Raw genomic sequence first — 52,245 nt, forward strand, 5'->3', positions numbered from 1 at the left:
GCTAATAGACCGATAACAATTCAAGAAAAGGCCAACACCACAGGCAGACAGACGAACAAGCGCCGCACGGGCAAAACAAAAAGCAAACCCCAACGCCACAGGCAACAAAAAACCCCCCACCGAACAGGCCCCAACCCTAACACCCCTATAATGTCGGCATTCCGACACAAGAGGTGCTTCATGATCATCAAACCGCGCGTGCGTGGCTTCATCTGTGTATCGACCCATCCGACTGGCTGCGAAGCCAACGTCAAGGAACAGATCGAATACGTCAAGGCACGCGGCCCCATCGCCAACGGCCCGAAGAAGGTCCTCGTGATCGGCGCATCCACGGGCTACGGCCTCGCCGCGCGCATCAGCGCGGCCTTCGGCGCCGACGCCGCCACCCTCGGCGTGTTCTTCGAACGCTCCGGCAGCGAAACCAAAGCAGGCACCGCAGGCTGGTACAACACCGCCGCCTTCGAAAAATTCGCCACGGAAAAAGGCCTCTACGCGACCAGCATCAACGGCGACGCCTTCTCCGATGAAGTCAAGCAACGCACCATCGAGGTCATCAAGCGCGATCTCGGTCAGGTCGATCTCGTCGTCTACAGTCTCGCCGCACCCAAGCGCACGCATCCGAAAACCGGCGAAGTCTTCAGCTCGACGCTGAAGCCGGTCGGTAAGGCCGTCAACCTGCGCGGCATCGACACCGACAAGGAAGTCATCAAGGAAACCGTCCTCGAACCCGCCACGCAAGCCGAAATCGACAACACCGTCGCGGTGATGGGCGGTGAAGACTGGCAAATGTGGATCGACGCCCTGCTCGAAGCCGGCGTGCTCGCCGGCGGCGCGAAGACGACCGCGTTCACCTATCTCGGCGAAGAAATCACGCGCGACATCTACTGGAACGGTTCGATCGGCGCGGCCAAGAAAGATCTCGACCAGAAGGTAATCGGGATCCGCGAGAAACTCGCGGCCAAGGGCGGCGATGCGCGCGTCTCGGTACTCAAGGCGGTCGTCACGCAAGCGAGCTCCGCGATCCCGATGATGCCGCTGTACCTGTCGCTGCTCTTCAAGGTCATGAAGGAAAAAGGCACGCACGAAGGCTGTATCGAACAGGTCTACGGGCTCTACAAAGACAGCCTGTACGGCGCCACGCCGCACCTCGACGAAGAAGGCCGTCTGCGCGCCGACTACAAGGAACTCGATCCCGAAGTTCAAGGCCGCGTCCAGGAACTCTGGACTCAGGTGACCAACGACAATATCTACGAACTCACCGACTTCAGCGGCTACAAGACCGACTTTCTGCGCCTCTTCGGATTCGAGATCGCCGGCGTGGACTATGAAGCCGACGTCAATCCGGACGTGCAGATTCCTAAGCTCGTGCAACTTTGAGGTTTGCACGCGGGGCCCTTGCGACCCCGCACGCCGGTCTGATTCCGGCCATGTTGTGTTAGCGGGCCACGCGGGCCCGCCTCGCTCAGTCATGGTTGCGTTAGCGGGCCCGCAGGCTCGCGACCGCTACAAGGAGCCGCCGCTCTATTTCTCCCGCCTCGACTGCGCCACGTAGCCATCCACGGCGCGCATCACCCGCACTTCCAGCGCCGCGGCGTCGCGTTCCTCGCGCTCGCCCGCATCGTCGACCATGCCGTGCACGATCGCCAGCAAATCGTGTGCGACCAGATTCGCATCTTCCAGATCGGGCGCTTCGGGCTTGTCGGTCAACGCCGCCAGAAGCGCCGCATGAATCGTCTCGGCAACCCGCCGATCACGCTCGCCGAGCGGCAATCTACGTTCCTCGGAATCGATGATGCGCGCCAGCGCCGGCCTGCGCATCTGATGCGCTACCGCCGCGCGCACCATCGCGAGCACGCTGCCACGCGAATGCTCCACCAAGGTTGCCGATTCGATGTCCGCCATCAGTTGCGCGGTTTCGCGTTCGATCAATGCGACCGTCAACGCGTCGCGATTCGGAAAGTATTGATAGAACGAACCGATACTGACGCCGGCACGCTCCGCGACCGCATTGGTCGTGTAGGCGGCAAGGCCATGCGTCTCCAGAATGCGAGCCGCCGCTTCGAGCACGGCCTCGACGGTTTGTGCCGAACGCCGCTGAATCGGCGCTTTACGGGGTTTCAGGCGTTGCGTTGCAGTCGATCTGGACATGGCCGAAATGCGAGTTTTAAATGTGAGTGATCGCTCGTATTCTAAACCTGTTTTCGCGCAACCTCAGCGACCGCTCAGCCATCAACTGGAATCGAACGACATGACTTCATCTGTGAAAAAAACCGTATTGACCGTATTCATGCTTGTCAAAACAACGCCCGAATGGCTCGGCTTTTCCGCCGGTGAACGTTTTCGCCTGCTGCGCGAACATGTCGAGCCGATCATCGAGATGCATGCCGATGAAGTCAGCCTGCGTTTCTACGACGTCGAGTTCTATTCGGCGCGCGTGACGGACATCTGGGTGTGGGACGCGACGAGCCATCACGCGTACGAATTGCTGGTTGAAGCATTGCGTGAAACGCCGTTCTGGGACCGCTTCTTCGAAATCGTCGAGATTCTGCCTGGCGTGGAAAACGCTTTTGCGAGGAACGACAAGCGGGACGCGCTTGCGGCGTCGTGACCGGCACGGTGTCGTGAATGGACGAGCCGGCGCGGTTCAGTTGAATCGGCGCCGGCCTGTGCGTTAGGCCACACTTCGATCCATGCAACCGGTGTAGCGTCGGCCCACGGACGGTGGGCCGATTTACATTCGAAATGCCGTCCGAAATACCGTCCAAAACGGCGTCAGAAAACCAGTCGTTGCCAACAACGCGGAGACACTCGATGAAACCCCTGCTTGTTCTTGCCGTCATGATGCTGCCGGCTCTCGCTGCGATTGCGCAGACCACCGGCTCAACGGCATTCCCCGACGATGCCGCGGCGGCATCGGCCTCCGACATTCAGCAACGGCTCGCCGGCAAGACCTTCAACATCAAGCTGGCCGACGGAAGCCTCTGGCACGTCCAATACAGCACCGACGGCGCATACGACTTCAGCACCAACAAAGGCTTCACGGACAAGGGCGAATGGAAAGCCGAAGACGGCAAGGTGTGCAGTAAAGGCCGCAAGATCGGCAGCTCCTGCAATGAAATTCGCACCAAGGGCGACGCGATCTTTCTGAAGCGCGATAACGGCGAGGTGGTCGAGTTCGTCGAGCAGCATTGAACCGCATCGAAGCACCGGGCTGCCGACGGCGGTCACGAGACAGCGTCGGCGAGAAGTCGCCCCGGTGCTTCAGGATCAGCAGGGAAACGCCTCCTGAAGCGTGCGCAGAATAGCGAGGCCGACTGGAAAGTCGTCCGAGATGCCCGGATGGTTGGTGAAAAACTGATCGAGCAGCGGATAGACATTCTGATTGCCGATCGCGAGGTTTTCCGGCGGGCAGAACAGCGGCGGACGCTTCTTCGACACCAGATCTCCGTTCGCCCACCCTAGCGCGTTGATCGTGCCAGTAATGTAGGCCGCATAGACCGAGTTGGTGTCGCCATGAGCCCAGATCTTGTATTGCGAGGCCGTCATTTCGGCGCTCGCATCAAGCGTGAAACAGGCCGTAAGCAAGGCCAGTACAAATTTCGATACCCGCATCTTTGAACCTTCAATCCGCGTCGCAAAAGCGGCCATTGTAGGTGAGTCGGATCATCGTGCGCAAACGCTCAGCGCTCGGATTTTTATCAATTATTTTGTAAGCGTAAAGAATCACTTTTGAAAGCACTGACGAGCGAAGGAAGCCCGCCACGCCAGAGACACAGCCATGAATTTATAGCATGACAAATGCAGCACGAACGCGCTGTTCACGGCGTGCCGTTGCGGCAGTACGCCAGATAGCCCGGGCGCGCGGCAAGACGCTCCATGTAGGCCGTCACCGCTGGAAAATCGGCGTGTTGCAAAGGCGTCTCGAGCCAACGGTTGATCGACAGCGCGATCGGAATGTCCGCGAGCGAAAACGCGGGTCCAGCGATGAAGGCGCCGGTTGTTTCCAGTTGCCTGTCGACAATCGCAATATGCCTTGCCCAGTTCGCACACGACAGGTCGATCTGCTGACGGTCCTGATGCGCCGGCGAGCGCCGCACCAACGCAAGAAACGCGTAACTCCATGCCCGGTTCATCTCGCTCGCCTGCCAGTCGATCCATTGATCGCACTTCGCGCGCTCGCAAGGATCGCCCGGATAGAGAAACTCGCCGTCGTAGCGGCCCGCCAGATAACGGATGATCGAATTGGATTCCCACAGCACGAACCCACCGTCCCGGATCACCGGAACCATCGCATTGGGATTCAACGCGACGAACTCGGGAGCGTCGGTCGCCTTGAATCCGGAACCCCAATCTTCCCGTTCAAATGGCAGGTTCAGTTCGGCACAGGCCCACAGTACTTTGCGGACGTTGATGGATGAGGCTTTGCCTAGTATCTGGAGCATGGGGTCGTGGCCGCTCGTTCAGTCGCTGTGGAAAATTTCACCGGGTATCCGGCTGCGAATCGTAGGGTATCGACGGTTCGCTCAAGCGGACAGATACAGTTTTAGTCGTTCGAATCGGGCCAGCTCGCCGGACTGGAGATAGCGCTCAGCGATGGCGCCTCACACCGATTCAAACCCCGTCAGCACATTCACCGCGTTGACACCGATCGCCGCGACCGCATAGCCGCCCTCCATCACGAACAACGTCGGTTTTCCCAAGCGACCGATCGCCTCGCCGATGCGCGGATAGTCGTCGCTGCGCAGCTTGAACTGCGAAATCGGGTCTTCTTCGAAAGTATCGACACCGAGCGACACCACCAGCGCATCCGGCGCGTAGTCGGCGACGCGCGCGCAAGCCGCTTCGAGCGCCACCGTATAGTCCGCCCATGCCGTGCCCGGTTTCAGCGGGAAGTTCGCGTTGTAACCGAGGCCGGCACCGGTGCCGGTTTCGTCGGCGTGGCCGAGAAAGAACGGATATTCGGTGCGCGGGTCGCCATGCAGCGACGCGAACAGGACGTCCGGACGATGATAGAAAATGCTCTGCGTGCCGTTGCCGTGGTGATAGTCGACATCGAGAATCGCCACGCGTTTCGCGCCCGCATCGAGCAATGACTGCGCCGCCACCGCCGCGTTGTTGATGTAGCAGTAGCCGCCCATATAGTCGGCCGCCGCGTGGTGCCCAGGCGGCCGGCACAACGCGAATGCGCCGCGCGCGCCGTCGCTCACATGGCGTGCGCCGGTCAGCGCGACATTCACCGCATCGCGCACGGCCGTCCAGGTGCCCGACGTGATCGGCACACCCGCATCCATCGCGTAGTAGCCCAGCTTGCCGTCGATATCTTCCGGCACGCGGTCCTGGCGCATGCCGCGTACCGGCCACACGAGCGGCAGCGCGTCGTGCTTGCGGCCGAGCGCGCTCCATTCGTCCCAGGCGCTGCCAAGAAACGCGATGAAGCCCTTGTCGTGAATCCGGTGCACCGGGTCGAGCCCGAATGAGGCGGGCGCAATCACTTCGCCGAGCCGCGTTTCGCGCACCCGTTCCAGGATGAAATCGGCGCGGCTCGGCATCTCGAAGCAAGGCTTCATTTCGCCGTCGATCAATTCAGCATGGCCGTGGTGCAGCCGGTGCCGATCGCTATACACAGTCAACATGGATTGTCTCCTCGGAATGCTTGCTGCTCGAAGCCGCTGCGATGCTCAGGTTCGCCCGTGGGTGCGGAGCACGCCATCGCTTGTCGCGAGGATGCCATAGCCCGGCATACATTGGATCAAATTTCCCAAAAAGCCGATTCCAGTTCACGCCGACACCACCGCGCAACGGCACCGAAGCCAGGCGACTCCGAGCCACCGTCAAACTTTCAGCGTCGCCTGTTCGAGAATCATGTCGTAGAGCGCCTGCGCCGCCGGCGACAACTGCGCGGTCTTTCTGGTCACGAGCACGAGCGTGCGCGAGACCACCGGATGCGTGAGGTCGACGGTACGGACCGTCGGATACGCCCCTTTCTGAATAGCGAGCGCCGGCACCACGGCCGCGCCCACCCCCTGCGCAACGAGGCCGACAGCCGTCGAACTGCGTTGCACTTCATAAAACGAGCGCAGCGCCAGCGCGTTCTTTTCCAGAGCGATGTCGAGCAGCGCCCGATTGCCGCTGACTTCTCCGGCAAAGATCAACGGATACGATTGCAACTGCTGCCAGGCAATGCGCCGCCGCTTCGCCAGCGGATGATCTTCATGGCAGATCAACACGTAACGGTCTTCCGTCAACGGCACGCTGGCAAGATCCGGATGATGCTCTCCGGCGATATTGATGCCGAACTCCACCTCACGGTGCAGCACCGCCTCCTCCACCGCGGACGACGCGTGATCGAGAATCCTGATGCGGTTATGCGGATAACGGGCGGCGTAGGCCTGCAGAATGCGCGGCAAATATTGCACGCCCACGGTCGGCACACAGGCAATCGACACATCGCCGCGACGCGCCACGCCCGTCTCGCGAATCTCCACCAGCGCATCGGCAAGCTCGCCCAACAGACGGCGTGCCTGCGGCAAAAAACTGCGTCCTATTGCGGTCAACGCCATGGAACGGGTGGTCCGTTCGATCAACGTGACACCGAGAAACGTTTCGAGCTTACGCAGACGCTGCGTAATGGCCGTTTGCGTGACGTGCAATGAATCGGCGGCGCCTTGAAAGCTGCCGCGATCCGCAATCGCGACGAACGCCTGTACCCCTAGCGTGTCGATTTTCATTAGAAAAATGAAGGAATCGGAATGATAAATTCATTTTACTCTACCCTGCGGACCGCACAGAATGAGCGGATTGGTTCGGTTCGACACCGCCCACGATATGCGGGTGTCAGCGCAACGGCAACGGCCCCAAGGTAAAAACAAAGGAGCGTGACATGACTTCATCGACGAATTGGAATGCAAAACAGTACGTACTGTTCGAAAGCGAGCGCACGCGCCCCGTCAGGGATCTGCTGGCGGCGGTACCGGCAACCGACGTGCGTACGGCGGTGGACATCGGCTGCGGTCCCGGCAATTCCACCGAAGCGCTGGCGGCTCGCCTGCCCGGGGCAACAGTCAGCGGTCTGGACAGTTCCGCCGACATGATCGAGGCCGCCCGCAAGCGCCTGCCGCAATTCCAGTTCGAAGTGAGCGACATTACGAATTGGGACGCCACCGGGTCCTACGACCTGATCCTCGCCAATGCCGTGTTGCAGTGGGTACCGGATCATGAGCAACTGTTTCCGGCGCTCGTGAGCAAACTTGCGCCGGGCGGAAACCTCGCCGTGCAAATGCCGGACAATCTCGACGAACCCGCCCACCGTCTGCTGCGCGAAATCGCGGCGGACGGCCCGTGGGCGAACCAGCTGAAGGGCGTGGAACGCACCATGCGCCACGGCGCCGACTGGTACTACGCGCGGCTGGTGCCGCTGTGCGCGCGGGTCGACGTGTGGCGCACCACCTACTATCACCCGCTCGCGGGCGGCGCGGACGCGGTGGTCGAATGGTTCAAGGGCAGCGCGCTGAGACCGTTCCTGGACGCGCTCGACGACAGTCAGAAGGCGCCCTTCCTGCAACGCTACCGGGATGCGGTCGCGCGAGCTTATCCGGCTCTCGACGACGGCACCGTGCTGCTGCCGTTCCCGCGGCTGTTTATCGTCGCGACGCGCTAGCGGAACCGCGCTGCCGCAGGTTACGGCGTGGTGTAGCGTGGCGTTTGTGGTACGGAGCGCATAGGGTGTGTCAGCAATTGCCGCTCGCGAATTCTGCGTGATATTGTGTAACGGAAGCGGGGGACGGCCTGCCGTCCTCATCGGAACGCAAATTACAGCAGCGAGCGTCGCCATGAGTGATGTACGCCATCATCTGAGTCCACGGGACCGTTTGGAGCTGTTGTGCTGGCTCACATGCGGCTGCCTTGGCGCTTATTACCTGAACGAGGACTGGCCTGACGCGGCGTTTCACGTGCAGGCCGCCCATAAATGGCTCGACCGCCGCTCGCGGGAGGCAGACTGGTTGAGTATCGCCAGGTTGTCGGCAACCGCGCTGGAGATCGCGCGGCGGCACGCGAAGTTTGTCGATGCCGATTGGGCGCGCGACGCCGTCGAGGAGATTCTCGATACGGACGAGCTCGATCCTCAGGCGCGGCTGGTCAAGCAGGTGCTGGCGGATTGCCAGAGCGCACTGGCCGACAAGCGGCTCGCGGATTAGCCCCTTTTCCGCCTCGCCCGCTGGGAGGGCTCGCCGGGCGGCGCTGGCGGCGGAGATCTCTGCATCGATCTGTGCGTCAATCTGATTGCCAACGCCGCGCAGGCGGATCAAAAATTGTGCCGCACGCCGACGATCACAGCGAGTTGCTTATCCGTATCCGAATTGACGATATTGGGAATCTGCGCCAGATTTTCAGTTTGCCCCGTCGACGGATTGATCCCCAGCCCCGCGCCTGAAGATTTCTGCCCGATCGCCACCGCATAGACCGCCGTCCGCTTCGACAAGCTGTACACCGCCCCAAGGTTGACCTGATGCACGCGTGTCGACGCGCTGCCAGCCGGTTTGGCGTCGTTGAAGATATACGCCAGACCGAGCTGTAAATCGGGCGCGAGCATATAGGTCGTATTCAACTCGGCAATGTCGAACGAGATATCCGACCCGCCAGGCGTCGCCGCGCTCGCGAAATACTGACTCTGCGATAAACGCGTATGCGTATAGGTGAGCGCCACGCTCGCCTTGCCGAACGCATAGGAGCCCCCTGCGCCGAAAATCCTCACCTTGCTTGCCTGCTGCAGCAGACAATACGATGCACCGGCGTTCGCGCAGCTGAAATCGCCGATATATCCGGTCGTCCCGCCTAAGGCCGCCTGCAACGGTTGATTCAACTCCAGATACCCCGCGCTCAACGACAACGGCCCCTGTGCGTAATTCGCCGCCAGCGCCCAGCCCTTGTTCTGCGAGAAATTCCCCGCCACACCGCCCAGGCTGAACAACCCGCCAACCGTCAAGCCACCGAAGCTCGGGCTGATGTACTTGATCGAGTTGTTGAAGTTGAACGCTTCGTTGAGATTGTCGACGTCGCCGAAATGCGAGCCGTATAGCGTCGCCCAGTTATTGCTCGACGCATACGCACCCATGTAGTCGGAGAACGGATCGTATTGACGGCCGAATGTCAGCGCGCCGTACGTGCCGTTGTTCAAACCGACCCATGCATTGCGGTTGAACAGCGTATTCGACTGCAACATCGCGCCGTTGCCGATCAGAAAGCTGTTCTCCAACGTGAAGTTGACCGTGGTGCCGCCGCCGATGTCCTCCGTGCCCATCAAGCCCCAACGCGACGGCACCAGATTGCCGCCCGCCAACTGGTAATTCGCATGACCGTTGGTGCTACCGTCGGCCAGCGTCGTCTGCTGGTTGGTCGTGTAGACGACGCCGGCGTCGACCGTGCCGTAGAGCGTCACCGAAGATTGCGCATGCGCGCCCATCGCGAGGCCGCACGCGGCCAGCGCAAGCGCCGAGCGCTTGACGAATTTGTCTGCCATATTTTTGTCGAGAGTTGAGTGGTAAAAACAGCGAGAACAAACGGGAAAAGCAGGACGAGCGACGCCACCCCGCTGCCGCTCGGATATGAACGGCAGCAGTCGATCGTTAGAACGTGACGGGAGGCGCGCGCTGGATGCGTTGCGCGTCGTTCGATTACTGCCCGAAGCGCGCGTAGATATCCGGCCGCTTTTTGCGCAGGATGAGACCGATCGCGACGCCGCACAGCGCAACCGCGAATACGATCCAGGGGAAAGACTTGACGATTGGGCTATCGGAGCCGCTGAGCGCGTCGAGATTGCGCACCAGAATCACGCCGATATAGAGCAGGCCGAGGCCACCCACCAGCGGCGCGATAAACGAATGCCATACGCGCGTGTCCTTGCGCGTCTTGCGGAAAAACGCGATCACCGAAAAACTCGTCACCGCTTGCAGCATCACGATCCCGATTGTGCCGAGCGCCGAACTCCAGCTGAATACGATATTGAACACGTCGCTGCCGGCCGCGATGAAGCAACCGAGCAGCACGCACACTGAGAGTGTTTGCAGATAGCTCGCCACATACGGCGAACGGTATTTCGCGTGCACCCGGTTGAGCGCTTGCGGCAGGATGCCCTCGAGGCTCAACGCATGGATATAGCGCACCAGCGTGTTATGGAACGACAGCAGACTCGCGAAGATACTGCTGAGCAACAGGAAGCTCATCACGGTCGTCACCGCACCGCCCAGGTACTTGCCGGACTGAATGAACCAGAAGTCGCCCGGCTGCTTTGTCGCGACTGCGACCACATCGTTCAGTCCATACGCGCACACAATCGTCCACGTAACGAAAGCGAAGAACACGAGAATCAGCATCACCGACACATACGTCGCGCGTGGCACCGTCACCTTCGGGTCCCGGCATTCCTTGCCGTAAATCGCCGTCGCCTCGAAACCGATAAACGACGCGAAGGCGAACATCACCGCAATGCCGAGGTGGCCGCTAAACACATGCTGCGGCGTGAACGGCGCGAGCGTGAGGCCATTCGGGCCGCCGCCATGGACGACGATCGCAACCGCAAGCAACAACAGAATGCCCAGTTCAAGACACATCAGCACGCCGAGCAGGCGGCTATTCAGATCGATGCCGCGGATGCCGGTGAATTGCACCACCGCCACGCAGATCAGTGAATAGCCGTACCAGGGCATCGCGGTATGCAGTAGTGGAGAAAGAATCACCGTGCAGAAAAACCCGAACAACCCGTAAAGCGCGATCTGGATGAAGGTGTACGACATCAGCGCGACGAGTGCGCCGGCCATGCCCAACGGCCGTCCAAGTCCGGCGGCGATGTAGGCGTAAAACGCGCCGGCGCGCACCACGTGCCGGCTCATCGACGCAAAGCCCACGCTGAAGATCAGCAGCACGACGCCGGCAATCACGAACGCGCCCGGAATGCCCGCGCCGTTACCCAGGCTGATCGCGGGCGGCACCGCACCGAGCATGCCGGTCAGCGGCGCGGCCGCGGAAATCACGAGAAACACGATCTGCCACAAGCCCAGCGTATTGCCCTTCAATTCCACCGGGGACTCCGCGTCGACCAGACGGGTCGGAGAGTAGGGTTCATTCATCGCTGCCTCTAGTTTTGTTGGCTAGTCTGGAACTCGCCTGAACCCTGGCAATGCGGGGCGAGGCGCTCGGTTGACCGACGTTCGATGCTTCGGTGTGAGCGCATGGTAGGTAGCTAAAAAATAAAGCGACTTCGCGAACCGCGCCAAATTTTCGATAATTCGCGCCAATGCTCGTAAGAGCGCCAACACGGCGGTTCGCTCCGGATAATTAGGAAAGGGAAGTTTTTTGTATGACGATTTAGTTGCATCAATACTTTCAGAATGAAAGCGTTGGCGCACGCTTTTATTGTTTTTTCCAGTTGCGCGTGGCGCGCCACAACACGGTCGCATCGGCATAACCCACGGCGCGAGCGATCGCCGCATTGGTGAGCCCGTTACGTTCAAGCAGCCCTTCCACACTACGCTGCCGCTCTTCACGCACGATCTGCCGGACGGAAGTCCCTGCCTCGGCCAGGTGCCGTTGCAACGAACGATGCGAGAGACCGAGATCTTTTGCGATATCGGCGACGATCAGCTTTTCGTGCGCGAGCCGCCGCGTCACCAGATCGCGCACCTGTTCGACGATGCTGTGAGGCACGGCGTCGCGTGCAATCAGGTCGGTGGCATGGCGCTCCATCATGCGCGCCATTTGTGTGTCGGCGCTCTTGAGCGGTGCGTCGAGATCCAGCGGACGCAGAATCACGCCATTGAAAGGCTGCTGAAAGCGCACCGGAACGCGGAAAATGCGGGCGTACGGTTTGAGATCGGGCGGCGCTGCGTGTTCGAAATGCACTTCAACCGGATTCCATGCCGCGCCGCGCACGAGCCGGATCATATGGCACATCGTCGCCAGGCTGTATTCCGCGTCCTGCCGGCGTGGCCAGATTTGCGGGCTGGCGATCTGATAGGTCCAGATGGGCCATTCGCCATCGCGCAGTAACTCGCAAGTCGTGGTGTTCTGCCACGACGCGAGCGCGAGCGAGAACTTGCGCACGGCCGCGTTCAAGGTCGGCGACGATAGAAACACGAGACCCGCTGGTCCGAGTTCCGTCAACTGCAATTCGCTACCCAGACGCAAGCCTAGCGACGGTTCCTCGAGGACTTCGGCCGCGCGCTCGAATGCCGCCACATAGCGGGTAAGCGGCAGGATTTCATAGGGATTCGACAGGAGCTTGCGGCTCATGCCGAACGCTTCGAGCAGCGCGTCGCAATGGGCGCCGGATGCATCGAGTGCGCGCACAACCGGTCCCATCACCGCGCCGCGGATCATCGGGAATCTGCCGTTGAGCGTGACTTTTTTCATGCTGAGCGTCTCCTCTCAAGTCTTCGCTGAAGTACTGCAATGCCATACCTCGTGGCGCACTTTATCGTTCATTTGGCGCGATAAGCAAGCGCGAAAATATTATTGGGTTCCTACGATTTGCCATCGACTCAGCGTACGCCGCGCTTCATTCAGCCTCGCGGGCACGCAGTCCGGTCCAGCACACTCCTTACGGGAACCTTATGAACACGAATGCCACGAAAGCCGCTCACGCCCCCGTTCATCCACTCGATCCGCTGAGTCCGGACGAAATGCAGCTTGCCTGCGATCTCGTGAAGGCCGCCGAAAAACTCGACGCGCAGGTGCGCTTTCCGATGGTCGAATTGCGCGAGCCGCCGAAAGCCGAGGTGATTGCATTCAAGACCGGCGACTATTTTTCGCGTGTGGCATTCGTTCTCGCGATTGACCGCACGCGTGGCGCGACCATTGAATTCAACGTGGACCTGAGAGAGAAAAGAGTCGCGTCCCGCAAGGTACTACCGTTCGATCAGGCGCCGTACGGCCAGCCGCCGATCATGATCGAAGACTTCATGAACGCCGAGCAGATCGTCAAGAACGACCGCGCATGGCGCGTGGCGGTGATGAAGCGCGGCCTGACCGAAGCAGATCTGGAGCGCGTCCAGGTCGATCCGTTTTCCGCCGGCTGCTTCGACCGCGAGAACGAGAACGGCCGGCGCCTTGTGCGATGCGTGAGTTACTACCGCGAGAGCGTGACGGATAACGGCTACGCGCATCCGATCGAGGGTGTGGTGGCGGTGGTCGATCTGCTTGAACAGAAAGTGATCGAACTGGTGGACGACGGCCGCATCATTCCGATTCCGCGTGCGAAGCACAACTACGACACGCCGAGCCTTGGCGGGCCGCGCAGCACGCTCAAGCCGCTCTCGATCAGCCAACCCGAGGGGCCGAGCTTCGAGATTGACGGCTGGCATGTGAGCTGGCAGAACTGGACCTTCCGCGTCGGCTTCACGCCGCGCGAGGGTCTGGTGCTGCATCAACTGTCATGGGACGACGGCAAGAACGCTCGACCCATCATCTACCGTGCGAGCGTGACGGAGATGTGTGTGCCCTACTCCGATCCCAGCACGAATCACTACTGGAAGAGTGCCTTCGATGCCGGCGAATACGGCCTTGGCAAACTGGCGAATCAACTCGAACTCGGTTGCGACTGCCTCGGCACGATCCGTTATTTCGACATTCCGTCCGCCGACGATTTCGGCAACGCGTTCGTGATGAAGAACGCCGTATGCATGCACGAGGAGGATTACGGCACGCTGTGGAAGCACTATGAGTTTCGCACCGGCGTCTTCGAAATGCGCCGTTCACGACGCCTCGTCATCTCGTTCTTCGCGACCGTCGGCAACTATGACTACGGCTTCTACTGGTACCTGTACCAGGACGGCACGATCCAGCTCGAATGCAAGCTGACCGGCATCGTGCAAACCTCGGCGGTGGCCGATGGCGACACGTATCCGTGGGGCGGCATGATCACCGGCAATCTTGGCGGCCCGACGCACCAGCATTTCTTCAATGCGCGCATGCACATGATGGTGGACGGCGAACGCAACACTGTGAGCGAACATGAATTCGTGCCGCGCCCGATGGGCGAAACGAATCCGTACGGGAATGTCTTCGACACCACGAAGCGCGTGTTCAGGACCGAGGGCGAAGCAGCACGCGTGGCGAACGGCGGCACGGGACGTTACTGGAAGGTGACCAACCCGAACGTGCGGAACGCGGTCGGTGCGAATCCTGGCTACAAGCTGATCGTGAACGATTCGCCGCTGATGCTGGCCGACGAGCGCTCCAAGGTCCGCCAACGCGGCGGCTTTGCCACGCGTCACGTGTGGGTCACCCCGTTCGATCCGGCCGAGCGTTACGCGAGTGGCGACTATCCGAACCAGCACGCGGGCGGTGACGGCTTGCCGCGCTACATCGAGGCGAACCGCAACATCGAGAACGAGGATCTTGTCTTGTGGCACAGCTTTGGCCACACGCACGTGTGCAAGCCCGAGGACTTCCCTGTGATGCCTGTGGAATACGCCGGCTTCATGCTCAAGCCGAACAACTTCTTCTCTGCCAACCCGACGATGGACTTACCGTCCGAGCGAGATCAGAACAGTGTCGAAGACGGCAAGTCCACGAATCATGGCTGCTGCAAGCACTGATCCGACGCCGCGCGACGCGCGAGCCGCGGCTATAAGTTCGGCCGACACGGCATACGGGAGTTTTGCGAATGCGCGCCGCGCGGCATCGGTCCTCTTTGTCAGCGTGAGCGGGACCGTTCGCGGGCTAATTGCGCGCGTGGACAGCACGGCACGTGGGCTAATTGCGAGCGCGTGCGGCACGGCAAGCGGGCAGGTTGCGAGCGTTGGGCACACGACCCGTGGGTTGGTTGCTAGCGTTGGGCACACGACCCGTGGGTTGGTTGCTAGCGTTGGCGGCAGGACCCGCGTGCCAATTGCGAGCGTGTGCGGCACGGCCTGTGTGCTGCTCGTAAACGGCGCTGTGGCGTTGGTGACGCAAGCTGGCCTTGGGCAACGCGCCAGCACGCTGTGGATGAGTGCGTTGGCGTTGGCAACGATGACGATCGTGCCGCTGTTGATGTCGCGCCTACCCGGGCGACGGAGCACGTTTGCGACGGCGATGACACTGATTGGCACGATGAGTGCGATGAGCGTCGTGCCGGCGTATGTGAGCGGGTTGGAGCATCCCGTCACGATAGCCGCGTTGGCCATAACGATAGGTGGCGGATTGCTGGTATGCGGCGGGTGGCGCCTCATTGGCGCGGAGGTGGGATTGCCAGTTGGGTACTCCGGCCGGCGTACCGTTTCGAAGCTGAACGGAGGCGAATCGACCAGGGCGATCCACGCGACCGGCGCGACTGCGCTGCTCGCATTATTTGCTGGCCTATCGAGTGGCGGTCTTGCGCGTTTCCAGCTATTCGCACTGTGCGGGGTGGGTGGCACACAACCGCTGTGGCAGATTGCGCTTTCGCTGAGTGCCGTTTGCGCACTGGCATTGATTGCTGATCGATCTGGCAATAGCAACCGAATGCTGATTGTGCTGTACGTATCACGAGCGATGTTAATCGGCGCGCTTGCAGCCGCGGAGAGTCAGACACTAGCCCTCCTCGCGGCAAAGATATTCTTGATTCTTGACTGCGTGACGATACCGGCGCTAATGAAACTGCGGAGCGACGCGCGCAGCGCAATGTATGCCGGTTGCCCCGGCGCGGCACACCACATCGGGATGGTGGTGGGGGCAACGTTATCGACGACGCCCTACTTTTTCGGTGACGGATTCATCGTGCTGTATGCGCTAGGCGCAATAGCGAACCTGATCTGCGCCACCGCACTGGCAACCAATTGGCTCAATAAAGTCTTTCACCGAGCTCCCGCCGCCCGGCGGACCTTTCCGACGAGCACGAAGAGCGAGGCGGGAGGAATGACTGCTTTGTCACCGGGGTTGAATGCGCGAGAACACCGATTCCAGATGCACCACTACCGCAACTGTGCGGGGGACCCGCTTATGAGCTGGCGGGGTGAGCGGCTTTCTTTGCTTATCTTTCTTTGCCGCGGCAAAGAAAGTAAGTGCCGCCCCGCACAGGGGCAACGCTAATAGACCGATAAGAATTCAAGTAAAGGCCAACGCAGCAAGACCACACCCAAAACAAACCGACCACCTCCAAACCCACCCCAAAAGGAGACACTCAAAAAATGAACACTGAGCAAAGCGCAGCGCCGTTCCCAACCTACATGTTCATCAACGGCGAAAGAACCTCAAGCGCCGCGGGCAAAAAAACCTTCCCCATCTACAACCCCGCCACAGGAGAACAACTAGCCGAACTTCCAGACGCATCAGAAACCGACATCGACCACGCGGTCAAGACTTCAAAAGCGGCTTTCGAATCAGCCACATGGCGCAGAATGCCGCCGACAAACAGAGAGCGCCTGCTACTAAAACTAGCCGACCTGATAGAACAACACACAGAAGAACTAGCCACCTTAGAAACGCTAAATCAAGGAAAACTACTAGCATTCTCAAAGATGCTGGAAGTATCAGGCAGCGTCCAATGGTTACGTTATATGGCCGGCTGGGCCACCAAAATCGAGGGCACGACTTTCGACCTGTCGATTCCCTTCCCGCCCGGCACCCGTTATAACGCATCAACAAAACGCGTCCCGGCGGGCGTAGTCGCGGCAATCGTCCCGTGGAACTTCCCGCTCCTGATGGCGGTCTGGAAAATCGCCCCGGCACTGGCATGCGGCTGCACTGTCGTACTGAAGCCTGCGGAAGAAACGCCTTTGACGGCAATCCGTCTCGCCGAACTGGCGCATGAAGCAGGCTTCCCGCCAGGCGTATTAAACGTCGTCACAGGCCGCGGCGAAAGCGCCGGCGCCGCGCTGGTCAAGCACCCGCTGGTGAACAAAGTCACCTTCACCGGCTCGACCGAAGTAGGCCGCATCATCGGCCGCCAATGCGCTAGCGATCTGAAGCGCGCATCGCTGGAACTGGGCGGCAAGAGCCCGGTAATCGTGCTCGACGACTGCGACCCGAAAAAAGCGATCGAAGGCGCCGCGGGCGCGATCTTCTTCAACCACGGCCAGGTCTGCACCGCAGGTTCACGCCTGTACGTTGCACGCTCGATTTACGACGAAGTCGTCCAGGGCATCGCCACCATCGCCGATGATATCGCGCTGGGCTCGGGCTTCGACGCCGCGACGCAGATGGGTCCGATGGTGTCCTCGCGGCATCGTGACAAGGTCATGGGCATGATTGCGCAAGGCCAGCAGGAAGGCGGAGAGATTCTGTCCCGTGCGGCGCGCGTGGAAGGCGACGGCTTTTTCGTCCGGCCGACGGTGATTGCCAACCCCGCATGCAAACCGCTTTCAGTCGTCAAGGAAGAAGTCTTCGGGCCGGTGCTGGTCGCGATGCCCTATGACGATATCGACGAGGTGCTGGCGCAGGCCAATGCGTCCGAATATGGGCTAGGTGCAAGCGTCTGGACCAATCAACTCGACAAGGCGCTGCGACTCGTCGACGGGATCGAGGCCGGGACGGTGTGGGTGAACACGCACAACATGGTCGACCCGGCGATGCCGTTCGGTGGCTTCAAGGCGTCCGGAATCGGACGTGAGCATGGCAAAGCCATTATCGATTCCTACACCGAAAGCAAGTCAGTCTGTATCGCTTATTGACGACTCAACTGCCGATGCGCCGCTCGTGCATATGTGCTTTTGAAGCCGGCACAACAGCATGAGCGGCAGGTGAGCAAATCAGTAAAATGTCGGAGAATCGCGCAGCCGCGCGCCACTTCCCCGGTCGAACATCTTGAAACGCAAAATGCCCGCGCTGAACGCGCTGAAAGCCTTCGAAGTCGCTGGCCGCACGGGCAGCTTCACCCGCGCCGCGGAACTGCTGAACGTGACGCAAAGCGCGGTTAGCCGGCAGGTCCGGCAACTCGAGGCGCAACTTGGCGAGACGCTGCTGCAGCGTCACCATCACCACCTTGAGCTCTCGGCAGCGGGCCGCGTCCTGCTGCAGGCCCTGCAACAATCGTTCGACCGCATCGAACTGACCGTGCGCAGCCTGCAGGAAAAAACCCACCGCAATCGCTTGCGCATCAATGCGCCGCCCACCTTCACGAGCCGCTGGCTGATGCCGCGCCTCGGGCGTCTGCGTGACGCTCATCCGCACCTTGAACTGAGCCTGTCCACACGCGTCGACGACAACCTCGCCGAATCCGGCGTGCTCGACTGCGCCATCCGTTTCGGCAATGGCGAGTGGGAAGGTTCTGACAACCGCCTGCTAATGAACGAGCGGCATATCGCTGTCTGCGCGCCCGCGTTGCTCGCGCGCCAGGCCGGCCGCGCGGATATCGATCTGAACCAGTTCACGCTGCTGCACGTGCTCGCGAGCGCCGATCAGCGCTATCTCACCTGGCAGCATTGGTTGAAGGCGGCCGGCATCGAAAATGTCGAGACACGCGGCGGCTACGAATTCGATTTGCTCGATCACGCGATCCGCGCCGCCATCGACGGGCTTGGTGTGACGATCGCCGATCGTCACATGATCGGACGTGAGTTAGCCGAGGGTCAGTTGGTGCAAGTGCTGAATGTGCATGTAGACGGCCATCAGTCGTACTGGCTAGTCACGCGTGCGGAACAGGACGAGCTACCGCACGTCGCGCTGTTTCGCGACTGGCTGCAACAGGAAATCTGGCTGACCGGGCGTGCGGACGATTCGTCAGCGTCCGCGTCGTTGGACTAAGCGGGCTGATTCGAGCCATGCGCGTGCCGCTCCTCAGCGGCGTGACGCACGCTGTTTTGCGCGGAGCAAATAAAAGCCGCGCCGACAGCATTGCATCGGCGCGGCTTTCCAACCCAATGGAAACGAACCACTCACTGTCAGGCCACGGCAGCCAGTTCCGCCGCTTCGGGTTGAAAGTCGGCCTCGGCAACGGCGTCCTCGAGAATCATCTCGGCGCCCTTCTCCGCCACCATCATCGTCGGCGCATTGATATTGCCGGAAGTGATGTTCGGGAAGATCGACGCATCGACCACGCGCAAGCCGGCCATGCCATGCACCCGCAAACGCGCATCCACCACCGAGATGCGCGGGTCGTCGCCCATCGCGCATGAACCACACAGGTGGTAGATCGAACCCGATTGCTCGCGAAAATACTGCAGGAAGCCTTCACGCGTATTCACCTGCGGCCCCGGCGAAATTTCTTCGACCGTAATCTCTTTCAATGCGGGCGATGCCATCACCTTGCGCACCAGTTCGCAACCCTGGATGACTTCCTCGATGTCCTTCCCGGTGGTCAACGCGTTGATGCGGATTTTCGCGGCGTCTTCCGCGCGATTCGATGCGATCTCGATCGATCCGCGGCTAGTAGGCCGGCATGGATTGAATGCGAGCAGAAAGCCCGAATAAGGTTCGGGTTCGAGATTCGCCTTGTTGCTCTTCGGAATCCGGTATGACAGCGGATTGAAGTACAACTGCAGATTCGGCTGCACTTCCCGATCGTTACCTCGGAAGAACCCGCCCGACTGATTCACGCTCATTGCAAGCGGCCCCTTGCGCGTCAGCAGATACTGCAGGCCAAGCTTGAGCTTGCCGAGCAAGGGTCGCATCTCGTCGTTCAGCGTCTTGACGTTCGCGCGATAGTAGAAACTCACGCACAGATGATCCTGCAGATTCTGGCCCACAGCGGGCAGTTCCTTGACCATCGCGATGCGATGCTTCGCCAGCAACGCGCTATCGCCCACGCCTGAGAGTTGCAGCAGCTTCGGCGAATCGACGGCGCCCGCCGACAGGATCACCTCCCGGTTCGCCATGAAGCGCCGCGCCGCGCCGTTCTGCGTCACGCTTACGCCAATTGCGCGCTGGTTGCCGTCGAATAGCACGCGGTTTGCCAGCACGTCGCGCTCCACCGTGAGATTCGTGCGCGGCAGCACTGGGTGCAGGTATTCGAAGCTGCTCGACGAACGTTGTCCGTTGCGCGTATTCACATCGTAGATGCCGGCGCCTTCGAATTGCTCGCCGTTGAAGTCGTCGCTACGCTTGTAACCGGCCTGGTCGCAGCCTTTCAGGAACACGTGGCAGATCGGATGTACCGCGTCCTTCATCGGCGAGATACGGATCGGGCCGTCGGCGCCGTGATATTCGGTGTTGCCGAGCGGATGCGACTCGAGCTTGCGGAAATACGGCAGCACGTCGCGAAACCCCCAGCCCTTGTTGCCCGCTGAAGCCCAGTCGTCGAAATCATGCGGCTGGCCGCGCACGTAGATCATCGCGTTGATCGAACCGGAGCCGCCCTGCACCTTGCCGCGCGGGCAATAAATCGGCCGGTTGCCGAGCTCCTTTTCGGGCTCGCTGTAGTACATCCAGTTGTAGGTTTCGTTGTAGTACGTCTTGGTGAAGCCAACTGGAATCTTGAACCAGAAGGAACTGTCCTTGCCGCCCGCTTCGAGCAGCAGCACGGAATATTGGCCCGACGCCGAAAGGCGATTGGCGAGAATGCAGCCCGCCGAACCCGCGCCGACGATGATGTAATCGTAGTTCATGCTCTATGTCGCCCGACGGCGCCCAATCCATTGAATGCGAAAAACAGCGTGAAACCCGCGGCTTGAAATGAATCCCGCCACTTGAAACCCTCAGGCAAAACCCGGCAGATTCAGGCGCGGTTCAACCCTTGGCCGGCGCGAGGTCTTTCACGTCGGCCGGTTGTGCCGCCATTTGCAGATGCAGTCGCTCGCCGGTGTACGGCGTGTGCTGCCGAACCACGTCCATGTTCAACTCCACGCCCAGGCCCGGCTCCTGCGAAGGAATGATGTAGCCGTCTTCCCATTGAATCGGCTTCTTCAACACCGCCGCATGAAAACCGTCCCACGTGCCGATACTTTCCTGAATCAGGAAGTTCGGCGTGCAAGCCGCGAGCTGAATGCTCGCTGCCGCGCCGATCGGCCCGTTGTACAGGTGCGGCGCGATCTGCGCGTAATACACCTCGGCGATCGCCGCGACTTTCTTCGCTTCGAGCAGACCGCCCACGCGCGCCACGTTCAGTTGCAGGATCGACGCCGCGCCCGCTTCGAGCAGTTTGAAGAATTCATACTTGGTGGTCAGGCGCTCGCCCGCGGCAATCGGAATACTCGTGTGCTGCGCGACTTGCGCCATCGCGCCTTCCTGCCCCGGCGGCACCGGTTCTTCGAACCACAACGGATCGTATTTCTCGAGGCGTTTGGCAAGCCGGATTGCCGACGACGGCACCATCTGCCCATGCGTGCCGAACAGCAGATCGGCCTTGCTGCCAACCGCTTCGCGCACGCGACGGCAGAAAGTCTCACAACGGTCGAGCACCTCCATCGACAGTTGATGGCCCGAATAGGCCGTGTATGGCCCGGCCGGATCGAACTTCACCGCGGTGAAGCCGCGCTTCACGTTTTCAGCGGCGCATTCGGCGGCGAGATCGGGATCGTCGTAGTCGTATTCACCTCGGCTGTTCTTCGGATACAGGTACGTGTACGAGCGCAAACGCGGGTTCACCATGCCGCCGAGCAGCTCGTACACCGGCTTGTTTGCCGCCTTGCCGATGATGTCCCAGCAGGCCATTTCCAGCCCGCTGACCACGCCCATCATCGTCAGATCGGGACGTTGCGTGAAGCCGCTCGAATACGCCTCGCGCCAGAGCCTTTCGATATGATGCGGATCCTTATCGAGCAGGTAGCGGCCGAATACATCGTCGATGATGTGAGTCATCGCCTTCGGATGAAACGTCGCCGAATAGATTTCGCCCACGCCTTCAATACCGCAATCGGTCTTGAGCTTGACGAAGATCCAGTACATGCCGCCTACGTGTGGCGGCGGTACGGCGACGATATGCGTTTCCAGTGAGACGACTTTCATTTACGCGACCCCTTCGCTTTTAAGCATGTTTCGCAGCGCCAACCCGGCAAAGCCGCCGAGCGTCGCCATTCCGGCCACATAGCCGAAGTAAAGCTGGTAACCAAAGACGCCCGGGAAGTTCTGCGTCAGATAGCCGTTGATCAACGGCAGGAACACGTCGGGCGAATAGCCGAGTACCGAGATCAGGCCAATGGCGAGGCCCATCGTTTCGACCGGGATATTGCAGCGATCGAGCAGCGACCAGTACAGACCGCGAATCGCGTAAGTCAGAATGCCGATGAAGAGCACGAGGAACACCAGCAGTACGTGGCTCGAGATCCGCGGCGCCGCCATCAGGCCCAGCAGCGACAGTGCGGCGAGGAAAAGCGCGATCACCAGCACCGAGACTTTCGAATAACGGTCGCCGAGAAAGCCGCCGCCAATGCCGCCGATCGGCCGCATCCACAGCTTGAGCGTGGTGATCGTGCCGGCCATCACCACCGTCAAACCGATCTCGCCTTCGTGCAGATACGCGGAAAAACTGTAAGTGGCCCAGAACACCTGATAGCCGCAGAACACGATGGCCGCGACCAGCCACAACTCGGGAATCGAGGCGAGTGTTTTCAGATCGACCAGCACGTTGCTGCGTTTCTTCGCGGCGCGATTGGCGGCGGCATCTTCAACGCCTTGCGGGTCCTTGACGAGCGCGAGCACCACGCCGAGCGCGATGCAAAGCAACGCGTACAGGTAGACGACCAGCTTGAAACCCGCCGCGACCGGCTCACCCTTAGTCTGCGTGAACCACGCGAACAGTGTGATCGCGATGGTCGCGAGCATCGCTTCGATCAGGCCGCGTCCGCCGTCGAGCAAGCCGAAGAAGCGACCCTGCTCGTGCGTGCCGGCGATCATCGTCACGCGCTTGATGACGGCAGCCCAGAAGGTCAAACCGGTCGACACCCCCCAGCCGCCGAAGATCAGCATCAACACATGGAACGACGGCGCGGTCGAATACCACAGGCCGAGCACGCCGGTTGCGATCAGCGAAAAACAGATCAACAGGCGCGGTGCGATCCTGTCGGCGAGCCAGCCGCTCGGCAGGTAACTCAACAGGAAGATCGTGCCGAGCGACGAATACAGATAGCCGAGCTGGCTATCGGTGATATGGAACACTTCGAGCATCGTCGGCTGATAGACCTGCCGCAGATACAGAATCGGGTAGATCGCACCGGCTGCCAGCACCAGCAGCATAAGCTGGATATAGCGTTGCGCGTGGTTGCTTTGCAACGCGGTTTCCGCGGCGCTCGTGGCGAGCGAAGCGGTGGATTGAACGGGTTGAGATGACACGTGAGCGCTCCTGAGAGACACCGCGCCAAGCCGGGTCTCCAATCTGTTTTGTTATGGATTTGCAGCGTGCTGGCTGCGGGTTTTTGCGAGTTTCAAACGAGACGCGCGCCGTCGCGATCGATCACGTGGCACGGCGCGCGCCGCTTCGGCTTCAGTACTTCATGACCACGAGACGGGTCTGCGTGAATTCGAGCATGCCGTGCTTGCCGTCGTCGCCGCCGAGGCCCGAGCGCTTCCAGCCCGCGTGGAAACCTTGATACGGATCGGCCGGCGTGCGGTTCACATACAACTCGCCTGCCTCGATGCTGTTCGCGATCTTCATCGCGCTGCGGTAGTTCTCTGTGTAGAGCACCGACGACAAACCGAACTGATGGTCATTGGCCATCTCCAGCGCTTCGTCGAGCGTGCGGTATTTGACGACCGGCATGATCGGACCAAAGGTTTCTTCCTGGATGATTTCCATGTCCTGACGGCAGTTCGACAACAAGGTAGCCGGATAGAAGAAGCCCTTGCCTTGCGGCAGCCTGCCGCCGGTTTCAAGCGTGGCGCCCGCGGCAATCGCACGCTCGACCATGCCGTGAATCGACTGGCGCGACGCTTCGTTGACGAGCGGGCCCATTAGCGACGGCTGTCCGCTGCGATCGCCGCTTTCCACCGCGCTCATGTGCTTCTTCAGCAGCGCGACGAAACGGTCATGCACGCTTTCCTGCACGTAGACGCGCTCGATCGCCGTGCAAAGCTGCCCGCAGTGCGTGGTTTTCGATGCGACCAGATCGCGCGCGGCCTTCTCCAGATCGGCATCCGCCTCGATGATGGCGGGCGTTTTGCCGCCCAGTTCGAGCGACGGCTTGGCGATGTTCGCCTTGCAGTAGTCGAGCACCTTGCGGCCCGCGCCGACGCTGCCGGTCAGCGTGATCATGCCGACCTTGGGATGCGTGCAGAGCGCTTCGGCGGTTGCATGATTCATCGCGAGAATGTTCACGACGCCAGCGGGCAGTCCGGCTTTCTCAACGGCGCGCGCGATTTCAAATGCGGACGTCGGCGTGTTGTTGCTCGGGCGCACCACCACGGTGTTGCCGGCGATCAGCGCGGGCGCCACCTTGCGCATGAAGGTGTAGACCGGGTAGTTGAACGGGATCAGGCACGCGACCACGCCGATCGGCTCGCGATGCAGCACGAGATTTTCGTCGGGCGTGTCGCTCGGGATCACTTCGCCTTCGATACGGCGCGCCCATTCGGCGTGATAGCGGGTGATCTGGCCGGCGTAAATCGCTTCATGGGTGGCGTCGGCGACGCTTTTGCCCGACTCCAGTGCGAGCGCCGCGCCGATGGCGGGCGCGCATTCGGTGAGCGCGTCAGCGAGCTTGTGCAGATACACCGCGCGCTCGGCCGAAGGCAGCTTGCGCCAGCCCTGCTGGGCGACTGCCGCGGCGTCGACCGTGGCGATTGCCTCGGCCTCGGTGGCGCCCGTGACGTGGGCGATCACGGCTTCGGTAGCCGGGTTGGTGACGGCGATGAGCTCGTCGCCTGCCACATCGATAAAACGGCCGTTAGCAAAATTCCGATCGAGTCGCATGTCATCTCCTGAACAGCGGGTGCAGTGGCACATGGCCTTTAGCGATCGCCTTCATGCCAAAGGTGCATGACCGGAATTTTTCTCCGCTGCACGGTCCCCCACAAGCGAATAATTCGCGGGACAAACATTCGAAAAAATCACGTTTATCCAGGGATGTGCCTTATACGCGATTCCCATCTCGAATAGCAGAATCCGGGCTTTGCCAAAAGCAGCGGCCTTCCGGGCCGGTTCGCCCCTCTCGAACCATTCGGACCGCTCACTACCAACATCTGGAGCTCACAATGAAAAAGAATGTCATCGCCGCCGCCGCGTTCACCGCGCTCGCCTCGCTGCCGGGTCCGTCCGCCTTCGCGCAAAGCAGCGTGACGCTGTACGGCGTGCTCGATGAAGGCATCGACTACACCAACAACGCCGGGCGCGGCGCGGTCTGGGAAATGGCGAGCGGCTATGCGCAAGGCAGCCGCTGGGGCATGACGGGTTCGGAAGATCTGGGCGGCGGCATGAAGGCGGTATTCCAGTTGGAAAACGGCTTCGACGTGAGCTCCGGGCGGCTCGGCCAGGGCGGCCGTATGTTCGGGCGCCAGGCTTATGCAGGCTTGAGCGACAGCCGGTTCGGCACCGTCACGCTTGGGCGCCAGTACGACTCGGTGGTCGACTATCTCGCGCAGACCACCGCCAACGGCAACTGGGCGGGTTACCTGTTTGCGCACCCGTACGACAACGACAACACCGACAACTCATTCCGTCTCGGCAACAGCGTGAAGTACGCAAGCCCGGAGATCGCGGGCTTCCAGTTCGGCGGCGTGTACAGCTTCAGCAACGACACGAATTTCGCCAACGACCGCGCCTATAGCTTCGGCGGCCAGTATGCGAACGGCGGCTTGCTGATCGCGGCCGCGTACCTGCAGGCGAACAATCCGGGCGCCGGGTCCACCGGAGCGATCACCGCGAACGACGCGAGCTTCATCGCCGGGCGCATGCGGGTGTTCGGCGGCGGCATCAACTACACGTTCGGTTCGGCGACCGCCGGCTTTGCCTACACCAACTCGAACTATCAGGATCCGACCGGCAATGGCTATATCGGCATTCCGCTGGCGGCGGCCGGCGTCAGATTGAACACGCTGAAGTACCAGAACTTCGAAGTGAACGGCAAATATCAGTTCACGCCGGCCTTCTTTGTGGGCGCGCAGTATGTGTACACCATGGAGAACTACGACGCGTCGACGGGCAGCGTGAAGCCGAAGATTCACTCGGTCGGTTTGATGGCGGATTACAACCTGTCGAAGCGCACGGACGTTTATGTGCAGGGCGAATATCAGAAGGTCGCGGGAGATTCGACGAATTCGATTCTCGATAACGCGTTCATCCCGGGCGTGCAGGCGCCGTCGTCGACGGGGAATCAGGTCGCCGTGCGGGTCGCGCTGCGGCATAAGTTCTGAAGCCAGGTTTGCACTTGAAGGGTTCGCGGACTGCAGCCGTGTCGGCAGTGGGTGCAGCCCGCGTGTTCAATTGTTTTTGATGTTCACGTTACGTATACATCGCGATTTCCTGGACGCTGGACAGCCACCGCAACGTCACTCCCCCTCCACCGCCGCCTTCAACCTCAGCAACGCCTGATCCCACTGCCGCGAAATCGTCTCGAGCGCGCGCCGCGCTTCTTCCAGGTGTGCCGGTTCGAACGCCCATAAGCGTTCACGGCCCAGCTTGACGTCACGCACCAGGCCCGCATTGGCGAGCACCTGCAAATGCTGGGTGACCGACTGCCGCGTCATCTCAGTGCCGGCGGTCAACTGTGCAATCGACATCGCACTGCCCGCGCACAACACGGCGATCAAACGCAGGCGCGTTTCGTCACCCAGCGCCGCAAAAATCGACGCGGAATTCCGCAGCATGGCTTCCTTCACGCGCACACGACCTGCAGGCCGCCCGGCGGTGGACCCCTTAGCCCTTTGCGACATGCTTTTCGATGTTGCCCAATTGCTCTTGCCAACCACCGCTATTCATGCGGAAGGCTTCATCGCGGCGCGCGGCGGGAATCCGGTCAAAACCCGATTCGACCACTCGCAGCAACGTGTTCGAATCGACCTCGCTCAACTCGAATACGACCAGCGTGGTGGGCTCCGATGAGTAGTCAACCGATGTATCCACCGCTGCCGGATGCCAGCGAAATGACAGATGATGTTCGGGCTCGATACGCTCGACCAGCACGTCCATCACAAGATACTCATAACCCGGATAGGTGATGTTGCCCTGGATGGATTGGCCGGCGACAAACTGTTTGCCGCTGAAATCCACGCGAAACCACGTGCCGAATTCCTCTGCGTTGGACAATGCGCGCCACACCCGCGAGCGCGGCGCCTTCAGCAGAATCTGTTTTTCGATGCGATCGGTTGACGAGTTCATATGCAGCCTCCTGACTGCATATTAGGCTCGCATGGAGCAACATGCAAGGAACTACCTGCATGTCTTGCCGCCAGCTCAGAAACCATTCACGGATCGCCGCCACACCGCAAACCGCCGCGACGCATTACTTCTCTTCCGGCTCTCGCTTCTTGAGCAGGCGCGCGCTGGACAGAATCGCCAGCGCGATCGCCACGCTGAGAATCGCGGTGGCTTCGCGCCCAAGACCGGCTGCCACACCCACGCCCGCGCTGAGCCAAAGGCTTGCGGCCGTGGTCAGGCCGCGCACTTCGCGTTCGGCACTGAGCTTGATGATGGCGCCCGCGCCGAGAAAGCCGACACCCGACACCAGGCCTTGCAGCACCCGGCTCATGTTGTCCTGCGAGAAACCGGCCTGCAGCGGCACTACCACGAAGAGCGCAGCGCCGACCGCGACCATCATGTGCGTGCGCATGCCTGCGTCACGCCGCGACATCTCGCGCTCGAATCCGAGGATGCCGCCGAGGATCAGCGCGAGGCCGAGGCGCATCAGCACCTGAGTGACCTCGGAGAGGCTGCCGAGATCGGAGAATTCTGCTTTGGCGGTTGCCCAGACGATGTGCCACCCGTTGTCCATTACATTTACCTGACATTCGGAAAAGTGCCAAGCATAGCGCGTGAACCCACCGGTCAGGCAGATGGAAGCGCAACGGAACGGAAACAAATGCAACAAGCGGCACGGCTAACGCAACAACCTTACCTCGCCGAAGTTTTCGTCACGAACCCGCGCATCACAGCCTCACTCCGTTGCGTGCGCATGCATCACGCCGGTATGCATCGACCACGCCATCCACGGACGGCGCAACGCGACGATCGCGAGGAACGCGCAAGCCGCCAACGCGCCGAAGGTCGCGAAGCCCATCTGATAGCTGCCCGTGCTTTCCTTCGCGATACCCATCACGACCGGCAGATAGAATCCGCCGATGCCGCCCGCGGCGCCGACGATCCCGGACATCAAGCCGGTGCGGCCCGCCCACCGATGCGGCACCAACTGGAAGGTCGCGCCATTGCCCAGACCAAAGGCCACGTACAGGCATAGCAGCAGCGCAATCCCGCCCACCATCGACGGCATCGCGGCAGCGAACACGAAATCGCACAGCGAAATGATCGCGAGGAGGACGGTCAGCGCGCGCACGCCGGACAGCTTGTCGGCAATCAGCCCGCCTAGCGGCCGCACCATCGCGCCGGTCGCGGCCAGCAGCGCCATGAAAAGACCCGCGTCGATCTTCGAGAGCTGATAGAGGTTGGTCAGCAGCAGCGAAACATACGACGACATGCCGACAAAACCACCGAACGTGATGCTGTACACCAGCATGATCGCCCACGTGTCGCGCTCCGCCAGCACCGAGCGATATCGCTTGGGCAGCACGGCGATCGCCAGCAGCGCGCCGATTACCGGCAACAGCAGCACACCGGTCTTGCCCGAACCGAACAGACCCGCCTCGACCAGCAGCACGAGCACGATCAAACCGACGAGCGTCACCACAAAGCTGCCGAACGCGCGCAGCGCGCTGCCCGACTTGATACCGGCATCGTTCGCCCAGAAGTAAAGCGTGAGCGCGGCAATCGCGAGCAACGGCAATGCGCCGGCGGTCGCCATTTGCCAGCCATAGTGCGTTGCCAGTTGCGGAAACAGGAAACCGTCGAGCACCGCGCCGATGTTGCCGGCAGCGGCAAGACCGAGCACCAGGCCCTGCACTTTGGGCGGATAGTTGCTGCCGGCCATCGGCAGCGCCACCGCGAAGCTCGCGCCACCCACGCCGAGAAATACGCCGAGCACCAACAGCAAGGTGTACGACGGCACGAACGGCAACAGCGGCAGCACGATCGTCGGCACCGCCGAGAGCAATACGCCCATCAACGCGATGCGCTTGCCATGCGCCGATTGATACAGGTTGCCGAGCGTCACGCGCAGGATCGCCGCCGACAGCACCGGCACGGCGACCAGCAAACCTTGCTGCGCGGGTGTCATCGCCACGCTCTTGCTGATGAATGGCGCGAGCGGCCCGTACAACACCCACACGGTGAAGCCCGTGTCGAAATAGAGGAAGCACGCCACTAGCGAGCGCCAGTCTCCACGCTTCAGGGAGCTCATCACGTTTTTCATTAGACATCCTCATATATGCTGGTTGCTCGCTTACCGGGTGCGTGGCGCTGACGCATTGCGCTGGAACTACGCACCTGAATGATCACGAGGTTGAATACCGGTCTGAACATGCAACCTCCATGCCATCCGGGTCCGACTTTTGAAGCTTTGCTGCGTACTTTTTTAAACCTTGGAAACGGTGCCTGGACCGGCCGCTCTAAAAATCAATAAACGTCGCGTACATAGCGCTTTTCTTGCGCGAGACGACTCACATAATCAGCGGCTTTTTCTTCGTTCATGCCACCGTGCCGGGCAACCACTTGCCTGAGCGTCGCGTCGACGTCTCTTGCCATCCGGCTCGCGTCGCCGCAGACGTAGAAATGCGCACCTTCTTCGAGCCACGCCCACAGTTGCGCACCGTGCTCGCGCATGCGGTCCTGCACGTAGACCTTGTCCGTTTGATCGCGCGAGAAAGCGACATCGAGCCGGGTCAGCACGCCGCTGTCGCGCAACGCTTCGAGTTCGTCGCGATAGTAGAAATCCGTGGCCGCATGCTGTTCGCCGAAGAACAGCCAGTTGCGCCCCTTGTCGCCTCTCGCACGCCGCTCGTGCAGAAAGCCGCGAAACGGTGCAACGCCGGTGCCGGGACCGACCATGATGATCGGCGTGTCGGAACCATGAGGAGGCCGGAAGTGCGCGGATTTCTGCACGAATACCGGCACATTCGCGTCGCCGGCACGGTCGGCGAGAAATGTCGACGACACGCCCTTGCGATGGCGGCGGCCGTTGCTGTAGCGAACCGCGCAAACCGTCAGATGAACTTCGCCGGGATGCGCCTTCGGGCTCGATGCAATCGAATACAAGCGCGGTTGCAGGCGCTTGAGCATGCCGGTCAATTCGGTAGCCGTCAGCTTCACCGGAAATTCGTGCAGCACGTCGGCGAGCTGCTGGCCCCACAACCATTGCTTGAGGTCGGCTTTGCGTTCCGCCGAAAGTAGATCGCGCAGTGCGCCGTTGCGGGTACGCGCGGCAATGAACGCGAGCGCGTCAGGGCTGGGACGAGCGATCTCGTAGTGCGTGCCGAGCGCCTCGGCGAGGCGCATGTCGCCGGCGCCGGGCACGTTTACCGCGGCGTCGGCGCTCACGCCGCTCAGGCTGATCAATTCGTCGACCAGTTCGGGACAATTGGAGGGCCATACGCCCAGTGCATCGCCGGCTTCGTATTCGAGGCCTGAGTCGGCCGTGCTCAACGAGAAGTAGCGCGTATCCTTCGCGGCGCCCTGCTTGTTCAACCGCAGGTTCGTGACGAGCCGCGAGGCGGCCGGACGCGTTTTGGTGGGCACCGCGCCTGGCACCACGGCGTTGATCATGCCGCCCGCGGGTACCGCGTGCAGCGCCGCATCTTCTTCGTTGATGCGCGCGATGATGCGGTCGAGCCACGCGTCCGCGCTTGCCTCATACTCGCTGTCACAGTCGACGCGCTCCATCAGACGCAACGCACCCTGAGCCGCGAGACGTTCGTCGAGCCGGCGGCCGTGACCGCAGAACTGATCGTAGTTGCGGTCGCCCAACGCGAGCACCGCATAGCGCAGGCCGTCGAGGCGAGGCGCCGCGTCGCCGGCCAGTTGGGACCAGAAATTTTGCGCGTTATCAGGCGGATCGCCGTCGCCGAACGTGCTCGACATCAGCAGCACGTATTGCGCTTTGGCGAGCGCCAAGGCCTGATAGTCCGCCATGCATGAGGTGCGGATTTCAAAGCCCGACTCCATCAGACGTGTGGCATAGCGTTCAGTGAGCGATTCGGTATTGCCGGTTTGCGAGGCCCATAACAAGGTCACTTTGGGCCGCGCGCGCACGATGCGCACGCCGGCCGCCTGCGCCGCGGCGGACTGCGGCGGCGCCGCTATCGAACCTGCTGGCGCGGCCGCACGTGTCCCACTGCGGCTATACAGTCCGGCCAACAGACCATCCACGTACAAACTGCGCGCCGGATCAAACGGCGCGCCGGCCGGCAGGGCCGGCACGCTGTCGATGCCCAGTGCTTCAGAAGAACGCAGGCCGCTCACGAACCCGGCGAGGTACACGCGCTCGGCGTCCGTGAATGACGGTGCGGGTGTCTGCGCGAGCTGCAACAGACTCGTCAGTGCATCGATGCGGGGCATTTCCAGTTCCTCGGACTTCGTCGATATCGCGCGCGCCGGCGTGGCGGCAGTTACCCCAGCGCACGCATCGCCGAACGATGCGTCGCCGGCATTCGCAACCGGCGCGAGGGCTTCGAGCGCGACCCGGCTCAGCGCGACCGCGCAGAACTTGAGTTCCGGTTGCTGCGAGACCGGGTCGATCGCATCGCTCGTCACGGCGTTGATGCACAGGTCGTCGCCGAACACGTCGTTCCAGTGCATCGGCGCGAAACAGTTGCCGGCTTGCACGCGCTCCGTAACGACCGCCGGCAAGACGGCACGTCCGCGGCGCGAACGGATCTCGACGGGGTCTTTTGCCTTGATGCCGAGCGTGGCGGCGTCTTCGGGATGAATCTCGACGAACGGGCCAGGGTTGAGCTTGTTGAGCATCGCCACCTTGCCGGTCTTGGTCATGGTGTGCCATTGATGCTGCAAGCGGCCCGTGTTCAGCACGATCGGAAATTCCCGGTCGGGCAATTCGGCCGGGGCCGCAAAGGCACGCGCGAAGAACATCGCTTTGCCGCTTGCCGTCGGAAACACGAGCCGCGGACGGCTGCCGTCCAGCCGTTCCTTCAGCGTCTGGCTGACGCCGTCGTTGAGGTAGCGAACCGGATTGCGATCCGCGCAGTCAGCGGCGGCAAGCGGCCATTGCAGCGGCGTGTCCTTCAGCCGGCGATGGCTCGCGCCGCGCAGGTCGTAGCCTGTTTTCGGATTCGATGCACGGGTGATCTCCGCGAAAACTTCCGCGGCGCTCGCATAAGTGAACGCAGCGGCGAACCCCATTTCGCACGCGACGCGCGCGATGATCTGCCAGTCCGGCAACGCAGCGCCCGGCGGCTCGATGCCCTTTTGCATCAGCGTCAGGTTGCGCTCGGAGTTGATCATCACGCCTTCGGCTTCGGCCCACAACGCACCGGGCAATAGCACGTCGGCGTAACGGTTGGTCTCGGTGTCGAGGAAGGCGTCCTGCGAAATCACGAGTTCCGCGGCGCGCAAACCGGCGATCGCGTTCTGACGGTTCGCGACGCTCGCCACCGGATTGGTGCAGATGATCCAGCACGCCTTGATCTCACCCGCGGCCATGCGGGCAAACATATCGATCGTGCCGTTACCCACCTCGGGCTTGAGCGTGCCGCTCGGAATACCCCACAGGTCTTCGATAAACGCGCGGTCTTCTTCGACCAGCACCGAACGCTGTCCCGGCAAACCGGGCCCCATGTAGCCCATTTCACGGCCGCCCATCGCGTTGGGCTGGCCGGTCAACGAGAATGGCCCGCTGCCGCGGCGGCAGATCTTGCCCGTCGCCAGATGCAGATTGCAGATCGCGTTGGTGTGCCACGTGCCGTGCGTGCTTTGGTTCAGGCCCATGGTCCAGCAGCTGAGCCACTCCGGCGCGGCGCCGATCATTCGCGCGGCCTCACGGATGTCCGCGACGGCGAGGCCCGTGATTTCCGACACGTTCTCCGGCGTGTAGTCCGCGAGAAAAGCGGGCATCGCGTCCCAGCCCTCAGTCGCCTCGGCGATAAAAGACGCCTCCGTATGGCCGTTTTCGTGCAACAGATGCAGCAAACCGTTCAGCAGCGCCAGATCGGTGCCGGGCTTGATCTGCATGAAGAGATCGGCCTTCTCGGCGGTCGTGTTGCGGCGCGGATCCACCACGATCAGTTTCGCCCCGGCCTTCACGCGATCCATCATCCGCAGAAACAGGATCGGGTGACAGTCCGCCATATTCGCGCCAATCACGAAGAACAGGTCGGCATGATCGATATCTTCGTACGATCCTGGCGGGCCGTCCGCGCCGAGCGAGAGCTTGTAGCCACTCCCCGCGCTCGCCATGCACAGACGCGAATTCGATTCGATGTTGTTGGTGCCGACAAAACCCTTGGCGAGCTTGTTGACGAGGTACTGCGCCTCGATCGACATCTGGCCCGACACGTAGAACGACAACGCGTCCGGTCCGTGTTCGTCGAGCAGGCCGCGCAACCGCGTCGCCATGGCGCTGATCGCTTGCGCCATCGGCAGTGGCACGGGATCCTGATCACGGGCGTGACGCACGAACGCGCTTTCGAGACGCCCCGACTTGCGCAATGCGACATGCGCCGACTGCCCCTTCGTGCAGAGCCGTCCGAAATTCGCCGGATGCTCCTTGTCGCCGGAAATCTTCGCGACCTGGCCGTCCTCGACGTGCAGCACCATGCCGCAACCAACGCCGCAGTAGGGGCACACAGTCTTTACGTTATGGGAGGACATGGCTGATGGCATCGTGGGAAGAAGTTGCAAGCAATCGGTCGATCAAACCGCGACCCACACCTGGCCGTTTTCCACTCGTGCGGCGAACGCGCTGACGGAATACGCCGGTGTTTCGAGGCACTCGCCCGTGCGTAAATCGAAGTGATGCTTGTAGATCGGCGAAGCGACCACGAGGCGCTCGCCGAGACTGCCGATCAATCCGCGCGAGAGGACCGCCGCGTGCGAGCCCGGATCGTAGTTTTCGATCGCGTACACGGCGCCGTCCGCGCTGCCGTCGTTCACATGAAAGACGGCCACCTGTTCACCGTTGACGAGCGCGCACACGCCCGTGTTGGGGACGATCTCGTCGAGCGGGCAAATCGGCGTCCAGGCAAGCGGAAGACGGTCAAGGTTCATGGCGCAAGTCCTCGATGAATGAGGTTGAAAAAAAATCAAACGGTTTCGACCACCACGGGAATCGCAGCGAGTTTCGATTGCCGCTCCGTGAGCGTCGCGGGCCGGATCTGGCCGCGTTCCTCGACGAATCTGACGTTGCTGTCCGGCTCACCGCTGTTGACGAAGTGACGAAAGCGCTTGCGCGTCTCAGGATCGGTGACGGCCTTTTTCCATTCGCATTCGTAGGTCTCGACCACGTGCTGCATTTCCACCTCGAGCTCGGCGGCCACGCCGAGGCGATCGTTGACGACCACGTCGATCAGATAGTCGAGTCCGCCTTCGAGGTTCTCGCGCCACACGCTGGTGCGTTGCAAGCGGTCCGCGGTGCGCACGTAGAACATCAGGAAACGGTCGATGTAGCGCACCAGCGTGGCCTTATCGAGGTCCGAGGCGAGCAGTTCGGCGTGCCGCGGCTTCATGCCGCCGTTGCCGCATACGTAGAGATTCCAGCCCTTCTCCGTCGCGATGATGCCGACGTCCTTGCCCTGCGCTTCCGCGCATTCGCGCGTGCAGCCGGAGACGCCGAACTTGATCTTGTGCGGTGTGCGCAGGCCCTTGTAGCGGTTCTCGATTTCGCCCGCGAGGCCCACCGAATCGCCGACGCCATAGCGGCACCACGTCGAGCCGACACACGACTTCACCGTGCGCAGGGACTTGCCGTACGCATGGCCGGATTCGAAACCCGCGGCGATCAGTTCTTCCCAGATGAGCGGCAATTGTTCCACGCGCGCGCCGAACAGATCGACCCGCTGCCCGCCGGTGATCTTCGTATAGAGGCCGTATTTCTTCGCAACCTGGCCGACTGCGATCAGACCGTCGGGCGTCACTTCTCCCCCTGCCATGCGCGGCACGACCGAATAGGTGCCGTCGCGCTGGATGTTGGCGAGGTAGTAGTCGTTGGTGTCCTGCAGCGAGGCGTGCTCTTTCTTCAGCACGAATTCATTCCAGCACGACGCGAGGATGCTCGCCACGAGCGGTTTGCAGATATCGCAGCCAAGACCGTGTCCGTGCTTCGTCAGCAATGCGCCGAAGCTGCGCACGCCCTCCACGCGCACGAGGTGATACAGCTCCTGGCGCGAATACGGGAAGTGTTCGCAGACATGGTTGTTGACGGCCATGCCCTGCTTCTTCATCTCGGCCTTCATGATCTGGGTGACGAGCGGGACGCAGCCGCCGCACGAAGTGCCCGCGCCGGTCGCGCATTTCAACGCGCCGATGTCGGTCGAGCCCGCGCGGACGGCGCCGCACAGGTCGCCCTTCGAGACGTTGTTGCATGAGCAGATTTGCGCGCCGGCAGGCAATGCGTCGACCCCGAGCGCGGGCTTTGCCTGACCGTCGGACGACGGCAGGATCAGGAACTCAGGCGAAGCCGGTAACTCGATACGGTTGAGCATCATCTGCTGCAGCGTGCCGTATTCGCTCGCGTCGCCGACCATCACGCTGCCGAGCAGATACTTGCCGCACTCGGACACCACCAGCTTCTTGTAGACCTGCTTGCGCTCGTCGCTAAACTGATAGGCGCGGCTGCCCGGCGTATAGCCATGCGCGTCGCCGATGCTCGCCACGTCCACGCCCATCAGCTTCAACTTCGTGCTCATATCGGCGCCTGTGAATTCCGCCGAATTACCAAGCAGTTGCTTCGCCACGGCGCGTGCCATGTCATAACCCGGCGCGACAAGGCCGAACAATTGACCGTTCCATAGCGCGCATTCGCCGATTGCATAGATGTGCGGATCGCTGGTGCGGCATGCGTTGTCGATCACGATGCCGCCGCGTGCGCCGAGCGTCAGGCCGCTTGCGCGCGCGAGGTCGTCGCGCGGACGAATCCCCGCGGAAAACACGATCATGTCAGTGTCGAGGAAGCTGCCGTCGGCGAATTGCATGCGGTGCGTACCGTTCTCACCGTCGACGATCGCTGTTGTGTTCTTTTGCGTATGCACCGTCACGCCGAGTTCTTCGATCTTGCTGCGCAGCACGCGAGCGCCGCCGTCATCGACTTGCACAGCCATCAGGCGCGGCGCGAATTCGACCACATGCGTTTGCAGGCCCATGTCGCGCAACGCCTTCGCGCATTCGAGACCGAGCAAACCGCCGCCGACCACCGTGCCGGTCTTCGAGCGAGTGCCGCATTCCTGCATCGCTTCGAGGTCGTCGATGGTGCGGTAGACGAAACAGTCGGCCCGCTCGCGCCCTTGCACGGGCGGCACGAACGGATACGAGCCGGTCGCGAACACGAGCTTGTCGTAGGGCAGCTCGTCGTGCGTCTGGCCCGTCGACACCGTCACGGTGCGCGCCTCGCGATCGATCGAGACGGCCTTCGCGTTCAGCATCAGCCGCACGTTCTGGCGCTCGAAGAAGCCCGGTTCGACCAGCGACAGATCGTCCGCGGTCTTGCCCGAAAAGAATTCGGACAGATGCACGCGGTCGTAGGCGGGCCGCGATTCTTCGCACAGCACCGTGATGTCGAGGCCGTGCGCGGCGTCTTGTGCGAGGCACTCGACCAGTTTGTGGCCGACCATCCCGTGACCGATAACGATGATTCTCATGAGCGCGGCTTCCTCGATGTGCTGGGCTGGAATCGCTGCGGCTTGAGTTGCAACTCAACTGCGGGCTAGCTGCGGCTTTGCCGCTGCCAGGCTGCTGCGCGAAAGCGATTCCGGAAATAAAAACGGCGTCCCGCGAACCCAGTCGATGACTGAATCCGGGGGACGCCGTTGTCCTGATCTGTGCTGCAGCGGGCGCTTTGTTGTTGCGCTCGCAACGGATCCACGTTGATCCGCTGGCAGGGCTTAATGCAAAGCCCGTGCCAATCAGGCGAAATGCCCGTTACAACGCCGTGGCGCGGGGCTTCGCGACGAATCGCAGGGATGATGGAACAGCATCGCGCGAGGCACGTTTTGATGCGGCCAGGCACAGGGATGGTGCGACACAGCACTGCGTCCGTGCGAGCAGCGAGCACCTGGGGGGCGCGCACCCGGTGCACTAGCAGTGCTGGCTGAAGCGTTAGTCGCAGCCGGCGCGAACGCGCGAGCCGCGCGAATTCAAATGCCGACCGGCAGTCTCGCCACGAACACCGTGCCAGCCTCGGCGGATGATCTGACTTCCAGCGTGCCGCCGTGCGCGGAGACAATCTGCTTGCAGATATACAGGCCGAGCCCCAACCCGCCGCCCGGCTTGCTGGTAGGCGGCCGCCAATAGGGCTCGAACACGCGGTTCAACGTGTCCGGCGCAATCGCATTGCCGCCGTTCGAGACGGCCAGCACGAACTCACTGCCCTCCACGCGCGCTTGCACGACCACCGGAAACGCCGCCGAGCCATGCGTCACCGCGTTGCCAAGCAGATTCGACAGCAACTGCTGGACTCGCGTGCGGTCGCAGCGCACCCGCGTGCCGATCGCGATATCGTCGACCAGCAGGCGCTCCGGATTGGCCTCGCGCGATTCGGCGACCACCACCCGCAATGCCATGGCCAGATCGTCGACGTCGTCGATCGATACGCCGATGCCCGAGCCGAGCCGCCCGCGCGCGAAATCCATCACGTCGTCGATCAGGCGCGCCATGCGGAAGGTGGTGGTTTTCAGGCGCTGACCGATCTTCACGAGATCCGGCTCGTTCTTGCGCAGCGCCAGCAGTTCGGCGGTTGCGCTGACCGCGGAGAGCGGATTGCGCAGATCGTGGCCGAGCACCGCGATGAACTGTTCGCGCAGGCTGGAAATTTCCCGTTCGCGCGATAACGCCTCTTCGGCCGCCTGTTGCCTGCCCTCGGTCGCGATCTGGATCGCGATCAGCTCGGCGAACACTTCGAACATGCTCAGCGTGCGGGCGTCAGAAATCTCGTTCGGGTTCGAATCGATCGCGCAGAGATTGCCGAAATAGCTGCCGTCGGGCAAAACGATCGGTACGGAAATATAACTGCCCAGATTGTAGATTCGCGCTGTGTGATGACCTTTATAGACAGGATCGTTGCCGAAATTGTCGATCACGATCGACGCGCGCGCGGCGCGCGACTCGAAGCACAACGTCGTGTGCAGATCGAGCTGGCCGCCGGGGGCCAAACCGAAGTTCACTTCGTCCTGCACCGCGCAGGCCGTCCAGCTTTGCTCCGTGACCCGGGCGATGGCGGCAAAGCCCATCCCCGTGTTCTTGCAGATCAGGCGCAGGATCGACGGCACCGCATCGATGCGGCGGACCGTCTCGATGTCCCGTGTGATTTGTGCTGCCTCATCGTCTCCAAGCGGTAATTTATTCATAAAAAGGGGTACCAGATGCCCTGCCGGAAACGGCCAAAAAACAAAATATTGAGCCTCGATTCTATCGGGACTTCGAATTGCTCAATACAAGGAACGCCACCTGGAGAAACCGGATGTCCACTGACGATGCCGCGCGCCTGCTGATCGCCGACGACGATCCGAATCTGCTGGCCGCCTACGTACTCTTTTTCAGCGCGCATGGTTTCGACGTACGCACCGCGCGCAACGGCCTCGACGCGCTCGCGCAGTATTGCGCGTGGCACCCGCACGCCGCGCTGCTCGACGTCGAAATGCCGCGTCTCGATGGACGCGCGGTCGCGCGGCGCATCCGCTACGTGGCCGATACGCCGGCGCCGATGCTGGTCGCCGTGACCGGCCTTGCGTGCGACGAGGACAAGAAGGAGTCGTTACGCTCCGGATTCAACCATCATTTCGTCAAGCCCGTGCCGATGCCGGTAATCCTTGCGGCATTGACGGGGCGTACCTGGCATTGACGCCGCAAGCGACGTACCGGGGCGCCTCTTCCGGAACTCGGGGCGCCGGGCACGATGCCGCCCTCTTGCGCGCCGATTCTGTCGCCCGGTCCAGCGCCAGGCGGCCTCCCCGTCTAGTCGCCGAAACCCAGTTCCGCTTCCACCGCTTGCCCGACTCGTAGCCGCGCCCCGGCTCCGCGCGCGACGATTGCATTGTTGCCGAAGGTCACCGCACCGCCGCGCTGCGGACTCGCCCGGTAGACGCTCATGGTGTCGGTGGGCTCGTTCGGCCACGCGGGATCGGGCGCGCCCTTCGCCTGGTCGATGGTCGGCATCGGACAGCGCGAGCACAGCTTGACCAGTTGCAACTGGACGGCCGCCTCCTCCGCGCCGTCGACACTCAAGCTCTCGACATAGTCCTCTTCGTACGCATCGAGTCCCGTCAGCACGACGTTGGGGCGGAACCGGTCGATCGGAATGGACGGCGCGCCCTTGCTGTTCAGCCGCCCATTCAGATCGTCAAGCGATGCCTGGCCGATCACTAGCAGCGGAAAGCCATCGGCGAAATGCGTGGTGGCGCCGCCGACGCTGCCGGTGTAGTCCGGATCGACAATCCGCTCGCGCTCGGGGTCGAAGCGCAGCAGCCGCGCCGGCACGCCGAGAAAGTCCGAAAACCACGTGGCGCTTGCCTCGCCGGTGTCGAGTCCGTAGGCCGCGTCGCGCCAGACCGCGGTCTGCACCTTAGGCGCGGCGCCGAGTTCGGCCGCATCAAGCGGTGTGCGCAATTCGCTCATGCCCGGCGCGCGAATCACGAGCTCCTGTTCACCGAGTTCGACCTTGACGAGCGCCATGCGGGGATACGCGCGCTGCGTGAGCATCGCGCCGCTCGGGTCGGTGACCATCCAGCATCGATCGTATTCGAGGCCGGTGGCGAGCAGACGCGCTTCACTGAGCGCAATGCCGGCGCAGGATTTGATCGGATAGACAAAAAGCTCGCTGATGGTAGGCATGATGTGAAGCGTGGGGAACACGCGTTTTCTTGTGTGGGTGCTCGATTGTAAAGCGCCTTGCGACGCGTCATATTGACCGCGCCATAGTGAAACTGCAACGCCTATTCCCAGCCTTCGAGCCGCAACGTCGCGCGCACGAGCCGCTGCTCTTCCTGTTCGATTTCGCGCAGGTTCGCGCATACGCTGTCGATGTGGCCGGCCGCCGCCTTACGCGCCTGTTCGGGCAGCTTGCCCGTGACCGCGTTATAGAGTCGCGCGTGCTGACGATCGATCACCCGTTTTTGCGGCTCGCGGTGATAGAGATTGTTCACTGAAGCAAACACCGAACTCAACAGCAGATCGGTCAGCGTGCTCAAGGTATGCACCAGTACCGGGTTATGCGAAGCCTCGCAAATCGCAAGGTGAAACGCATGATCGAGGCGCGCGTGAGTGGACGCGCTCGTCTCCTTGCCATGCGCCGCCAGCATTTCCTCGTAGCGGCGCGTGATCAGCACGAAGTCGGCGGGCGTGCCGCGCAGCGCCGCAAGCCGGGCGGATTCCGCTTCGAGCAACGCGCGCACTTCAAACAGATCGTAGAGCGTGCGCGGCTGCGAGCCGAGCAGATGCATCATCGGCGTGAGCGTGGGTTGCGCGGTGAGGCTGGCGACGAACGAGCCCCTGCCGTGCGAGGTTTCGATGATGCCGCGCGCCCGCAACAGCTTGAGCCCTTCGCGCAACGCCGTGCGCGATACGCCGAGCTTGTCGGTGAGGCGCCGCTCGGAGGGCAACGCCTGGCCCGTTTTCAACACGCCGTCCACGATCAATCGTTCGATACGCTCGGCGACCACGTCGGCCACCTGCCGCGCGCTTTCCACATCCACTGTCTGGATTGGCGCTGTCTTCATCGCCGCTGTTTTCATCATCTTTAACTGGTATGACCACTTTTGGATGCTATCACGTGTGAGCCGCGATATTCCATGTAACCCCTGCATTTGCCTGAACTCACTGTGACGGCTCACCCACCGCTTCGTCAAAAACTGGTACGACCACTTTGCCGCGCCATCGACAGCGGCAGCCATAGCCGCAACAATCCCCTTTGAGACATGCTCGCGCGCCTGTGCCCACGGGTCCGACCGTCAGGTTGGCGCGGCACCAGGAGGCCCCATGAGCTATCACTACGACGAACGCATCGACGGCGCGCTCGCGACGCACGACAAATCCAGGGTCGTCACGCAACTGCAAGCGCTGATCCCCGATCTGCAACTCCTCCATGACCAGGAAGATTTGCGGCCGTACGAATGCGACGGCCTCGCCGCCTATCGCGCGACGCCCATGCTGGTGGCGCTGCCCGACAAGGTCGAACAGGTCGAGGCACTGCTGAAATTCGCCAACGCCCAAAAAATTCCCGTGGTCGCGCGCGGCGCCGGTACCGGTTTGTCGGGCGGCGCCCTGCCATTGGACAAAGGCATTCTGCTGGTCATGGCGCGCTTTAACCGGATTCTCGAAGTCGATCCCGAGGCCGGCATCGCGCGCGTGCAACCCGGCGTGCGCAATCTCGCGATCTCGCAGGCCGCCGCGCCCCATGGCATGTACTACGCGCCGGACCCGTCGTCGCAGATCGCCTGTTCGATCGGCGGCAACGTCGCGGAAAACGCGGGCGGCGTGCACTGCCTGAAGTACGGACTGACAGTCAACAACATCCTGAAGCTCGAAATCCTCACCATCGACGGCGAACGCATTACGCTCGGCTCCGATGCACTGGACGCACCCGGTTTCGATTTCCTCGCGCTTTTCACGGGCTCGGAGGGCATGCTCGGCATCGTCACCGAAGTCACCGTGAAGCTACTCACCAAGCCGCAAAGCGCGAAAGTGCTGCTCGCCAGTTTCGACGACATCGAGAAAGCGGGGGCCGCGGTCGCCCAGATCATCGGCGCGGGCGTGATCCCCGGCGGCCTCGAAATGATGGACAACCTCGCAATCCGGGCCGCCGAAGACTTCATCCATGCGGGCTATCCAGTCGATGCCGAAGCGATCCTCCTGTGCGAAGTGGACGGCGTGGAAAGCGACGTGCAGGAAGACGTGGCGTGTGTCGAAGCGTTGTTGCGCGCGGCGGGCGCCACCGATATCCGCCTCGCCAAAGACGAAGCCGAACGCCAGCGCTTCTGGGCCGGCCGCAAGAACGCGTTCCCCGCGGTGGGCCGCATCTCGCCGGATTACTACTGCATGGACGGCACGATCCCGCGCCGCGAATTGCCGCGCGTGCTCAAGGGCATCGAGGACCTCTCGAGCGAATACGGCCTGAAGGTGGCCAACGTCTTCCATGCGGGCGACGGCAACATGCATCCGCTGATCCTGTTCGATGCGAATGCGCCCGGCGAAACGGAACGCGCCGAAGCGCTCGGCGCGAAGATTCTCGAACTGTGTGTGGCGGTGGGCGGCAGCATCACCGGCGAACACGGCGTGGGCCGCGAAAAGATCAACCAGATGTGCGCGCAATTCAATAGCGACGAACTGAGCTTCTTCCACGCACTGAAGGCTGCCTTCGATCCGGCCGGCCTCCTGAACCCCGGCAAGAACGTCCCCACACTGCACCGCTGCGCCGAATTCGGCTCGATGCATATCCACCACGGCGCACTGCCCTTTCCTGAACTGGAGCGTTTCTGATGCGGATCGAAGCGGTATCGATGGACGATAGCGAACGACTCGTCGCCGAAGTCTCGCAAGCATGGGCAAGCAGTACGCCGCTGACGATTCGCGGCGGCAATAGCAAGGCTTTTCTGGGCCGCGCGTTGCAAGGCACGCCGATCGACACGCGCTCGCACCGCGGCGTGGTCAGCTATGACCCGACTGAACTCGTGATCACCGCGCGCGCCGGCACGCCGGTCAGCGAACTGAATGCCGCGCTCGACGCCGCCGGTCAGATGCTGCCTTGCGAGCCGCCGACCTTCGACGGTACGGCCACCGTCGGCGGGATGGTGGCGGCCGGCCTCGCGGGTCCGCGCCGGCCGTGGGCGGGTTCGGTACGGGATTTCGTGCTCGGCTGCCGCGTCATTACGGGCAACGCCAAACATCTGCGCTTTGGCGGCGAAGTGATGAAGAACGTCGCGGGCTATGACGTCTCGCGACTGCTGGCCGGCAGCTTCGGCTGCCTCGGCCTGATCACCGAAGTGTCGCTGAAGGTATTGCCGAAGCCGCGCGCGCTCGGCAGCCTCACGCTCGATCTCGATGCGCACGAAGCGCTGCGCGAACTGTCCGCGTGGCGCCGCGCCGCGTTGCCGATCAGCGGCGCGGCTCACGTCGACGGCCGGCTGCATGTGCGGCTCGAAGGCGGCGTGGGGTCGGTGGCTGCGGCGGTAGATCGCATCGGCGGGACCGAACTCGATCCACGGTTCTGGGACGCGCTGCGTGAGCACCGTCTGGCGTTTTTCGACGACGCGCGCCCGTTGTGGCGCCTCTCGCTGCCGAATGCTGCGCCGCTGGGCAGCTTGCCCGGCGACACGCTGCTGGACTGGGCGGGGGCGCAACGCTGGCTCAAAAGCGATGCGCCGGCGGCGACGGTCCGCCAGATCGCGCACGCCGCGGGCGGCCATGCGACCTGCTTCACGCCACAGGTGGACGTCGAGCCGTTCACACCGCTGCCGAAGGCGCTGCTGCGCTTTCATCAACAGTTGAAGCAGCAACTCGATCCGCGCGGCCTCTTCAACCCCGGCCGTCTGTATGCCGGGCTGTGAATCTCGGCCTGTGACCCTCGACCTGTGAAGCCCCGAAGGCGAACGACACCATGCAAACCAATCTCAGCGACGCCGCCAAAACCCTGTCACGCGCCGACGAAGCCGAACAGATCCTGCGCTCGTGCGTGCATTGCGGCTTCTGCAACGCGACCTGTCCGACCTATCAGTTGCTCGGCAATGAACTCGACGGCCCGCGCGGCCGCATCTATCTGATCAAGCAGATGCTGGAGGGCGAGCCGGTCACGCAGAAAACCCAGTTGCACCTCGACCGCTGCCTGAGTTGCCGCAACTGTGAAACCACCTGCCCGTCGGGTGTCACCTATCACGCGCTGCTGGATATCGGCCGCGCCGAACTGGAGCGGCGGATTCAACGGCCCGCCTCGGAACGCCTGCTGCGCGAGGGTTTGCGCCGGGTGATCCCGAATCCGGCGGTATTCGACGCGCTGCTCAAAACCGGCCGGGCCATGCGGCCGTTTCTTCCGGCCGCGCTTGGACGTAAAATCCCCAAACGAAGCGCCCGGCTTAACGCTCCACTTGATACCCGGACACAACCGAGGCCGGCGCCGCGGCATCCGCGCAAAATGCTGATGCTGGAAGGCTGCGTGCAACCCGCGCTGTCCCCGAATACCAATGCGGCCGCCGCGCGCGTGCTGGACCGGCTGGGCATCAGCATCGTGAGTGCCGAGCGGGCCGGCTGCTGCGGGGCGACCGATTATCATCTGAATGCGCAAGAGGCAGGCCTCGCGCGGGCACGGCGCAATATCGACGCGTGGTGGCCCGCCATCGAGGCGGGCGCCGAGGCCATCGTGCAAACCGCGAGCGGCTGCGGCGCATTCGTCAAGGAGTACGGGCATCTGCTGCGCGATGATCCTCGCTATGCGTCAAAAGCGCAGCGGGTGAGCGTTCTGGCGCGAGACCTCGTCGAGGTATTGGCTAACGAGCCGCTCGATCTGTTGCAAGCGGCTCAGTTGCCGGGGAGTTCGCCAGTGAATTCGCCGACGCAAACGCCACAGCAAATGCCCCAGCAGTTGTCACAGCAGGCCTGGCAGAAAATCGCGTTTCACTGCCCATGCACGTTGCAGCATGCGCAAAAACTGGGTGGCGCGGTCGAGTCGATTCTGCAACGGCTCGGCTTCGATCTCACCGCCGTGCCCGATGCCCATCTGTGCTGCGGATCGGCGGGCACGTATTCGATCACCCAGCCGGAGCTTGCGGAAAGATTACGGAGCAACAAGCTCGATGCGTTGGAAAGCGGCAAGCCGGAGCTGATCGTCACGGCCAACATTGGTTGCCAGACGCATCTGGACGGCGCCGGCCGTACGCCGGTACGCCATTGGATAGAACTTGTAGAAGCGTCCTTACCCTAAACGAAACAGGAAATTCATTATGCTGAGCAAACCCGTGTTGACCGTTGCCGAAACGACCCGAATCCTCGAGGCTGCCCGCGCGGAAGCCGAGAAGAACCAGTGGGCCGTCGCCATCGTGGTGGTCGACGACGGCGGCCACCCACTCGGCATGCTGCGTCTGGACGGCAGCGCGCCGGCCAGCTCTTACATTGCGACGGAAAAAGCCCGCACCTCGGCGATCGGCCGCCGCGAAACCAAGGTCTATGAAGACATGATCAACAACGGCCGCACGGCATTCCTGAGCGCGCCGTTGCAGGGCACGCTGGAAGGCGGCGTGCCGGTGATCGTCGACGGCCAGGTGGTCGGCGCGGTCGGCGTGTCGGGCGTCAAGTCGGACCAGGACGCGCAAATCGCCAAGGCAGGTATTCAGGCCATCGCGGCTTAATTCAGGCCATCGCCGCTTAAGTTTGCATTTCGTGCGTATTTTCGTTTACGCGTTTTCGTTCGGATTGCGTTCGAAGCGGCGGCAATAAAATCGCAGCACAATAACGAACACAACGCGGACCGATGCCCCCTCATCGGTCCCATTCAGATGGAGCAGTTGATGACTCAGATGAACACGCGCGGCGGACTGCAAGTCGCCGCCAACCTCGACCAGTTCGTCGAAACCGAAGCCCTGCCCGGCACCGGACTCGACAGCGCCGCATTCTGGTCAGGTTTCGACGCCCTCGTGCACGAGCTGGCGCCCAAAAATCGTGCGCTGCTGGCCGAGCGCGACCGCCTGCAAACCGAACTCGATACGTGGCATCGCGCCAATCCGGGGCCGGTGCGCGACCTGCGCGCGTACCGCGCCTTCCTCGAAGGCATCGGCTACATCGTGCCGGCGCCGGCAAGCGTCAAGGCCACGACCGATCACGTGGACACCGAAATCGCCGAACAGGCCGGCCCGCAACTCGTCGTGCCGCTGTCGAATCAGCGCTATGCGCTCAACGCCGCCAACGCGCGTTGGGGCAGCCTGTACGACGCGTTGTACGGCACCGATGCGATCCCCGAGACCAACGGCGCCGAAAAGCAGAAGGCCTTCAATCCGGTGCGCGGCGCCGCGGTGATTGCTTATGCCCGCAAGTTTCTCGATCAGGCCGCCCCGCTCGCGAACGGCTCGCACGTCGACGCCACGCTGTATAGCGTCGAAGACGGCAAGCTCGTCGTCACGCTGAAGAGCGGCAAGACCGGATTGAAGACGCCGGCGCAATTCATCGGCTATCAGGGCGATGTGGATGCACCGTCGGCGGTGCTGCTGAAACACAACGGCCTGCATTTCGAAATCCAGATCGACGCGAACGACTCGATCGGCAAGACCGATTCGGCGCACGTGAAGGACGTGCTGGTCGAAGCAGCGGTGAGCACGATCATCGACTGCGAAGACTCGGTTGCCGCCGTCGATGCCGCCGACAAGGTCCAGCTCTATCGCAACTGGCTCGGCCTGATGAGCGGCGATCTGACCGAAGAAGTCACGAAAAACGGCAAGACTTTCACCCGCCGTCTGAATGCCGATCGCGTGTACACCGCGGCAAACGGCACCGCGCCGGTCGTGCTGCATGGCCGCTCGCTGCTGTTTATCCGCAACGTCGGTCATTTGATGACGAATCCGGCGGTGCTGACCAAAGATGGCCAGGAGATTCCGGAAGGCATTCTCGACGCCGTCATCACCTCGCTGTGCGCGCTGCACGACCGCAAGCACAAACTGAATTCACGCACCGGCTCGATCTACATCGTAAAGCCGAAAATGCACGGCCCGGCCGAAGTCGCATTCGCGAGCGAACTGTTCGCGCGCGTCGAAGATCTGCTTGAATTGCCGCGCAACACGATCAAGATGGGCATCATGGACGAGGAGCGCCGCACCTCCGTCAACCTGCTCGCGTGTATCGGTAAAGCGTCGGAGCGTGTCGCGTTCATCAACACAGGTTTCCTCGACCGCACCGGCGACGAAATGCATACGGCGATGGAAGCCGGCCCGATGATGCGCAAGGGCGACATGAAGTCGAGCGCATGGATCGCCGCGTACGAGCGCAGCAACGTGCTGGTCGGTTTGAGCGCGGGCTTGCGTGGCCGCTCGCAGATCGGCAAGGGCATGTGGGCGATGCCCGACCTGATGCACGCGATGCTCGAACAGAAGATCGCGCATCCGAAGGCCGGCGCGAACACCGCGTGGGTGCCCTCGCCGACCGCCGCGACGCTGCATGCGCTGCACTATCACCAGGTCGACGTGCAGGCGGTTCAGCAGGAACTCGAACGCACGGATTATTCGAAGGTGCGTGACGAACTGCTTGACGGTTTGCTGACGATTCCGGTTGTGGAATCGGCGAAGTGGAGCGCGGACGAGATTCGCAGCGAAGTCGACAACAACGCGCAAGGCATTCTCGGTTACGTGGTGCGCTGGATCGACCAGGGCGTGGGTTGCTCGAAGGTGCCGGACATCCACAACGTCGGCTTGATGGAAGACCGTGCCACGCTGCGTATTTCCAGCCAGCACATCGCCAACTGGCTGTATCACGGGGTGGTGACGCAAGAGCTGGTCGAAGAGACCTTCAAGCGTATGGCTAAGGTGGTCGACGAGCAGAACGCGGGCGATCCGCACTATAAGCCGATGGCGCCGGGCTTCGATACGATCGCGTTCAAGGCCGCGCAGGCGCTGGTGTTCGAAGGACGCCAGCAGCCGAGCGGTTATACGGAACCGCTGCTTCATAAGTTCCGGCTGGAAGTGAAGAAGGAGCAGTAAGGGCTGGTGGCTGCGGCTTGGGTTTGAGGCTCGAGCACGGCTAAGAAAAAGGGCGCCGCATTATACGCGGCGCCTTTTTTATTTGTATGTGCACTCCAGTAATCGGCGACTGCACCGCAGCGGTCTGTCATGGAATTGAAGAGTGCGATTGTGAATCCATATGCGCGTCGCCGCTGGGGAGGGTCCGCCCGGCACTTGAACTTACCAACAAGATTTTACGAATCAGCGGCGCACCGTCATTACGATAGCCTCTGCTCAACCTGCGGAGGTAAGACGGTATGACCACACAGAGACATACGGGGGTGCAGAAATGGCAGAGCATCACCATGCCCGGCTGACCGCCGCACGCGCATATGCATCTGAGCATTTTCCATGCTCGCACCATGGTCATCCGTGCGACCGACTGGTCCGGAAGCGAATATTCCTTGGCGTCGCGATGGGCAGCTACTACTGGTGGCGATCGGACACGTATCTGGTCGAGCGCCTGCGCGGTTTTCTGGAACGACGCGTTCTGGCGTTTCGCTGGAAAACTGCTTTTGAGAACGCGGCAGAGGTTGTCAACTGCCTATACGATGCTGTGCGCGATGGCCATATCATCGCTCTTCCGGGCGACATGAGCGCGCTTCGCCGGAGCAGCTCCGGTGCGAGTGCGCCCGAATCACCGCGCCCCCGGTCGGCGACTGTTACTCCGTCCAGCCTGTATCGGCGGACCTCGCCCGGCGCGCAGTCATGGTCGGCGTTTGACAGCACAGCTAAACATGGACCGGATTCCGCTCGGGGCGGCACAGCCGTTCCGGTACGCACCGGAGGCTGTGAGCGCAGTCGCTGAAGAACTGGCGGCGAGCACGAACCACCCGCGGTTCGCGGCCAAAATGCTCGGCTACGACCACGAAACGTTTGGAACGATGCTGCACAAATTTAAGGACGCCAATGGCCTTGGACCGGCGGATAACAGCATCTTTCACGATAATGGAAATGTGGAATTCAACGGCCGGATATTTGAGGACAGTATTCACGACTATGCACCATGAGCCATCTTCACCACCGAGCGCAGACGCCGGAGCCTATGCATCCTTCCTGATATCCGGAGACACGCTGTTGCCAGAATTCTGGACGGACTATTTTCAGGTACTCCCCGATACAACGATCGTCAAAGGGTGCCCGTTCATCCTGCCATCGGGCAAAGCCAGCAAGGCCTTGGGAAAAACCGGTCTATGGGGCGTGAGCAGTGAGATTGCAATATAAAGTAACTTGCTAGCCCCGCATTTTCGATATCTTGTGAACCGACTTGGCTTGCCTCGTGAAGGCCTCAGGGAGATCGTCCAGCAAGCCGGAGCGACAGTGTGCTTCTCCTGCTTCTGGTTTGCTCCCTCGGGTCACCGCGTCCACGATGTACCTGACGACATCCGACAGATGATGGACTCTCCAGGAGGCACCATCGAGATTGACGAATACCTGTAACCGACCGTGGAATAGAGTCAACAGGCCTCGCCATCTCCCTTATACAGCCTCGTGAAAATGCGCTAAGGGCTCTTCTCGCGAAGAGCCCTGAAATCAGCGATCGAGTCTGAACCATAAGCGGGGAATGCGAGTCCGGTAGCGACTCATTCGAAGCGCCCAAGACCCGCGGATTTAGCTTCTTAAGCCGCCTCAGCCGTGTACTGCGCCGGCACACTAGCCTGCATATTCGCCTGCATATACGTTTGCAGATACGCCTCGAAATCCGCCTTCACTTCCGGATGACGCAGCGCGAATTCCACCGTCGCCTTCAGATACCCAAGCTTGCTGCCGCAATCGAAGCGCGTGCCGAAGTAGCGATACGCGAGCACCTGCTCTTCAGTCAACAGTGACTGCACCGCATCGGTCAATTGCAATTCACCGCCCGCACCCGGCTTCAACGCGCGGATATGCTTGAAGATGGTCGGCATCAGCACGTAGCGCCCCACCACGCCGAGGTTCGACGGCGCCTTATCCGGCGCCGGCTTTTCGACGATGCCCGACAGCTTGATCACATTGTCTTCCCACTCGCGGCCATCCACCACGCCGTACGAACGGCTGTCTTCGCGCGCAATGGTTTCAACGCCGATCACCGAGCTGTGATAGTGGTTGAAGGTATCGACGAGCTGGCTCATCACCGGCTTCGAGCTGTGCAGCAAGTCGTCAGCCAGAATCACGGCGAACGGGCTCTCGCCCACCAGTTTCTCCGCGCACAGCACCGCGTGACCCAGACCGAGCGCTTCGGCCTGGCGCACATAAAAGCAGTCCACATTGGCCGGTTTGATGCTGCGCACGAGGTCGAGCAGCTTCTGCTTGTTGCGCGCTTCGAGTTCCGCTTCGATCTCGTAGGATTTGTCGAAATGATCTTCGATGGCGCGCTTGCTGCGGCCCGTCACGAAGATCATCTCGGTGATGCCGGCAGCAATCGCTTCTTCAACGGCGTATTGAATCAGCGGCTTGTCGACGATCGGCAGCATTTCCTTGGGGCTTGCTTTGGTAGCCGGCAGGAATCGTGTCCCGAGGCCCGCTACGGGAAACACGGCTTTGGTGACTTTCAGCATGGTAGGCATTCCCACATCGGTTAGAAATTAGTGTGTCGCGGGCCTCGCGGCCAATCGATGTCGCCGAAAAGATTAACAAAAAAATTAATCCGTTTCACGCGTGATTTTTTGTCGATTTTGGCAAAATAATTCGATTCGCTTTCAATATCCCATATCGTGAACGATATTAGGAAACAATTACGTATCGCGAATGAATTATTTTCGGCAATTCCGAAAATTTTACATATCCGGCAAAGCGGAGCGCGGATAAGCGCCTGAACACGTCCCGCGGCGAATCGCGGCCGCGCTCAGGCGCTATGCGACGCCGCTTATTCATTCTCGTCGACTTGCGGCAGCTTGGCCGGGTTGATGCGAAAACGGCGGATCGGCTCATTGCGCAGCGCCTCGCGGTAGGCGGAGGCAGCGACCAGGAACAGCAGCACGGCAATGCCGACGAGTAGATGCAGGTTCATGACTTCACCTCAGATCAAGAGAATCCGTGCTTTAAATTAGCACGACAAAACCGGCAAATAATTCGCTGTAGCAAGTGCTTATACGCAATTACAATTCGTCACAAAATTGCCATTTAATTCGCTTCGCGAGGTAATTTTTTATCGATTTTTTGCCGCCGTGCTGCACTAGCATGTCATGCACCGCGGGCGCGTACAGTGCGCCCGGAACAAGCCTTTTCCTCCGTCATATCAAGGACCGCGCATGAGCGACTCAGCACTGGATGCCGCCGGCTCATCCCTGCCCCTCTCCCCGTCACGACCGGCCGCCGCGCCGCGCGCGCAGAGCGAAGCGCGCGCCGACAGCGTCGGCAAGGAACATGTCATTGACGCCATGCGGGGCTTCGCCGCGCTGCTGGTCGCGTATTTCCATTGCCGTCAGGTGGAATGGGTCGGCATGCAAAGCTTTCACCAGAGCGTCGGCCATTCTTTCAGTCTGAGTACGATTGCCGCCTATCTGACGTTTCCGATTGCGTGGGGCTCGGCCGGTGTGCCGATTTTCTTCGTGATCAGCGGCTATTGCATTCATCGCGGCGGCGCGCTGCGGCTTGCAAAAAATCCGGACTACCGGCTCGACACCGGCAATTTCTGGGTGCGCCGTTTCGCGCGCATTTATCCGGTATTGCTCGCGGCGCTCGTGCTGACATTGGCACTCGACTGGGTCAGCTTGCAGTTGCCGCCGGTCAATCACAAGATCCGTGAGATCGGCCTGCAGGCATTCCTGGTCAATCTGTTTTCGCTGCAAGGCGTGGCGGGTCATACGTATGGGTCGAACGGCGCGCTCTGGACGCTATCGCTCGAAGTGCAGTTTTATGCGATTTATCCGCTATTGTTTGCGCTGCGCCGGCGTCTAGGCATGACTTCCGTGCTCGCGATCGTCGCCGTGATCAATGTCGTCTCCGCTTATGTGCTGGAGCGCCACGATATCCAGTTCTTCACGTCCTATTGGTTTTCGTGGACGCTTGGCGCCTGGATCGCGGATGCGAAGGCCCGTACCGCGCCGGACGCGCGCCCCTCGCCGGTCTGGGTCTACGTGCTCGCCGCGGCGTTCATCGCGCTCGGCTGCGCGGCGTTCCATTTCGGGCAGTACGGTGCGTTCCAGTTCTGGGCGGTCGGGTTCGCGTTCTACCTGTACAAGGCGCTGGAGCGCCGCAATGCGGATACCCCGGGTGTGCGCCTGCTGTCACGTTTCGGCGACTTCAGCTTTTCGCTGTATCTGATCCATCTGCCGATCTTCGTGCTGCTGTCGTCGATCCTGTTCCGCTCGTCGCTGCAGATGTCGATCTGGCCGTCGTTTGGTTACATGCTGGTGGCCGTGCCGGTCGCCTATGTGTTCTACCGGCTGGTTGAACTGCCGGCGATGAAGTGGTCGGCGAGTTTTAAATCGCGGTAAGAAGCAGGTCCCGTAGCGCCTCTATCCGTGGATGACGCTCGCCCGGCGCTGGATCGAGACCGCCGGCCTTGAGGCCGGACAGCGCGTGCGTATTACCGTCGAGCACCAGAAACGT

General features: G+C 61.7%; 43 protein-coding genes. 19 read left to right on the plus strand and 24 right to left on the minus strand.

Features of this window, described 5'->3' with window-relative positions; all coding sequences use genetic code 11:
- The first annotated feature begins 180 nt into the window (after positions 1–180).
- Complete coding sequence (fabV, locus tag PQR53_RS35800; RefSeq protein WP_408464870.1) at positions 181–1,377, plus strand: enoyl-ACP reductase FabV; 1,197 nt, start codon at positions 181–183, stop codon at positions 1,375–1,377.
- Positions 1,378–1,521: 144 nt separating this feature from the next.
- Here the strand turns inward: fabV and PQR53_RS35805 are convergent, their stop codons facing one another.
- The gene (locus tag PQR53_RS35805; RefSeq protein ID WP_408464872.1) at positions 1,522–2,148 is read right to left on the minus strand and encodes a TetR/AcrR family transcriptional regulator; all 627 of its coding nucleotides are present in this window, start codon (positions 2,146–2,148) and stop codon (positions 1,522–1,524) included.
- Positions 2,149–2,248: 100 nt separating this feature from the next.
- On the opposite strand from PQR53_RS35805, the gene PQR53_RS35810 reads away from it, so the two are divergent.
- Positions 2,249–2,608: a darcynin family protein gene (locus PQR53_RS35810; RefSeq protein ID WP_408464874.1), complete on the plus strand. Its 360-nt coding sequence runs from the start codon at positions 2,249–2,251 to the stop codon at positions 2,606–2,608.
- Positions 2,609–2,811: 203 nt separating this feature from the next.
- Positions 2,812–3,192, plus strand: a complete 381-nt coding sequence (locus tag PQR53_RS35815; protein ID WP_408464876.1) for a hypothetical protein — start codon at positions 2,812–2,814, stop codon at positions 3,190–3,192.
- 75 nt (positions 3,193–3,267) lie between these two features.
- Here PQR53_RS35815 and PQR53_RS35820 read toward each other — a convergent pair whose 3' ends face one another.
- The 4 genes from PQR53_RS35820 to PQR53_RS35835 form a co-directional block, all read right to left on the minus strand.
- A complete protein-coding gene (locus PQR53_RS35820) occupies positions 3,268–3,546 on the minus strand; it encodes a hypothetical protein (protein WP_408464878.1) in 279 nt (92 codons plus the stop codon).
- Positions 3,547–3,818: 272 nt separating this feature from the next.
- A complete protein-coding gene (locus PQR53_RS35825) occupies positions 3,819–4,442 on the minus strand; it encodes a glutathione S-transferase family protein (RefSeq protein ID WP_408464879.1) in 624 nt (207 codons plus the stop codon).
- A 159-nt stretch (positions 4,443–4,601) separates the two neighbouring features.
- Entirely contained in the window at positions 4,602–5,633 is a 1,032-nt protein-coding gene (locus tag PQR53_RS35830; RefSeq protein WP_408464881.1) for a histone deacetylase family protein, read from the minus strand.
- Between the two features lie 198 nt (positions 5,634–5,831).
- Positions 5,832–6,728, minus strand: coding sequence for a LysR family transcriptional regulator (locus tag PQR53_RS35835; RefSeq protein ID WP_408464883.1), 897 nt, complete (start codon positions 6,726–6,728; stop codon positions 5,832–5,834).
- 152 nt (positions 6,729–6,880) lie between these two features.
- Between PQR53_RS35835 and tam the strand changes: the two genes are divergently transcribed.
- Positions 6,881–7,657 carry a trans-aconitate 2-methyltransferase gene (tam, locus tag PQR53_RS35840; RefSeq protein WP_408464885.1) on the plus strand — a complete coding sequence of 259 codons (777 nt, stop codon included), beginning with the start codon at positions 6,881–6,883 and terminating at the stop codon, positions 7,655–7,657.
- A 172-nt stretch (positions 7,658–7,829) separates the two neighbouring features.
- Positions 7,830–8,195, plus strand: coding sequence for a hypothetical protein (locus tag PQR53_RS35845; protein WP_323043798.1), 366 nt, complete (start codon positions 7,830–7,832; stop codon positions 8,193–8,195).
- Between the two features lie 107 nt (positions 8,196–8,302).
- On the opposite strand, the gene PQR53_RS35850 is transcribed toward PQR53_RS35845, so the two are convergent.
- The 3 genes from PQR53_RS35850 to PQR53_RS35860 form a co-directional block, all read right to left on the minus strand.
- Positions 8,303–9,517, minus strand: a complete 1,215-nt coding sequence (locus PQR53_RS35850) for a porin (RefSeq protein ID WP_408464887.1) — start codon at positions 9,515–9,517, stop codon at positions 8,303–8,305.
- A 154-nt stretch (positions 9,518–9,671) separates the two neighbouring features.
- Positions 9,672–11,123, minus strand: a complete 1,452-nt coding sequence (locus PQR53_RS35855; RefSeq protein ID WP_408464889.1) for an APC family permease — start codon at positions 11,121–11,123, stop codon at positions 9,672–9,674.
- A 283-nt stretch (positions 11,124–11,406) separates the two neighbouring features.
- The gene (locus PQR53_RS35860; RefSeq protein ID WP_408464891.1) at positions 11,407–12,405 is read right to left on the minus strand and encodes an AraC family transcriptional regulator; all 999 of its coding nucleotides are present in this window, start codon (positions 12,403–12,405) and stop codon (positions 11,407–11,409) included.
- A gap of 200 nt (positions 12,406–12,605) precedes the next feature.
- Here PQR53_RS35860 and PQR53_RS35865 point away from each other — a divergent pair, with 200 nt between their 5' ends.
- From PQR53_RS35865 to PQR53_RS35880, 4 genes are all read left to right on the plus strand, one after another.
- Entirely contained in the window at positions 12,606–14,591 is a 1,986-nt protein-coding gene (locus tag PQR53_RS35865) for a primary-amine oxidase (RefSeq protein ID WP_408464893.1), read from the plus strand.
- Positions 14,592–14,910: 319 nt separating this feature from the next.
- Complete coding sequence (locus PQR53_RS35870; protein ID WP_408464895.1) at positions 14,911–16,044, plus strand: hypothetical protein; 1,134 nt, start codon at positions 14,911–14,913, stop codon at positions 16,042–16,044.
- 98 nt (positions 16,045–16,142) lie between these two features.
- Entirely contained in the window at positions 16,143–17,624 is a 1,482-nt protein-coding gene (styD, locus tag PQR53_RS35875; protein ID WP_408464897.1) for a phenylacetaldehyde dehydrogenase StyD, read from the plus strand.
- Between the two features lie 145 nt (positions 17,625–17,769).
- Complete coding sequence (locus tag PQR53_RS35880; protein WP_408464899.1) at positions 17,770–18,696, plus strand: LysR substrate-binding domain-containing protein; 927 nt, start codon at positions 17,770–17,772, stop codon at positions 18,694–18,696.
- 137 nt (positions 18,697–18,833) lie between these two features.
- Here the strand turns inward: PQR53_RS35880 and PQR53_RS35885 are convergent, their stop codons facing one another.
- From PQR53_RS35885 to aldA, 4 genes are all read right to left on the minus strand, one after another.
- Complete coding sequence (locus tag PQR53_RS35885; protein WP_408464901.1) at positions 18,834–20,495, minus strand: GMC family oxidoreductase; 1,662 nt, start codon at positions 20,493–20,495, stop codon at positions 18,834–18,836.
- A gap of 121 nt (positions 20,496–20,616) precedes the next feature.
- On the minus strand, positions 20,617–21,834 hold the full coding sequence (locus PQR53_RS35890; protein ID WP_408464903.1) for a mandelate racemase/muconate lactonizing enzyme family protein: 1,218 nt from the start codon (positions 21,832–21,834) through the stop codon (positions 20,617–20,619).
- The gene (locus PQR53_RS35895) at positions 21,835–23,157 is read right to left on the minus strand and encodes an MFS transporter (protein WP_408464905.1); all 1,323 of its coding nucleotides are present in this window, start codon (positions 23,155–23,157) and stop codon (positions 21,835–21,837) included. It abuts the gene before it with no gap.
- A 151-nt stretch (positions 23,158–23,308) separates the two neighbouring features.
- Positions 23,309–24,733 carry an aldehyde dehydrogenase gene (gene aldA, locus PQR53_RS35900; protein WP_408464907.1) on the minus strand — a complete coding sequence of 475 codons (1,425 nt, stop codon included), beginning with the start codon at positions 24,731–24,733 and terminating at the stop codon, positions 23,309–23,311.
- Between the two features lie 281 nt (positions 24,734–25,014).
- Here aldA and PQR53_RS35905 point away from each other — a divergent pair, with 281 nt between their 5' ends.
- Positions 25,015–26,172, plus strand: a complete 1,158-nt coding sequence (locus PQR53_RS35905; protein WP_408464909.1) for a porin — start codon at positions 25,015–25,017, stop codon at positions 26,170–26,172.
- A 135-nt stretch (positions 26,173–26,307) separates the two neighbouring features.
- Here PQR53_RS35905 and PQR53_RS35910 read toward each other — a convergent pair whose 3' ends face one another.
- The 8 genes from PQR53_RS35910 to PQR53_RS35945 form a co-directional block, all read right to left on the minus strand.
- Positions 26,308–26,691 carry an ArsR/SmtB family transcription factor gene (locus PQR53_RS35910; protein WP_408464911.1) on the minus strand — a complete coding sequence of 128 codons (384 nt, stop codon included), beginning with the start codon at positions 26,689–26,691 and terminating at the stop codon, positions 26,308–26,310.
- Positions 26,675–27,136, minus strand: a complete 462-nt coding sequence (locus tag PQR53_RS35915) for an SRPBCC family protein (protein ID WP_408464913.1) — start codon at positions 27,134–27,136, stop codon at positions 26,675–26,677. Before PQR53_RS35915 ends, PQR53_RS35910 begins: the two co-directional genes overlap by 17 nt.
- A gap of 124 nt (positions 27,137–27,260) precedes the next feature.
- The gene (locus PQR53_RS35920; RefSeq protein WP_408464915.1) at positions 27,261–27,749 is read right to left on the minus strand and encodes an MgtC/SapB family protein; all 489 of its coding nucleotides are present in this window, start codon (positions 27,747–27,749) and stop codon (positions 27,261–27,263) included.
- Positions 27,750–27,911: 162 nt separating this feature from the next.
- Positions 27,912–29,279 carry an MFS transporter gene (locus tag PQR53_RS35925; RefSeq protein ID WP_408464917.1) on the minus strand — a complete coding sequence of 456 codons (1,368 nt, stop codon included), beginning with the start codon at positions 29,277–29,279 and terminating at the stop codon, positions 27,912–27,914.
- Between the two features lie 203 nt (positions 29,280–29,482).
- Positions 29,483–33,688: a bifunctional nitrate reductase/sulfite reductase flavoprotein subunit alpha gene (locus tag PQR53_RS35930; RefSeq protein WP_408464919.1), complete on the minus strand. Its 4,206-nt coding sequence runs from the start codon at positions 33,686–33,688 to the stop codon at positions 29,483–29,485.
- A gap of 42 nt (positions 33,689–33,730) precedes the next feature.
- Entirely contained in the window at positions 33,731–34,084 is a 354-nt protein-coding gene (nirD, locus tag PQR53_RS35935) for a nitrite reductase small subunit NirD (protein WP_179731713.1), read from the minus strand.
- 35 nt (positions 34,085–34,119) lie between these two features.
- A complete protein-coding gene (gene nirB / locus PQR53_RS35940) occupies positions 34,120–36,669 on the minus strand; it encodes a nitrite reductase large subunit NirB (RefSeq protein WP_408464921.1) in 2,550 nt (849 codons plus the stop codon).
- Positions 36,670–37,164: 495 nt separating this feature from the next.
- Positions 37,165–38,373, minus strand: coding sequence for a GAF domain-containing sensor histidine kinase (locus PQR53_RS35945; RefSeq protein ID WP_408464923.1), 1,209 nt, complete (start codon positions 38,371–38,373; stop codon positions 37,165–37,167).
- A 113-nt stretch (positions 38,374–38,486) separates the two neighbouring features.
- On the opposite strand from PQR53_RS35945, the gene PQR53_RS35950 reads away from it, so the two are divergent.
- Complete coding sequence (locus tag PQR53_RS35950) at positions 38,487–38,867, plus strand: response regulator (protein ID WP_408464925.1); 381 nt, start codon at positions 38,487–38,489, stop codon at positions 38,865–38,867.
- Positions 38,868–38,980: 113 nt separating this feature from the next.
- Here PQR53_RS35950 and PQR53_RS35955 read toward each other — a convergent pair whose 3' ends face one another.
- Positions 38,981–39,856, minus strand: a complete 876-nt coding sequence (locus PQR53_RS35955) for an MOSC domain-containing protein (protein WP_408464927.1) — start codon at positions 39,854–39,856, stop codon at positions 38,981–38,983.
- Between the two features lie 101 nt (positions 39,857–39,957).
- Positions 39,958–40,740 carry a transcriptional regulator GlcC gene (glcC, locus tag PQR53_RS35960; protein ID WP_408464929.1) on the minus strand — a complete coding sequence of 261 codons (783 nt, stop codon included), beginning with the start codon at positions 40,738–40,740 and terminating at the stop codon, positions 39,958–39,960.
- Positions 40,741–40,999: 259 nt separating this feature from the next.
- Here glcC and glcD point away from each other — a divergent pair, with 259 nt between their 5' ends.
- The 6 genes from glcD (at position 41,000) to PQR53_RS35990 (ending at position 48,722) form a co-directional block, all read left to right on the plus strand.
- A complete protein-coding gene (gene glcD, locus PQR53_RS35965; protein WP_408464931.1) occupies positions 41,000–42,499 on the plus strand; it encodes a glycolate oxidase subunit GlcD in 1,500 nt (499 codons plus the stop codon).
- Positions 42,499–43,566, plus strand: coding sequence for a glycolate oxidase subunit GlcE (glcE, locus tag PQR53_RS35970; protein ID WP_408464933.1), 1,068 nt, complete (start codon positions 42,499–42,501; stop codon positions 43,564–43,566). Before glcD ends, glcE begins: the two co-directional genes overlap by 1 nt.
- Before the next feature lie 50 nt (positions 43,567–43,616).
- A complete protein-coding gene (glcF, locus tag PQR53_RS35975) occupies positions 43,617–44,933 on the plus strand; it encodes a glycolate oxidase subunit GlcF (RefSeq protein WP_408464935.1) in 1,317 nt (438 codons plus the stop codon).
- Between the two features lie 19 nt (positions 44,934–44,952).
- Positions 44,953–45,357, plus strand: a complete 405-nt coding sequence (locus PQR53_RS35980; protein ID WP_120291848.1) for a heme-binding protein — start codon at positions 44,953–44,955, stop codon at positions 45,355–45,357.
- A 159-nt stretch (positions 45,358–45,516) separates the two neighbouring features.
- Complete coding sequence (locus PQR53_RS35985; protein WP_408464937.1) at positions 45,517–47,691, plus strand: malate synthase G; 2,175 nt, start codon at positions 45,517–45,519, stop codon at positions 47,689–47,691.
- Positions 47,692–48,449: 758 nt separating this feature from the next.
- Entirely contained in the window at positions 48,450–48,722 is a 273-nt protein-coding gene (locus PQR53_RS35990) for a hypothetical protein (protein ID WP_408464939.1), read from the plus strand.
- Between the two features lie 609 nt (positions 48,723–49,331).
- Here PQR53_RS35990 and galU read toward each other — a convergent pair.
- Both galU and PQR53_RS36000 read right to left on the minus strand, forming a co-directional pair.
- On the minus strand, positions 49,332–50,249 hold the full coding sequence (gene galU / locus PQR53_RS35995; RefSeq protein WP_408464941.1) for a UTP--glucose-1-phosphate uridylyltransferase GalU: 918 nt from the start codon (positions 50,247–50,249) through the stop codon (positions 49,332–49,334).
- A 308-nt stretch (positions 50,250–50,557) separates the two neighbouring features.
- Positions 50,558–50,701, minus strand: a complete 144-nt coding sequence (locus tag PQR53_RS36000; protein WP_408464943.1) for a hypothetical protein — start codon at positions 50,699–50,701, stop codon at positions 50,558–50,560.
- 241 nt (positions 50,702–50,942) lie between these two features.
- On the opposite strand from PQR53_RS36000, the gene PQR53_RS36005 reads away from it, so the two are divergent.
- Both PQR53_RS36005 and PQR53_RS36010 read left to right on the plus strand, forming a co-directional pair.
- Complete coding sequence (locus tag PQR53_RS36005) at positions 50,943–52,130, plus strand: acyltransferase family protein (protein WP_408464945.1); 1,188 nt, start codon at positions 50,943–50,945, stop codon at positions 52,128–52,130.
- Between the two features lie 31 nt (positions 52,131–52,161).
- Positions 52,162–52,245 (plus strand): SymE family type I addiction module toxin (locus PQR53_RS36010; RefSeq protein WP_459251639.1); only part of this gene is annotated, 84 nt, incomplete at its 3' end.

This window comes from Paraburkholderia fungorum (assembly GCF_046027605.1).
Taxonomy (GTDB): Bacteria; Pseudomonadota; Gammaproteobacteria; order Burkholderiales; family Burkholderiaceae; genus Paraburkholderia; species Paraburkholderia fungorum_F.

Excerpts from the sequence above, each read along its gene's own strand:
- PQR53_RS35860 (WP_408464891.1), bottom strand. The coding sequence starts at position 12,405 with ATGAAAAAAGTCACGCTCAACGGCAGATTCCCGATGATCCGCGGCGCG.
- PQR53_RS36000 (WP_408464943.1), bottom strand. The coding sequence starts at position 50,701 with ATGAACCTGCATCTACTCGTCGGCATTGCCGTGCTGCTGTTCCTGGTC.
- tam (WP_408464885.1), top strand. The coding sequence starts at position 6,881 with ATGACTTCATCGACGAATTGGAATGCAAAACAGTACGTACTGTTCGAA.
- glcC (WP_408464929.1), bottom strand. The coding sequence starts at position 40,740 with ATGAAGACAGCGCCAATCCAGACAGTGGATGTGGAAAGCGCGCGGCAG.
- PQR53_RS35865 (WP_408464893.1), top strand. The coding sequence starts at position 12,606 with ATGAACACGAATGCCACGAAAGCCGCTCACGCCCCCGTTCATCCACTC.
- PQR53_RS36005 (WP_408464945.1), top strand. The coding sequence starts at position 50,943 with ATGAGCGACTCAGCACTGGATGCCGCCGGCTCATCCCTGCCCCTCTCC.
- PQR53_RS35950 (WP_408464925.1), top strand. The coding sequence starts at position 38,487 with ATGTCCACTGACGATGCCGCGCGCCTGCTGATCGCCGACGACGATCCG.
- PQR53_RS35925 (WP_408464917.1), bottom strand. The coding sequence starts at position 29,279 with ATGAAAAACGTGATGAGCTCCCTGAAGCGTGGAGACTGGCGCTCGCTA.
- PQR53_RS35920 (WP_408464915.1), bottom strand. The coding sequence starts at position 27,749 with ATGGACAACGGGTGGCACATCGTCTGGGCAACCGCCAAAGCAGAATTC.
- glcE (WP_408464933.1), top strand. The coding sequence starts at position 42,499 with ATGCGGATCGAAGCGGTATCGATGGACGATAGCGAACGACTCGTCGCC.
- aldA (WP_408464907.1), bottom strand. The coding sequence starts at position 24,733 with ATGCGACTCGATCGGAATTTTGCTAACGGCCGTTTTATCGATGTGGCA.
- PQR53_RS35885 (WP_408464901.1), bottom strand. The coding sequence starts at position 20,495 with ATGAACTACGATTACATCATCGTCGGCGCGGGTTCGGCGGGCTGCATT.
- PQR53_RS35905 (WP_408464909.1), top strand. The coding sequence starts at position 25,015 with ATGAAAAAGAATGTCATCGCCGCCGCCGCGTTCACCGCGCTCGCCTCG.
- PQR53_RS35880 (WP_408464899.1), top strand. The coding sequence starts at position 17,770 with ATGCCCGCGCTGAACGCGCTGAAAGCCTTCGAAGTCGCTGGCCGCACG.
- PQR53_RS35910 (WP_408464911.1), bottom strand. The coding sequence starts at position 26,691 with ATGTCGCAAAGGGCTAAGGGGTCCACCGCCGGGCGGCCTGCAGGTCGT.
- PQR53_RS35945 (WP_408464923.1), bottom strand. The coding sequence starts at position 38,373 with ATGAATAAATTACCGCTTGGAGACGATGAGGCAGCACAAATCACACGG.
- PQR53_RS35805 (WP_408464872.1), bottom strand. The coding sequence starts at position 2,148 with ATGTCCAGATCGACTGCAACGCAACGCCTGAAACCCCGTAAAGCGCCG.
- PQR53_RS35985 (WP_408464937.1), top strand. The coding sequence starts at position 45,517 with ATGACTCAGATGAACACGCGCGGCGGACTGCAAGTCGCCGCCAACCTC.
- PQR53_RS35850 (WP_408464887.1), bottom strand. The coding sequence starts at position 9,517 with ATGGCAGACAAATTCGTCAAGCGCTCGGCGCTTGCGCTGGCCGCGTGC.
- styD (WP_408464897.1), top strand. The coding sequence starts at position 16,143 with ATGAACACTGAGCAAAGCGCAGCGCCGTTCCCAACCTACATGTTCATC.
- PQR53_RS35855 (WP_408464889.1), bottom strand. The coding sequence starts at position 11,123 with ATGAATGAACCCTACTCTCCGACCCGTCTGGTCGACGCGGAGTCCCCG.
- nirD (WP_179731713.1), bottom strand. The coding sequence starts at position 34,084 with ATGAACCTTGACCGTCTTCCGCTTGCCTGGACGCCGATTTGCCCGCTC.
- PQR53_RS35955 (WP_408464927.1), bottom strand. The coding sequence starts at position 39,856 with ATGCCTACCATCAGCGAGCTTTTTGTCTATCCGATCAAATCCTGCGCC.
- PQR53_RS35845 (WP_323043798.1), top strand. The coding sequence starts at position 7,830 with ATGAGTGATGTACGCCATCATCTGAGTCCACGGGACCGTTTGGAGCTG.
- glcF (WP_408464935.1), top strand. The coding sequence starts at position 43,617 with ATGCAAACCAATCTCAGCGACGCCGCCAAAACCCTGTCACGCGCCGAC.
- PQR53_RS35890 (WP_408464903.1), bottom strand. The coding sequence starts at position 21,834 with ATGAAAGTCGTCTCACTGGAAACGCATATCGTCGCCGTACCGCCGCCA.
- PQR53_RS35815 (WP_408464876.1), top strand. The coding sequence starts at position 2,812 with ATGAAACCCCTGCTTGTTCTTGCCGTCATGATGCTGCCGGCTCTCGCT.
- fabV (WP_408464870.1), top strand. The coding sequence starts at position 181 with ATGATCATCAAACCGCGCGTGCGTGGCTTCATCTGTGTATCGACCCAT.
- glcD (WP_408464931.1), top strand. The coding sequence starts at position 41,000 with ATGAGCTATCACTACGACGAACGCATCGACGGCGCGCTCGCGACGCAC.
- PQR53_RS35830 (WP_408464881.1), bottom strand. The coding sequence starts at position 5,633 with ATGTTGACTGTGTATAGCGATCGGCACCGGCTGCACCACGGCCATGCT.
- PQR53_RS35825 (WP_408464879.1), bottom strand. The coding sequence starts at position 4,442 with ATGCTCCAGATACTAGGCAAAGCCTCATCCATCAACGTCCGCAAAGTA.
- nirB (WP_408464921.1), bottom strand. The coding sequence starts at position 36,669 with ATGAGAATCATCGTTATCGGTCACGGGATGGTCGGCCACAAACTGGTC.
- PQR53_RS35820 (WP_408464878.1), bottom strand. The coding sequence starts at position 3,546 with ATGACGGCCTCGCAATACAAGATCTGGGCTCATGGCGACACCAACTCG.
- PQR53_RS35810 (WP_408464874.1), top strand. The coding sequence starts at position 2,249 with ATGACTTCATCTGTGAAAAAAACCGTATTGACCGTATTCATGCTTGTC.
- PQR53_RS35915 (WP_408464913.1), bottom strand. The coding sequence starts at position 27,136 with ATGAACTCGTCAACCGATCGCATCGAAAAACAGATTCTGCTGAAGGCG.
- PQR53_RS35835 (WP_408464883.1), bottom strand. The coding sequence starts at position 6,728 with ATGAAAATCGACACGCTAGGGGTACAGGCGTTCGTCGCGATTGCGGAT.
- PQR53_RS35930 (WP_408464919.1), bottom strand. The coding sequence starts at position 33,688 with ATGTCCTCCCATAACGTAAAGACTGTGTGCCCCTACTGCGGCGTTGGT.
- galU (WP_408464941.1), bottom strand. The coding sequence starts at position 50,249 with ATGCTGAAAGTCACCAAAGCCGTGTTTCCCGTAGCGGGCCTCGGGACA.
- PQR53_RS35990 (WP_408464939.1), top strand. The coding sequence starts at position 48,450 with ATGGACCGGATTCCGCTCGGGGCGGCACAGCCGTTCCGGTACGCACCG.
- PQR53_RS35980 (WP_120291848.1), top strand. The coding sequence starts at position 44,953 with ATGCTGAGCAAACCCGTGTTGACCGTTGCCGAAACGACCCGAATCCTC.